The 42039-nt window shown below is 45.0% G+C and carries 28 protein-coding genes and 1 pseudogene; 26 read left to right on the top strand and 3 right to left on the bottom strand.

Annotated features, from left to right (window positions below; translation table 11 throughout):
• The 21 genes from spoIID to metK all read left to right on the top strand — a co-directional run.
• Window positions 1-702, top strand: a 702-nt coding sequence (spoIID, locus tag WG8_RS23345; protein WP_007432739.1) for a stage II sporulation protein D, incomplete at its 5' end; no start/stop codon positions are given.
• Window positions 703-772: 70 nt separating this feature from the next.
• Window positions 773-1513, top strand: a complete 741-nt coding sequence (locus tag WG8_RS23340) for a M23 family metallopeptidase (RefSeq protein ID WP_007432738.1) — start codon at window positions 773-775, stop codon at window positions 1511-1513.
• Window positions 1514-1715: 202 nt separating this feature from the next.
• Window positions 1716-2003, top strand: a complete 288-nt coding sequence (spoIIID, locus tag WG8_RS23335; RefSeq protein ID WP_007432737.1) for a sporulation transcriptional regulator SpoIIID — start codon at window positions 1716-1718, stop codon at window positions 2001-2003.
• A 170-nt stretch (window positions 2004-2173) separates the two neighbouring features.
• Window positions 2174-3172: a rod shape-determining protein gene (locus WG8_RS23330; protein ID WP_007432736.1), complete on the top strand. Its 999-nt coding sequence runs from the start codon at window positions 2174-2176 to the stop codon at window positions 3170-3172.
• 126 nt (window positions 3173-3298) lie between these two features.
• Window positions 3299-4183, top strand: coding sequence for a flagellar hook-basal body protein (locus tag WG8_RS23325; RefSeq protein ID WP_007432735.1), 885 nt, complete (start codon window positions 3299-3301; stop codon window positions 4181-4183).
• A gap of 13 nt (window positions 4184-4196) precedes the next feature.
• A complete protein-coding gene (locus WG8_RS23320; RefSeq protein ID WP_007432734.1) occupies window positions 4197-5024 on the top strand; it encodes a flagellar hook-basal body protein in 828 nt (275 codons plus the stop codon).
• A 10-nt stretch (window positions 5025-5034) separates the two neighbouring features.
• Window positions 5035-5247: a DNA-directed RNA polymerase subunit beta gene (locus tag WG8_RS23315; RefSeq protein ID WP_007432733.1), complete on the top strand. Its 213-nt coding sequence runs from the start codon at window positions 5035-5037 to the stop codon at window positions 5245-5247.
• Between the two features lie 901 nt (window positions 5248-6148).
• Complete coding sequence (fabZ, locus tag WG8_RS23310; protein WP_007432732.1) at window positions 6149-6595, top strand: 3-hydroxyacyl-ACP dehydratase FabZ; 447 nt, start codon at window positions 6149-6151, stop codon at window positions 6593-6595.
• Window positions 6596-6691: 96 nt separating this feature from the next.
• Window positions 6692-8410: a phospho-sugar mutase gene (locus tag WG8_RS23305; RefSeq protein ID WP_007432731.1), complete on the top strand. Its 1719-nt coding sequence runs from the start codon at window positions 6692-6694 to the stop codon at window positions 8408-8410.
• Between the two features lie 178 nt (window positions 8411-8588).
• Window positions 8589-10598 carry a DUF5693 family protein gene (locus tag WG8_RS23300; RefSeq protein ID WP_007432730.1) on the top strand — a complete coding sequence of 670 codons (2010 nt, stop codon included), beginning with the start codon at window positions 8589-8591 and terminating at the stop codon, window positions 10596-10598.
• On the top strand, window positions 10574-11713 hold the full coding sequence (csaB, locus tag WG8_RS23295) for a polysaccharide pyruvyl transferase CsaB (RefSeq protein ID WP_007432729.1): 1140 nt from the start codon (window positions 10574-10576) through the stop codon (window positions 11711-11713). The genes WG8_RS23300 and csaB overlap by 25 nt, the downstream gene beginning before the upstream one ends.
• A gap of 8 nt (window positions 11714-11721) precedes the next feature.
• Entirely contained in the window at window positions 11722-12483 is a 762-nt protein-coding gene (locus WG8_RS23290; protein WP_007432728.1) for a WecB/TagA/CpsF family glycosyltransferase, read from the top strand.
• Between the two features lie 138 nt (window positions 12484-12621).
• Window positions 12622-13752 (top strand): glycosyltransferase family 4 protein, encoded by a 1131-nt coding sequence (locus WG8_RS23285; protein ID WP_007432727.1) that lies wholly within the window; start codon window positions 12622-12624, stop codon window positions 13750-13752.
• A 193-nt stretch (window positions 13753-13945) separates the two neighbouring features.
• On the top strand, window positions 13946-17965 hold the full coding sequence (locus WG8_RS23280) for an S-layer homology domain-containing protein (protein ID WP_007432726.1): 4020 nt from the start codon (window positions 13946-13948) through the stop codon (window positions 17963-17965).
• A gap of 351 nt (window positions 17966-18316) precedes the next feature.
• Complete coding sequence (locus WG8_RS23275) at window positions 18317-21457, top strand: efflux RND transporter permease subunit (protein ID WP_007432725.1); 3141 nt, start codon at window positions 18317-18319, stop codon at window positions 21455-21457.
• 20 nt (window positions 21458-21477) lie between these two features.
• The gene (locus tag WG8_RS23270; protein ID WP_007432724.1) at window positions 21478-22824 is read left to right on the top strand and encodes an efflux RND transporter periplasmic adaptor subunit; all 1347 of its coding nucleotides are present in this window, start codon (window positions 21478-21480) and stop codon (window positions 22822-22824) included.
• Window positions 22825-23366: 542 nt separating this feature from the next.
• Window positions 23367-25727 (top strand): copper amine oxidase N-terminal domain-containing protein, encoded by a 2361-nt coding sequence (locus WG8_RS23265; RefSeq protein WP_007432723.1) that lies wholly within the window; start codon window positions 23367-23369, stop codon window positions 25725-25727.
• 99 nt (window positions 25728-25826) lie between these two features.
• Window positions 25827-27341 (top strand): stalk domain-containing protein, encoded by a 1515-nt coding sequence (locus WG8_RS23260; RefSeq protein WP_007432722.1) that lies wholly within the window; start codon window positions 25827-25829, stop codon window positions 27339-27341.
• 70 nt (window positions 27342-27411) lie between these two features.
• Window positions 27412-27993, top strand: coding sequence for a hypothetical protein (locus WG8_RS23255; protein WP_007432721.1), 582 nt, complete (start codon window positions 27412-27414; stop codon window positions 27991-27993).
• Between the two features lie 116 nt (window positions 27994-28109).
• On the top strand, window positions 28110-28400 hold the full coding sequence (locus WG8_RS23250) for an alpha/beta-type small acid-soluble spore protein (RefSeq protein ID WP_007432720.1): 291 nt from the start codon (window positions 28110-28112) through the stop codon (window positions 28398-28400).
• Between the two features lie 333 nt (window positions 28401-28733).
• Entirely contained in the window at window positions 28734-29936 is a 1203-nt protein-coding gene (metK, locus tag WG8_RS23245) for a methionine adenosyltransferase (protein WP_007432719.1), read from the top strand.
• Window positions 29937-30099: 163 nt separating this feature from the next.
• Here the strand turns inward: metK and WG8_RS23240 are convergent, their stop codons facing one another.
• From WG8_RS23240 to WG8_RS23230, 3 genes are read right to left on the bottom strand one after another with little or no spacing between them, the layout of a single operon-like run.
• Window positions 30100-30999: a TetR/AcrR family transcriptional regulator gene (locus tag WG8_RS23240; protein ID WP_007432718.1), complete on the bottom strand. Its 900-nt coding sequence runs from the start codon at window positions 30997-30999 to the stop codon at window positions 30100-30102.
• 54 nt (window positions 31000-31053) lie between these two features.
• Complete coding sequence (locus WG8_RS23235; protein ID WP_007432717.1) at window positions 31054-34170, bottom strand: efflux RND transporter permease subunit; 3117 nt, start codon at window positions 34168-34170, stop codon at window positions 31054-31056.
• Complete coding sequence (locus WG8_RS23230) at window positions 34167-35576, bottom strand: efflux RND transporter periplasmic adaptor subunit (protein WP_007432716.1); 1410 nt, start codon at window positions 35574-35576, stop codon at window positions 34167-34169. Before WG8_RS23230 ends, WG8_RS23235 begins: the two co-directional genes overlap by 4 nt.
• A 262-nt stretch (window positions 35577-35838) precedes the next feature.
• On the opposite strand from WG8_RS23230, the gene WG8_RS23225 reads away from it, so the two are divergent.
• From WG8_RS23225 to WG8_RS23205, 5 genes and pseudogenes are all read left to right on the top strand, one after another.
• On the top strand, window positions 35839-38556 hold the full coding sequence (locus tag WG8_RS23225) for a stalk domain-containing protein (protein ID WP_007432715.1): 2718 nt from the start codon (window positions 35839-35841) through the stop codon (window positions 38554-38556).
• 47 nt (window positions 38557-38603) lie between these two features.
• Window positions 38604-39764, top strand: coding sequence for a sensor histidine kinase (locus tag WG8_RS23220; RefSeq protein WP_007432714.1), 1161 nt, complete (start codon window positions 38604-38606; stop codon window positions 39762-39764).
• Between the two features lie 4 nt (window positions 39765-39768).
• On the top strand, window positions 39769-40491 hold the full coding sequence (locus WG8_RS23215) for a response regulator (RefSeq protein WP_007432713.1): 723 nt from the start codon (window positions 39769-39771) through the stop codon (window positions 40489-40491).
• An 89-nt stretch (window positions 40492-40580) separates the two neighbouring features.
• The gene (locus WG8_RS23210) at window positions 40581-41021 is read left to right on the top strand and encodes a hypothetical protein (protein ID WP_007432712.1); all 441 of its coding nucleotides are present in this window, start codon (window positions 40581-40583) and stop codon (window positions 41019-41021) included.
• A 204-nt stretch (window positions 41022-41225) separates the two neighbouring features.
• Window positions 41226-42039, top strand: a pseudogene (locus WG8_RS23205) (DNA/RNA helicase); the annotation flags it as partial.

Genomic DNA, 42039 nt, shown 5'->3' with positions numbered 1-42039 from the left:
GCTGATGACACCAGCGGCGCTCCGGCAGGAGCGGATGTGACGGATACCGTTAAGCATCAGGCTTACATTTCTAAAGCCAGGCTTACTAGAGAGTGGGGACATTCCGGCAAAGCTGCTGAGCTGGCTAAAATTCGGCAGGCTGTGCGCGATACCAAGGATACGATCATGGTATATGACGGCAAACCGATTACCGCTTCTTTTTTTTCTACCAGCAATGGCTATACCGAAAATTCGGAGGATGTATGGGCCAAAGCTGTGCCCTACTTACGGAGCGTATCGAGTCCATGGGACAAGCAGCTGGCACCTCGATATACAGAAACCATCACATTGAGCCGTCAGAGCGTGTTTGATAGATTGGGATTGAGCCGTGCTGCGATAGCCGCTTCTACTGGAGGAGAAAATATGCCCGAGATCCGGGTACTTTCCAAGACAGAAGGGCATCGCATCAAAAAGATTGAAGTAGGAGGAACAGTCTTTACAGGACCGGAAATGCGCAACAAACTGGGACTGCGTTCGGCTGAATTTACGTGGAGGACCGAAGGAGACAAGATTGCTATAACTACCTATGGCTACGGCCATGGTGTCGGCATGAGTCAGTGGGGAGCCAACGGAATGGCCAAGGAAGGGCACACTGCTACTCAAATTCTTCTTCACTACTATACTGGCATTTCCTTTGCACAGGCTTCTCGTATTCTAAGTTAGTAAATTTTTCAAAACTTTGAAGTATAAAAGAGTTGCACCCGGTAACACTGGTTACTGAGGTGATGAGCAAATGAGTGAACAAAATAAAAACCAGAACCAAAATCATGAAGAAACACCCAAAACCTTTCAGGGTGGAAGAGCTTCACAGCCGTCTTCGTGGAAAAAGCTGTTGTCCAAAAGGTGGGCATACCCGGCAGCCTACATTGCCGCAGCAGCCATTATACTAACCTTAGTGTGGGTCTATCAGGATGCTAGCCAGAAGTCTTTCAAACCTGACCCAGCTAGTCCATCGGTACAAAACACAAGCGCAGTCAATACCGATGTCAACGGACAACAGCCGGAAAGTATGGAAGTCGTTGCCCAGTCGGAAAATATCGCATGGCCGGTGGCAGATGCCGCCGCAGTAAAGGTTGTAAAGCCATTTTTTGACGAAAACGCGACAGCGGATGAACAGGCAGCAGCAATGGTAGAGTATGATAAAACCTTTACTGCTAACACCGGAATTGATCTTTCCCGGGCCGACGATCAGACGTTTGAAGTGAGAGCTGCCCTGAGTGGCAAGGTATCCCGTGTAGAACAGCATCCGCTGATGGGAAATGTCGTAGAAATCACGCATGATAACAATATCAAAACGGTGTATCAAAGCTTGAGCGATCTAAAGGTAAAAGAGGGCGATCAAGTTAAACAAAACGATGTAATTGCTTCAGCAGGTCGTAACGAGCTTGAAAAGGATTTGAAAACACATCTGCATTTTGAAGTGTATCAGGATGACAAGCCGGTGAATCCTACAGGTCTGCTTCCTAAAAAATAAATTCGGTCATGGCTTTGCATGCAAAGCGGGGAATCCATATTCCCTGCTTTTTTCTTGTTCATTTTTGTTCATGAGGTAAACAGATAAGCTGCTGCTGGCAAATAAATAGGCCTTCCGAAGCATGTCTTCCCGCCAAACCGCGAATATATAAGCACGCTCCTCATATAATGTACCAAACTATCCACAGTAGGGAGGCGGGAGCGTGCACGATTACATCAAGGAACGGACCATCAAAATCGGTCGCTGTATCGTGGAAACAAGGAATACGGTCCGTACGATTGCCAAAGAATTTGGTGTCTCCAAGAGCACGGTGCATAAAGATCTGACCGAACGGCTGCCTGAAATCAACCCGGATCTTGCCGATCAAGTGAAGCATATTCTCGAATACCATAAATCCATCCGCCATCTGCGAGGAGGGGAAGCGACGAAAATCAAGTACAAAAAAACGAGTGGGAAAAGAAGGGAGATTCTCGTTTCCGGCAAGTCTTAAAAATATATGGTGAATTGGCTGGCAAAGCCATTGAATCAACCCCCTGAAGTATGATATGTTAAAAGATGGTACAAGACGAAAAATGACATGTAACCGTAGGTTTATACATATATTTGCCGCTTCTTGTCGAATCTTAGCTTTTAAAATATCACTTTGGGGGCCTTTTTAATATGTTCAGTAATGATATCGGTATCGACCTCGGTACGGCCAACGTGCTTATCCACGTCAAAGGGAAGGGGGTTGTTCTTGACGAACCTTCCGTTGTCGCGATAGAAAGCGATACAAAGAAAGTATTGGCTGTCGGAGAGGAAGCACGTCGTATGGTTGGACGGACTCCTGGTAATATCATAGCTATTCGTCCATTGCGTGATGGCGTCATCGCCGATTTTGAAGTGACGGAGGCAATGTTAAAATATTTTATCAATCGCGTAGGGGGGAAAAGCTGGTACAGCCACCCTCGTATTTTGATTTGTGCGCCGACGAACATTACCTCAGTGGAACAAAAAGCGATTCGTGAAGCGGCGGAGCGCAGCGGGGCGAAAGAAGTCTTTTTGGAGGAAGAGCCAAAAGCAGCTGCCATCGGAGCAGGAATGGACATCTTTGAGCCCAGCGGCAACATGGTAGTGGATATTGGTGGCGGAACAACAGACGTTGCAGTCCTCTCTATGGGGGATGTGGTCACAGCTTCTTCCATTAAAATGGCAGGCGACAAGTTTGATTCAGCGATCATGAAATATGTGAAAACAAAATATAAGCTTCTCATTGGGGAACGTACAGCCGAGGATATCAAGATTGCCATCGGAACCGTAAATCCGAGTGGGCGACGTGCGGAGATGGACATCCGTGGACGGGATATGGTATCCGGATTGCCGAAAACATTAAGTATTTCCGCCGATGAAGTGCAGGAGGCGCTTAGAGACCCTGTGTCAGCGATTGTTGCCGCAGCCAAGTTTGTATTGGAGCAGACTCCACCGGAACTATCAGCCGATATTATTGATCGTGGTGTCATTCTAACTGGCGGCGGTGCGCTGCTTAGCGGACTGGACGAACTACTTGCAGAAGAATTGCGTGTTCCGGTATTGGTTGCCGAGGATCCGATGCATTGTGTCGTTAAAGGTACAGGAATTATGCTGGACAATTTGGATCATGTGGTTAAGAAAAAGTTCTAATCTGCCGATAGTGACTATATGAGACTCGTATGCGGTCGGGCAGGTTGCCTAGCATGTCGGCTTCCGCTCCTCCGTGCGAGCAGATGATGATGCATTAGCAGAGTACAGGATTGGGGTGCACGATACATGTTGAGAGGTTTATATACTGCGGCAGCCGGAATGACAACACAGCAACGACGCCATGACACCGTGACGCAAAATATTGCCAATATGAATACGCCGGGATACAAACAGGAGAACAGTGTTCAACGTTCTTTTCCCGAAATGCTTATTTCCATGACGGGCGGCAACCCGGATAATCCGGATCGTACGGTCGGCAAGCTCAATACTGGCGTTTTTGCCGAGGAAAGCCTCTCCCCTTACATTCAGGGGGCATTGAAGGACAGCGGACAAGCTACGGATTTCGCGATACAGTCCAACATTAGTGTGAACGACCCGGCAACTGGCCGGCCTATGGCTTTTGATCAGGCAGGGAAATTTGTTAATGCTAACGGTGAAGTCACCTATCGTCCAGAAGCGTTTTTTACGGTCCGTGACAATAACGGAAATGTACGCTATACACGTGACGGACATTTTCGGGTAAATGGAGCGGGAGCATTGCTTTCGTCGACTGGCTCAGCAGTTCTGGATACAAATGGTAATCCGATTCAATTGACGGGTGCTGTCTCAGCACTTAAAGTAAATGAGCGGGGCGAATTGGTGGATAGCCAGTCCAACCAGACATTGGGAACGACGCTCGGAATTAGTGTTATTGATCGGCCGTATCAGCTTGTCCGTGAGGGCAATGGGAATTTCCGCCTGAATGATACGGATGGTGCTACAGCCAGAATGATGACCGCTAACGATGCTGTGTCCGTTCGTCAGGGTTATCTGGAAGTATCTAATGTGGATGCTTCGCAATCGATGGTGGATATGATGGCTGCGTTAAGAGCTTATGAAGCGAATCAGAAGGTTATTCAATTTTATGATAAAAGCTTGGACAAGGCCGTTAACGAAGTAGGCCGTGTATAACGGGGGGTAAGTGATGAACAACTCCATGATTGGCGCAATGGTGTCTATGGCCAGTGTGCAACAGCGTCTGGATTTGATTGCCGATAATATCGCCAATATTAATACGACTGGTTATAAGAGTAAACAGGGTTCCTTTGAAGATGTGCTGGCTAATGTACAACAGCAGCCTTCAACGTATCTCCAAAATGGGCGGGCTATGCCGCTCGGCTATAATTTGGGCTACGGAGTTAAAATAGCCTCGATTATGAAAAATATGGAACAAGGTCCACTCAAGGAGACAGGACTTCCTACTGATCTGGCGATTCAGGGCAATGCCATGTTTGAGGTTCAGGGCAATGGACAAAAAGCTTGGACGCGTGACGGCAGCTTTCATTTTATTCCTGATCCGAATGATAGTGCAACGATGATGTTGACCACGGCTGAAGGCTATTCGGTGTTGGACAACAATGATGTTCCAGTGACTGCGCCAGCAGGTTCTAAGGTAGCCATTAATTCGGACGGTGAGTTGTTGATTCGTGCCAATGGGACGGGCGAACCAACAGTTGGCCAGCGGATCAAGCTGATGGATGTTCAGCGTCCAGAAGGACTGGAGCAGCGGGATGATAACCTGTTCGTATTGGCGAATGGAGTAACAGAAGCAAATGTGTTCGGTGCAGCAGGTGTAGCGGGTGCTGTTCCAACGGACGTATCCGTGCGTTCCGGTTACCTGGAACAGTCCAACGTGGATTTACCAGGTGAAATGACGGATATGATGCAAGTTCAGCGGATGTATCAAATGGCGGCGCGGGCGCTGACTTCTAGCGATACGATGATGAACCTGGCTAATAATCTGAGGGCATAGGGATTTGGTAATGAAAGAAGAACAATCCGATTCCCGTCCAGTTCCTGAAAAGACGAAGTCCCGCTGGCGTACTGCCCGTTATTTCGTAGTTCCGCTGCTTCTCCTTTTTTCGCTGTTAGGTGGTTTAATTGCAGGATACGTGATTGTAGGTAAGCAAGGACTGGCAGGCGTATTTGAATGGAAAACCTGGCAGCACGTCATTGATCTTATATTTGCGCCTTAGTTTACTTTAAAAGTGGCTGTGGCGAGAAAAGACCGCTCCGCGTGCAGATTGTTCTTCCGATTGCTGTTATCCCCGGATTCCTTTTTGATTTTAAAACATTGGAGGTTTGAATCCGGGGATAAAGGCAAACGCTGCGCTTCTCCAGAACAATTCTGCCCGCTCCGCTGCTACCCGCCATTAGGGCTACTCTTATTAAAATAAACCACCCGCAATTTGTGTGGGTAGTAATAAAACAACAGAACCCTGTGCCAGGCGGCGCAGGGTTTTGTTTTGCCTTTAACGGCAGGAGCCTCCAGGTGTAGCACGCCTGGATTGTGCCAATGAAGGCCATCGCAGAGGCCTTCGGTTTTGTTCCGCCCTTCACGAAAAGCGAGCATTATTGAAGCGAGGCTTTCTTTTTGAGCCAAAAGTAACTCGGCGGAGAGGTTTATTTGAATCTGGAGAAGCGATAGCGTTCGCCTTTGCCCCTAAATTTTAACCTTACAGGTTTTATAAAATGAAAAAATTAAGGGGCAACAGCGATCGGAAGATCAAATAAATCGCGCAGCCCGTCCCCCTTGACTCAAATTGAAACTCTGCTTCACCCCATAATAGGAGCAACCAATATGGTACTTCCGCGTAATTTTCTTTTTGCATCTGATAACTGTATAATGATGGGGAAGTTTATAGCACTGCGGGGTAAGATCAAACACGGGCAAAAGGGCCTCTTCGCGCCTCTGGTTGCGTAACCGGCGGAAAAAGCCCCTTATCTCAACCTTCACTTCTGCAGTAGGTGAAGGATATCTATCATTGTTGCCGCAATGAACTGTTTTTATGCAGCACCGATGGGGAATATTATGCTTGCAGAAATTCATGACCGATTCAGGACCGAATCTGCAAGCGGAAGGAGTTATTAAGGTAAATGGACAAATTGCAATTGGATGTTAATCAAATTCAGGAGATTATTCCGCATCGACCGCCATTTTTGTTGGTGGACCGCATTGTTGAGCTGGAGGAAGGGAAAAGAGCAGTAGGTATTAAAAATGTAACGATGACTGAGCCTCATTTCATCGGACATTTTCCGGGATATCCGGTCATGCCAGGTGTGCTGATCACCGAAGCCCTGGCTCAGGTTGGAGCTGTCGCATTGCTGCATCTAGAGGAAAATCGCGGTAAAATCGGCTTCTTGGCAGGGCTGGATGGCTTCCGTTTCCGCGGACAGGTGGTTCCTGGGGATACACTGACGCTTGAAGTGGAAATAACCCGTTCCAAAGGATCATTTGGCAAAGGGAAAGCTACGGCTAAAGTAGGCGATACGGTAGTAGCTGAGGGCGAGATTATGTTTGCTTTGTCCGATCCTTCCCAATAAGCAAGCTCTGCTGACATAAGCACGACGTTTGAACCGAGTGCATGTGTACATAGAAATCCTGTTTTGACAACCAAAAATGGAGAGGGGAAATAACGTATGACGCAGTTGAGTAAAAAAGCACTAGAAGGCATTGAGAGCTGGCTGCAAGACCCTTATATTGATGAAGAAACCAAACAGGAGTTGCGGGCATTGGAGGGCAACGAGCAGGAGCAGGAGGATCGCTTTTACAAAGAGCTGGAATTTGGTACAGGCGGTCTACGTGGAGTAATCGGGGCAGGCAGCAATCGAATGAACCGCTACGTCATTGGACGTGCGACTCAAGGACTGGCTCGCTACATTTTGGAGCAGCATGCTGGAAAAGAAGGCAAGCCTTCGGTGGTCATTGCACATGATTCGCGCCATTTCTCGCCAGAGTTTGCCCTGGATGCAGCTTTGGTACTGGCCGGCAACGGTATCGTGGCTAAGTTGTTCCCGTCCCTGCGCCCGACGCCGCAGCTTTCATTTAGCGTACGTCATTTGGGAGCCAGTGGAGGGATTGTCGTAACTGCGAGCCATAACCCGCCTGAATATAACGGATACAAGGTATACAATGATGAAGGCGGTCAGCTTGTTCCTGATCAGGCTGAACAGGTGATTGGTTATATCCGTGAGGTTCCTTCTTTTGCTGATATTCACCGTCTGACCCGTGAAGAAGCAGAGGCGCAGGGACTGTTGGTTTGGCTTGGAGAAGAGGAAGATGAAGCGTTTGTAGATACGGTAGCCAATGTAAGTGTGAACCGTGAGCTGATTGCAGCTGGACCAGGCAAAAACTTCAAGGTCGTGTTTACACCTCTCCATGGCACTGGAAATATACCGGTTCGCCGTGTGCTGGAGAAAATCGGCTTTGAGCAGGTGCATATTGTACCTGAGCAAGAGCTGCCGGATGCTGAGTTTTCCACCGTCAAATCGCCGAACCCGGAAGAACGGGATGCATTCAAGCTGGCGATTGCACTGGGCGAGAAGATTGGTGCGGATTTGTTGATCGGAACAGACCCTGATGCTGACCGCATGGGGGCGGTTGTAAAGAACCGTGACGGCGAATATGTGGTGTTGTCCGGGAATCAGTCCGGCGCGATTATGGTGTACTACTTGTTGAATCAGTTGAAGGAAACAGGCAAGCTCCCGAATAACGGAGCAGTCATCAAAACCATCGTCACCAGCGAAATGGGCGCAGTTATTGCCGAACATTTTGGTGCAACTGTGTTTAATACGCTAACTGGCTTCAAATATATTGGTGAGAAAATGAACCAGTTTGACCAAACGGGAGATTATACCTACCTATTCGGTTATGAAGAGAGCTATGGCTATTTGGCAGGCAATTACGCTCGTGATAAGGACGCCGTTCTGGCGGCCATGCTGATTGCTGAAGCTGCTGCTTATTACAGCACCCAAGGCAAGACGCTGTATGATGTTTTACAAGAGCTGTACGAGCAGTTTGGATACTTCCTTGAGAAGCTGGAGTCTCGTACACTGAAGGGCAAGGACGGAGTGGCACAGATTCAGGGCAAAATGACGGATTGGCGCAGCAACGCTCCTCAAGAGATTGCAGGCGTGAAGGTAGACAAGGTGCTGGACTACTCGCAAGGGCTCGACGGACTTCCTAAGGAAAATGTACTCAAATTTTTACTGGAGGATGGTTCATGGTTCTGTCTGCGTCCTTCCGGTACTGAGCCAAAAATCAAAGTATACTTCGCGGTACGCGGTTCTTCGCTGGCAGATGCGGAGCAAAGAATCAGCCGTTTGGTGGATGCTGTTATGGCGCGCGTAGACGCTTGAGACAAATCCATTTATAATAGAATAGGTTAAGACAAATTGGATACGTAATAAGTAATCGGTGACCTCTCACGGCAAAGGGCAGTACGCCGTGGGGGTCATTTCTATGTTGCAGAATAATCTAGAATAGGCTTTGGGAAAATAGGCTTATTGCGGCAACGGATATTAAGGAGGTTCTTTGGTGTATCAGAAATGGCAGTATTGGAATACGGTTTCTCGAAAATGGTTGTGGGCTCTGGTCGCGCTCGGTTTGTTGGCCTCCATTCCAGTCATCGCCGATCGTGTGAAGACAGAATCCTCGAGTAAAAAAGTAGAGATTGTATTTGATTATCGGGATTTGACAGAGGCAGCTTCGTATCAGGCTCACCCGCAGGATTATTTGAACGAGCAGCTTGACCGCTTAAAGCAGGCGGGTGTGAACAGTATGGCAATGTATGAAAGTACGTTGGACGATTTCCGCAAAGCGGGCCGGGTCGTAACCTATACGACTCAGAACGTTGCAGATATGGAAAGACGCCTTTCACCTGCAAATGAGAATTTTACGTACGTTGTTTTTTCTAACAAAGAAAATGCTGAGGCACTAAAGCCGTTAATTGAACGTACGTTTACAAGCCTGGGCATTAACGTAAAGCCTTGGAGCTATCAGGGACAGGAAGGGGTCGTTGTGGAAACATCCCCAGAGGATGCGTACCTTAAGCCGATGCAGCCTGACCCGATTGCGATGAAGCAGCTTCGGAGCAAAGGATTTTTTATTGTTCCGCGGATGAGTGACAGTCTTCCTTATAACGAGGAACTGACAGAAGAAATGCTGGCCTCCTTTCAGCAGAATGGTGTGAAACGCATTTTGTTTGAAGGAGATTCAGTCAAAGGCTTTACAGATAACGAAAAAAAGCATAGCCTGGCGGCGTTTGCTAAATTGCTTAATAAATATGATATTGGCCTGGCTGCTATTGAAAACTTGAAAAAACCACAAGCCGGCTTCAACAGGCTTGCTTACGATATACACTATAACGTTGTCCGGTTGTATTCTCTGAGCGACAAGGATTCAATGCTTGATGTCGAGACCTTGGCCGATCGTTTTGCATTGGCAACCAAGGATCGCAATATTCGCATGCTGTATCTTAATACTGCCCCTACGCGAAGTGTAGCTGAGGCTAAAGTAAAGGATTCGGTAGATAATCTGATTCACAGCCTGGACGAGCCAGGGAATGCAGTTCAACGGATGGAGAAAAAGGGATTTGAGCTCGGACAGGCTGAGCCATTCCAGGTGGTTGATTCTTCATTTCAACGTTATCTGAAAATGGTCGTCGTACTGGGCGCACTTGCATTCTTCTCCATTATGGTGTCCTATTTTGTACCGGCATTAACCCTGCTGGCGTTTGCACTCGGTTTGGTTGGCTCTGCAGGTCTTTATGTCCTGAGCTCCAGCTTGATGGAGCAAGGCTTGGCGCTGCTCGCAGCAATTAGTGGTCCTACGGTTGCAATGGTCATTGCCGTACGTACGATTAGAATTAAACGTGAACAGGAGCTCTCTCCAGGTCAGCGTTTGGTTCAAACGCTTATTTTGTACGTTCAAACAGCAATCCTGTCGCTGGCTGCGGTGCCCTTTGTCATTGCGCTGCTGAACAGTATTGCTTACAGCCTTGTGCTGAACCAATTTAGAGGTGTAAGCTTGCTTCACATTCTGCCAATCTTTTTGGCTGCGGTATATATTTTCTTTTATCGTGGCGTTTCTATACGTGAGGAAATTTCCAAGTTGCTGCGCACACCGATTACCGTACTATGGGTAGTTGTATTGGCTGTTATCGGAGTCGCGGGAATGTACTACTTGAGCCGTACAGGGAATGCGGGAACCGTGTCGAACACGGAGCTGGTTTTCCGGAATTTCCTTGAGAATGCATTTGGCGTACGTCCGCGTAATAAGGAATTTTTGATGGCACACCCCCTGTTTATTGCAGGTGCGTTCTTGGCCTTGAAATACCGCAAAGCGATCTATGTACTGATCATAGCTGCTATAGGTCAAGCCTCTATGGTGGATACATTTGCTCACATTCACTCTCCAGCGGCACTCTCGCTTAGTCGTGGACTATTAGGATTGGGATTGGGTCTGGTTCTGGGAATTATTGCAATTGTCGCGTGGCAAGTGCTGGAAGGATGTTGGAAGAAATGGTCACCACAGCTCAAACGATAATCATCTCGGGTTATTACGGCTTTCGCAATAGTGGAGACGAGGCGGTACTCAAGTCCATTTTGACTGCATTAGAGGTGGAAAGCCGTCAAGCCGGGATTACGGTTAAGCCTGTTGTGCTATCTTCTGACCCTGCATGGACAGAGAAAATGTATGGGGTAGAAGCTGTCCCACGTATGAGTCTGGGGGAAGTTCGAAGAGCGATTAAAAACAGCGACGGGCTAATCAGTGGTGGTGGAAGCTTGCTTCAGGACGCGACAAGTCCCAAAAGCATTCCTTATTACCTCGCAATTCTCAAACTGGCTCAATGGGCTGGAAAGCCGACGTTTGTATATGCTCAGGGCATTGGTCCGGTGCAACGAAAGATATTTTATCCCATGATCCGGTCTGTGTTTCAACGCTGCGAATATGTATCTGTAAGAGATAAGCAATCCGCCGCATTGTTAGGTAGCATGAAGTTAAAGAGTCCGACTGTCGAGGTCGTTCCCGATCCGGTAATGGGACTCCCATTGCCCTCCGATTCCGGTCAGGCGCACAAAGCTGTTGCTGAGCTTAATCAGGATGAACTTCTGACTGTCGGTGTGTCTGTACGCTATTGGGACAAGGAGCATCGAGATTTGACCGCTATCGCAGACGGTCTGAAAAAATTAGCTGCTGGACGCCGCGTACACTTGCGTTTTTTTCCTTTCCATTTGCCTGACGATGAGCAGGCTTCAAGGATGGTAATGGATTTGTTAGGGGATATTAGGGGAACAGGTAGCCGTGTCAGCATATCTGATCAGGTTACCGATCCTCAGCAGATGCTTTTGGAAGTCAGTCGTTGCAGTTTGATGATCGGGATGAGATTGCACAGCTTGATCTATGCAGCATCCCATCAAGTGCCCCCTTTGGGGATATCCTACGATCCCAAAATTGATCATTTTCTCAGCCGCGTCGGCAGTCAGCCTGTAGGCACTGCAGAAGCACTAGATGGACAAAAGCTGGCTGTAGAGGCTATGCGGCTCCTAGATGAGCGAAATCAATGGATCGAGAGCCAGGGAGCGGCAATTGCTTTGTTGAAGAGCGAGGCACGTTTGCCGGCACAGCATATCATTAATTACTTGTGTCGCAAAGGATGATGGATACAGTGACAGTTGATAAGGTTACGAATGTGCCTACCGTCCCGATTTTCGGTGTTCGGGTATCAAGGCTTAATATGAAAGATACTTTAAATGTATTAATCCAGGCGGTGGAGTCTCGCAGACCCCATCAAGTGATCACTGCCAATCCAATTATGGTAATGGCTGCATTGGAAGATCCTGTGTACATGTCAGTGATGAAGCAGGCAGAGTTAATTGTTCCAGATGGGACTGGTGTGGTCTGGGCCGCAAATTATGTAGGACACCCTGTACCTGAGCGAGTAGCAGGTTTTGACTTATTACATGAATTGCTTAGAGCCGGAGAAAACTATCATTGGAAAGTTTATTTGCTCGGATCAACGTCCGAGGTGATTCAAGCGACTGCACAGCGGGTACATGAGCTTTATCCTGGAATTACGGTTTGTGGCCAGCGCGATGGATTTTTTGGATCTGAAGAGGATGAGGCAGTCATCGCAGCCATTCGCAAAGCGAATCCGGATCTGTTATTTGTAGCACGTGGTGCGGACACCCAGGAGCCGTGGATTGGTAAATACAAGGAGCAGCTGGGCGTACCGGTCATGATGGGGGTTGGCGGTAGTTTTGATGTTATATCTGGCAGAACAAAACGTGCGCCTAAATTGTTCCAGAAACTCAGAATTGAGTGGCTGTATAGGCTGCTTAAAGAGCCCAGCCGATACAAAAGAATGCTTGCGCTGCCGAAATTCGCCGTGAAAGTGATGCGTGAAAAAGAAAACGTCACAAAAGTGTGATAAATAGCTTGAATCTGCCTTCAAAACCCGCTAATTTGCCAGAATATGAAGCTTGGTATTTATTTTTGATCAGAGTATAATTCAATGCGGTTACATCTGAAAAGGGATTTGCTTTAAAATTGGGGGTCGAATGATCAAATGCTATTGATCTATATTATTGGTTTCATCATGGCACTGGGACTTGCGCTGTTATTGACACCGCTCGTCAAGAAATTCGCTGTTAAGGTTGGAGCCGTCGATGTACCGAATGCCCGAAAAGTACATACCCGGATTATGCCGCGACTTGGCGGACTGGGGATTTTCTTGGCGTTTCTGTTGTCCTTATTGGCGATTTTGCCTTTTGTACCCGACGGAATGCTGTCCTCACGGGATATTAACTTTATCGCGGCCTTTCTGATTGGCGGTACGATGATTACACTGATTGGTGCTCTCGATGATCGTTTTGATCTCAATGCAAAGTTGAAATTTTTGGCTCAAATTGCCGTTGCTTGTATGGTTGTGTTTGCCTTTGATATTCGTGTTGATTTTGTAAATGTACCTTTTCAGGATGCATACTCGTCTTTGGAAAGCTGGATTTCCGTCCCGCTTACGATTTTCTGGATTGTAGGTGTGACGAATGCCATCAATTTGATTGACGGTCTGGATGGACTGGCTGCGGGTGTTTCAGGGATTGCGATTGGAACCATCTTTGTGATGTCCCTCCTGATGGGCAACTACATGGTGGCTATGCTTTGTCTGGTGCTGCTGGGCAGCATTATCGGATTTTTATTTTTTAACTTTCATCCTGCGAAGATATTCATGGGTGATACAGGGTCGCTGTTTTTAGGTTTCAGTCTGGCTATGCTATCCATGCTTGGTTTCAAGCAGATTGCTATCGTATCATTTATTACACCATTAATTATTATCGGTGTACCTTTATCAGATACATTTTTTGCTATCATTCGTCGCAAGTTGCAGAAAAAACCGATTTTTTCACCGGATAAAGGTCATCTGCATCATTGCTTACGCGAACTAGGTTTCAGCCATAGACAGACGGTTTTGATTATTTACGGTATTGCTGCATTTTTCGGTGTATTAGCCGTCATTCAATCGTCTGCTGCGCTTAATGAAGCAAACTGGGTTACCTTTGTCGTGATATGTATTATGATGTTTTTCTTACAGATTGGCGCAGAGGTTATTGGTCTGGTGGGCAAAACCAAGCGTCCAGTTATTAACACACTTATTCGCCTGTTGGCTAAGCCGGATTCACAGACGCGATCGAAATTATAAATTTTTTATTTAAAATGTAAGTCTTCAAGCTTGGCGCTATGCCGCGGGTTTGAAGGCTTTTTTGTTGTTTGCTATAAAAAATCTCCCTCCTTTTTTGAGAATTTACTAATTTTTTGTATGTTCACTACCGATAAAAAAAGTATTGAATGATTACGTACCCCAAGGTGCGACAGAATCAAAGGAGGACAATGATTTGAAACGATTGCTATCCATGTTGCTGACGGTTGGTCTCATCATTGGCTTGGTGCCGGCGGCCCTGGTAGGTACGGCTCATGCTGCGACAGGAACTTATTTTATTTTTCCAAATGAAAAATATGATGTGGATTCGGCCAGATCGGTAAACACCGACCGCATTACAGTTAACGGAACGATTAACGGAGTGAACGGAAGCACGATATCGTATAGTGTATTCCAACTCTCTAAAAATGGAACGACTCTTAACGTGGTGAATAAAAATGAGAGTCAAAAAGGCGGAATTACGGTTAGTGGTTCTACGCTTAAAGTTACAGACATTAAACTGTTTCCTGGTTTGAACCGAATTACATTCCAAAGCAGCCAAAACTCGGCTGACATGAAGGATTCTATTTACGTAGAGTACCAGGATGGACCCAAGGTTTATGATCTGTCTGCCACGCTGAATGGTGCAACCGAGCAGCTGGTAGAGAACCAAACGGCTGTGTTGACGGACGCTAAAAATAGCGGCTCGGATGACGTTAAGGTGGTCATTCAAGGTACAGCGCCTAACGCCGACAGTGTAACGCTCACGTCTGCCAAAAGCAGTAATACGTATACCATTAGTTCTTTTAATAGCTATAGATTAACAGGTAGTGTTGTACTCAGTCCTGGTAAAAATATAGTGACTATTAAAGTGGGCAACGGAACTCAGGCTCTTACGGTGACGCGTGAAATTACAATCTATACAGGCAAACCTGAATTCTCCGATTTAAACTTGAGCAAGGATGGGAATGTGTCTGCTGACCTGACCACTTCACCTGACTTTACGGTTTCATCTACTAGTGGGATTGTTTTGAATGGTAAGGTTTTAGTTCCAGGTGGTGCAACCGATCCGGCAGTAGCTACGATCAATGCACGCTTCACAGATGTAAGTAATAATGGCAGTGCTGTAGGTAGCGCTACTGGGATTGATGCCACGATTGATACGGCTAATGTGGTTACATCTAATGGCTATAAGGTGTATCCATTCACGGTGACTGTACCATCAGAGGCTGTAATTGATCATTTGACCAGAGCATCCCTGGGTATAACCTATACTGATAGCAGTACACCTCCAGCTCCATCGGCTGTTCAATTTACATTGCGCAGCAGCACTCAGCCGTATATTGATGATGTAAACTATCTTCCTGATTTTAATAATCAGTTGTTGAACAGAATTAATGGAAGCGGGTCTGATCAGGCCACTGCCATAGATGAAGCCATGAAATTAACTGGAAGCTCTATGAAGAACAAGACCACAGATGCTCCATCTGTTCCTGTAGGTATGGAGTTCATCGTTGTTAACGGTGCACCTTCTTCAATCAGTGAACTTTCTGGAGTATCGGTTCATACTGTAGGGACACCTCAAGATGTGATTCGAACAATCAATGGCAAGGCAACACAAGTGAAGAAAATCGTTGCTTATGTAGACACTTTGCCTAAAGAAGGACAAAATGTACTGAATTTTTATCTGAATGGTGACTCGACCAAGTTAATTAAGGCAACGGTGAATCTGCTGCAGGGTCCGTTCATGAAGTACGATACGATTTATGATGGGCAACAAATTCCGTTGAATACATCCAGTTCAAACTTGAACACCTATAAACTGACGCAATTGGGTTACTTTAAAGGTAAATTGCTTGATGTAAGCAATACAGCAGATATTCATTACACTGGTGCTAACCGAAACGTATTCTTGTATGTCAACAATGTGCTGGTTGATCTGGATGGCTCAGGAGTGGACTTTAAGCTTGCTGCTTCCTCAGAAACAGCCGCAGCCAATGCACTGGCGAACGGGAATAATGAAATCAAGTTTGTGTACAAACCAGGTATTGAGTATAGCAATACGGTAAAAGTAAACTTTACACAGACGAATATTCCGGTAATTCCGGTGCCAAACACACAAGGGATTATTCCTTTTACACCAGTTAGCGGTTTAAGCAGTACGCCAAAATATAGCGAGATTGCACCAAAAGCAAAAGATGCTAATTTTACTAAGGTAGATGACACGAACTACAAAACATCTCTGAAAAATATCAATGTATTTGGTACTTTCAGTATTGCCGATTTGGGTAAAGCAGATCAGGTAAATGGTTCATTAAGTGATATTGCCAATAAAGATCAATATATTCTGGAGATTAAGGGCTCGGACGGCACTGAGATGAACTGGACGCTGAATAATGAGTTTTTCTCAGCAGAAGATGCCAAAACAACGTACAACTCCGGCGCTACTACAGATAAATTTACAAGCAAAGATTTAAAGGATCTGCTTGTGTACTATCATCCGGACAAAAAGTATTTCAGCTTTGTACTGAAAAACCAGACCGTTCCCCAAGATGGAACACCAGTAGCCTATAACATTACCTTGTACAACAGTGGCAAGAGCGGACCATTTGCTACTTTCCGACTGCAAGTATCCGGTCAATCCACAGCGTTTGATATTTTGCGTCCGCTCCCTGAAAAGAGAATCGTGAATCAAAACTTTGTACAAGTAATTGTGAATGCACCTAATGCAGATAGTGTTACAGTGGGTAAGGAAACAGCAGTTCAAGAGGGATTCGACTCTGATTATGACGGCACCGTTGATTACCCTTCAGCTTATAAAGCCATCTTTACAGGTCTAAAAGCCAACAAAGATACTAAGATTGACGTGGTAGTTACAGTAGGTAAGGAAAAACTGAAGCAGACTATCACTGTGAAATATGTGCCTACGAATATTCCTGGCGAGCAGTACATGGAAGCCATGAAAACATCACACAAAGTGTTTGATGGCAATCTGGCACTTTCCTTTGCAAAAGGAACCAGTCTGATCCGTCGGGATTACGATCAACCTCAACAGTTCAAAAATCAGGTGTTCTCTGGCCATACTTTGTACTTTGCAATAGCAAATAGTGAAGATGGTGTAGTAGACCGTCATGAATTTGAAACTGAAAAAGCATTATCGGATATGCAGAGCTTGATTGCAGATGGAAGCAGATACTTTAACAGAGAATTCCCAACTCGCTTTAACATGTCGAGTCCGGTATTCTGGATTGACCCAGGTGTAGCAGATGATATTAAAACAGATGCGTACGATCCGGTAACTTTTGGTGCCGATCCTTATCAACTGGCTAATAAATCGCAAAATGACGACAGTAAGATCAAAAATTTCTACTGGCGTGATCCGGCTAACGAATTGGTGCCTTCCAAGCGTGGTACATTAACGCTGACGTATGATGATAGTATCGCTCAGGATGCAGGGAAACAAATGACGGTGTTCTATTTTGATTCCGATCTTAAAGATTGGCAGAACATCGGTGGTGTCGTAGATCCGAAGAAACATACCATTAAAGTACCGTTCGATCGTTTCGGCTATTATGTAGTCGCTAAGGTTGGAGAAACGTATAGTGATGTCATTAAGCACAAGTACGCCAGAGATTACATTGAGGCTATTTTGGCTAAAGGTGTCATGAATCCGATGGATCCAATTAATAGCTTTGGACCTGACAGCTACATCAAGAGAGGCGAATTCACGGCCATGATTGTCAAAGGTCTGCAAATTCCTCTTAATTTCAGTGGAGCGAAGCATTTTGACGATGTATCCATTCCAAATACGATATCAGCAGATGCCCTCTATGATTATCGTTACATTGAAACGGCTGCACGTGCCGGCATTGTAAAAGGCTCACAACCGAGAATCTTCATGCCGGAAGATGTAATCACGCGTCAGGATGCAGCGGTCATGATTGCTAAGGCATTGAATTTGAAGCTGGAAACAGATCATGACAAGATCATGAAGAATCTGTCCAAAACCTTTAAAGATGCAGACAAGATTGATTATTATGCACAAGCATCTGTACTGGCTATTGCCAAGAAGGGCTTCATCACTGGTTCGCCTGTTGATGCAAGTGATCTGAAGCAAGGGTATATGTTTAACCCTACATCACTGACCTTGCGTGGCGATGCGGCTATTATTATTGGTAAAGTTATGGCTGATAAAAAGCTGCTTCCTAAAATTTAATCCTTAATAAGCCTGATTTATTGAAACATCCCTCCATGCGAAATTGGAATTCCCTTTCATATACATGGGAGGGATGTTTTTTATAAATCAGCTATTTGACTGGGATTAAGGGCCTATGCCATAATAGCAATGAGCAAATAACTAGTGGTAAAGTTTACAGTACTATTGTTCTTGTATTACCATGAATGCATTAAAATTAACTACTTTTTTTTAAGTATTTATCTCAAAATGTGTTTATTATTTGCTTATATATTTTTTTGCACATTTATCTGAAACTTTACGCCTATTTATTCGTAGTAGAGGATTAGTGTGTTTCAATATTACATAGAGAAATGAGTGGGGAGTGATGAGATGTCTCAGTTTTCAATACGCCGTCCTGTAACAGTATTTATGTTAATTATTGCTTTGTTAATCGGGGGCGGTATTTTTGCGTTAAGGCTTCCTGTCGAGCAGATGCCGGATATGAAGCTGCCTATTGCTGTGGTAGCGACCAGTATTCCGAACTCGACACCGACAGAAGTTGAGGAACTGGTGACCAAACCTATTGAAAAGGGTCTGGCTTCTATTGAGAATGTGGACACGATCCAGTCGCAGTCTTCAGAAGGATCATCCATGGTCATAGTTCAATTTAATTGGGGAGTAGATATAAATCAGGCAACCCTCGACATGCGAGATAAAATTGATGGGGTTCGAGGGTCTCTTCCAAAGGCGGCAAATTCACCGCGCGTACTTAAATTGGATATTAACGCAACGCCAGTTATTACCCTCGCTTTTACAGGGGATCAGGATGTTAACAAGCTGAAGCCTATTGCTGAAGATATTATACAGCCGCGGCTTGAAAGAATTGCGGGAGTAGCGTCAGTCAGCATGTCAGGTGGGCAAGAACGGCTTGTGAAGATTACTGTAGATCAGGCCAAGCTTCAAAGCTATGGCATTACGCTGGATCAAATCAACCAAGCACTATCGTCCAATAACATAGCTGGTTCTGCTGGTTCGGTGTACCGAGGTAATACAGAAATCCAACTTCGGGTTCAAGGTGAATATAAAGCTGTTTCAGAAATGGGTGAAACGCCAATTCCAGTAGGGAAGGGAAGCGTTAAGCTAAAGGACATTGCGACAGTTAAAGATTCTGTGGATGAAGTTACAACCATTTCTACCTATAATGGAAAGCCAAGTATCAATATTTCTGTTACTAAAGCTACAGGGGGAAATACCCTTTCAATCGCCAATTCTGTGAAGGATAGTTTAGATTCAATACGGAAGGAATTACCTCCGGGAACTCAATTGGAGATGGTAACAGATGCTTCCAAACCCATTAGCGACTCCGTAAACTCATTAGTAGAGCATGCTGTATTGGGACTTGTTATCGCAGCCATTGTGTTGCTGTTATTTTTGAATAGTGTACGTTCCACAATTATTGCTTCTATCGTTATTCCAATTTCTTTCGTAGCAACGTTTATGATGATGTATTTTAGCGGACAAACCATCAACGTCATTTCATTGAGTGGTTTGCTACTGGGATTGGGATCCTTTGTCGACTTTGCCGTTGTTATTATTGAGAATATTTTTAGGCAGCGACATGAAGGGAAGAGCATGCTACAAGGGGCTATTGATGGCTCCAAGCAGGTGGGTAATGCCGTTATGGCGTCTGCACTTGCGCAGATCGTAGTATTTTTACCAGTTGTTTTTGTTGACGGAATTGCGGGAGTTCTATTTAAACCGCTGGCATTAACTGTTATTTTTTCTCACGTTGCAGCTTTGGTGGTTTCTCTTCTGATTGTTCCAATGCTCAGCTCACGTTGGTTACCTACCGTACCAGATGAATCAATATACTCTTCAGGTACTTATAAAGGTATTAACCCGATTATGTGGTTTAATATTGGTTTCGAGAAGTTTAAGGGTGGCTATCGACGTATATTGAAGTGGGGAATTAACCACAGAAAATCGGTTTTGATCATTACATTATTAATGTTTGTTGCAGCTGGGACTCTGATTCCTATGGTTAAGGCTGAATTTATCCCGGAATCCGATACTGGGGAATTCACAATTAACGTAAAACTTCCTAATGGAACGGTCTTGGAAGAAACTGAAAAGGTTGTTCAAGGTATAGAAAAAGAAATTTTGAAAGTTCCTGATCTGGATAAAATGACCGTGACAGTTGGTTCTGGTGGCAATTCTGCCTTTTCAGGTGCAACTCCAACCAACTCGGCAGATCTAAGTGTTACGCTGAAGGATGGCCATCAACCAACAGATGTTGTTGTTGAGGGCCTTCGTAAGAAATTTGATAGTATTCCGGATGCAGAGATTACACTGACGTCTACAACAGGTTTTTCAAGTGGATCGGCTGTTAACATTAATCTAAAAGGTGACGATATTGACGTCCTGAGAGAACTCTCGGACAATCTCGTTGCGGACGTGAAAAACATACCGGGTACCGTTAATGTTAAAAGTAGCTTGAGTGCGGTTCGCGAAGAATATGAGATTACGGTTAATCGGGAGCTTGCTAGTCGATATGGCTTATCAGCGACCCAAATCTTATCTGCAGTGAATACTTCTTTTAATGGATCAGTCGCCACAAGCTATCGTACAGGTGAAGATCAGATTGATGTGAAGATATCGCTGCCAGAGCAAAACCGCCATGATTTGTCATATTTACAATCTTTACGGATTACCACTTCACAAGGCATCGATGTACCTTTGTCTTCAGTAGTAAGTATGGATAAACGGACTGTACCCGATACTGTTACTCGTGAAGACCAAACGCGTCAAGTGCAGATTACTGCTGATATTGATGGAACAGGGGACATTCTTACCATTAATCAAAAAATAGATGCTCTATTGAAGAGTACTCACTTCCCAGAAGGCTACAGTGCAGATACGGGTGGCGGTCAAAATGAGCAAATGATGGAGTCCTTTATAAATCTGGGAATAGCTATATTGCTTTCTGTAGTACTGATTTATATGGTTATGGCGGGTCAGTTTGAATCCTTGCTTACACCGTTTGTTATTATGTTTTCGGTTCCACCTACATTAATAGGTGTGCTTATTGGTTTGGTTGTCACAGGATCTAGTCTTAGCGTATCGGCCCTAACCGGTTATATTATGCTCGTCGGCTTGGTCGTGAATAACGCCATTGTTATGATTGATTTCATCATTCAGCTCCGTAAAGAAGGCCAAGATCGGGATGAAGCCATTATTCATGGAGCATCTGAGCGGCTACGTCCAATTTTGATGACTACACTTGCTACCGTACTTGCTTTGCTTCCAATGGCATTCGCTACAGGAGATGGTAATGAAACACAAGCACCTATGGCAGTTGTCGTTGTGTTCGGGTTGTCCTTTGCTGCTTTGATTACATTGATTCTTATTCCGGTTGTCTATGTTATTTTGGATAATATGATTGAAAAGCGTAAAAATCGTAAATTGAAAAGACAAGCAAAGAGACAACTCAAAGAAGAAGCAAAGCTGCAACAAAAGAGTGTTCACATTTAATAATGAGGTGAAGAGATATAATGAATAAAAAAAGTGCTCTGATTGCCACGACATTGCTTTTATCAGTTGCATTGGCAGGCTGCGGTGGGGGAGAGGCCCCCGCTGCTTCACCTGCTGCCCAAAAAGCAATTCCGATCCAGGTAGCGAAAGTAGCTAAGGGCAGTCTGGCGGATTCAACAGGGATTGTAGGCAGCTTCGCGCCTAAAGATACGGCTCAGGTTTCCCCGAAAATTAGCGGAAAAATACAGAACATTAATTTGACGGTAGGGCAAAAGGTTAACAAAGGCGATGTTTTGTTTACGATTGATCAGAAAGACATTCGGGATTCCATCACGCAGTCTCAAGAATCCTATCAGGTTGCACTGGCTAATTTGAAGCAGGCTGAGTCTGGAGCATCACAATCGGTGCAGCAGGGTGAAACGAGTGTAGACCAAGCTAAAAGTGCACTTGTTCAGCAAGACAATGCTATTACACAGGCTCAGAATGCTCTGGTAGATGCTCAGAATTCTGTGCGTGATGCCCAAAGTACACTAACTCGAAATCAGCAGTTGTTTAGTGCAGGTGCTGTTTCGCAATCTGAACTAGAGCAGTCTCAAATAGCGCATAGAAAAGCTCAAACAGCGCTGGAAAACGCTCAGCTTGCACTTCATAATGCGCAAACGTCCAAGGAAAGTGCTCAAACAACATACAGTAACGCTCAAAAATCTTTGCGCCTGGCACAGCAAAAAACAGGTATTGATGTAGCACGTGCTTCGGTAAATCAGGCCAAGGCTGCTTTGGATACGGCACGTAGTCAGCTTGTCGACGCTGTCGTCAGAGCCCCAATGTCAGGCACTATTTCGGTAGTCGCAGGTACAACAGGGCAAATGGTCAGCCCTCAGTCAGCTGTAGCTACAATTGCAAACACCAATCCGATCCTTGCCAAGGTAAATGTATCTGAAGAGGATCTGCTTAAGCTGAACGTAGGCTCCACTGTAACTGTAGGGATAGACTCGTTGGGCAAGCGAATTGAGGCTAAAGTGACGGCGATCAATCCGGTTATGGATAATGATCTTAAGGCATATCCTGTCGAAATATCAGTCCCCAATCCTTCTGGCGAGTTCAAATCTGGCATGGTAGTGACTGTTTACATGAAATCAGAAGCTGCACACAATATTCTCGTAACGCAGGATGCAATTACGGAGCAGGCGGGGAAAAAGTATGCGTATGTAGTTGAGGGATCCACGGCTAAGCGGGTAGAGGTGCAAACAGGCGAGGAAAGCGCCAAACAGGTTGAAGTAACCAAAGGGCTTACTGAAGGACAGACTATTGCCGTTAAAGGTATAAGTCTGCTTACAGATGGTGCGAAGGTTAACATAGTGAAGTAATTGTTTTTGTAATATTCAAAATAAATACTGTTACTCCGTCATTACCTACTGCTTAAAGTGTTTTAGAGTATTTGATTTCAAGGGAATCTATAGTTTTTATGTTCTTTATATATTCTATGGATATTTCTCGATGAATATACTCTAATAAAGCTGTTTTTAACGCATGGGGATAACCCTTGTACATTTAAGGCTGATAAGGTAAAAGTTGTAGGATGACGGAGGAACAGGTTTAATAGTATAATTATGACTGTGGAAAGCGGAATACATAATCAAAAAAAAATAAAATTTTTTTTGAAACTGACGCAACTTTTTAAACCTATGCTACGTCTAATTGGGTGAGTATGAAACAAAGGGGTACAAAAGCGTGTAAAGACAAAATTCGCTAAAAAAAATCTTTACTGCATTGTTATCACATTGTATAATACTGGAGTACGTCGTAAATGGACGCTTTCTTTCAACTAGATTCCAAGCTTCTGTGATATTGTCACAGATATCATTTTATAAGGGTTCTCATAAAGCTCGGAAAGGAGGTGTAACGACTGATGAGTGACAAGATCCGACAAAAAGACAAAAATAATATTTCTGTTTATATTCAAGGAGGAGAAAAAAAGGTTATGACAAAGTTTAATAAAAAAATGATCAACGTGCTGGCAACAGCAACATTGGTTGCTGGTGTAGCAGCTCCAATCGCAGCATTGACTGCACCAACTGCAATCCATGCAGCTTCTAGCTACCAATCTCTGAGCACTCCTAGCATTAGCTCCAGTGCACAATCCAATGCTACATTGGGTAGAGCAAAAGTTAGCATTAGCCAAGCTTCTATCGCTGCTGGCGCATCTTTCACAGTAACATTGCCAAAAGGCTTTGAATTCTCTGGTGCTAATAATGGTGTTGGTCGCGTAACCACTGCTACTGACTCTACTTATGGTTTGGGTGTATACCTGGATGCACAAGATAACGATGATGCAGAAAACATTCCATCTACTGGATATAATGACGCTAATGCAGTAGAAGTTACTAAGTTGACTAACAACTCTGCAAAAATAACTTTGAATTTCAGCAACTCCAAAGATAGTGCTGATCTTTACCTGAACTTCGGTAAAGTTAACGTTACTGGACCTAGCAACGGACCTGTGAAAGTTGCTATTGATGCAGCTTCCGCAAGCGGTTTGACTAGCGGCGAAGTAACAATTGCAAACGTAGTTTCTTCCGGTCAAGTATCTTTGTCTGTAGCTGATACTGTTTCCAGCGAAGAAAACTTCACTGCAACTTTGAAAGTTAAAGAAGAAACTGCTGGTTCTTTGGCTAACAACAACAACATTAAATTCAAATTGCCAAGTGGTTTCAAATGGAACACTGCTGGTAATGCAACCGTTCTTTATGGTGATATCGCTTCTGGTGATGTAATCACTAAAATTGACGGCGACACTTTGACTTTGTCCTTGAAGAACCCAAGCACTAAACAAACATCTTTCCAATTGCCTGTAGAATTCTATGTTGATGATGAAACTAGTGCTAAAGAAGGCGATGTTACAGCTAACATTTCCGGTAGCGCAACAACTGACGTTAGCTCCCTCGTAGTTGGTAGCTATGGTCAAATCGGTGGTGGCGTTACTGTTGCTACTCCAACAACTATCCTTGCAGGTCATGACGAACAAAAACTTGGCGACATCGTAATTAAAGAAACTGTTGCTAAATCTTTTGTTAATGGACGTACTGTAACTTTGCGTCTGCCTGAAGGTGCTCGTTGGCAGTCTACTTTCGAAAGCAACAGCCCAGGAAGTAACTTCGTAGGTTCTATGGAGAACACTAACGGATTGGGTGGAGCAGATGTTTCTTACACTGACTCTGACAAACGTACTTTGAAACTGACTTTCAAAAACGTTAACAGCACAACTGACGCTGGTACCCTGAAACTGAAAAACGTTGAAGTTGCTACACAACCAGGTTTCTCTGGCGATCTGAACGTTGAAGTTGGTGGTAGCCAAGGTCTGAGCGGTACTGTTAAGGTTGCAACTGTGAAACAAGCAGTTACTTTGGCTGCTGCTTCCAAACCAACCCTGACAATCGGTCTGGGCGACCAACAAGTTGGCGATATCACAATCACTGAAGCTGCTAAAGAAGCTTTCGTTAAGAAAGACGGTAGCCGTGAAGTAATCTTGGAATTGCCAACAGGCGTACGTTTTGCTTCTACTCCAGAAGTAAAAGTTACAGCTGGTGACGTTAAAGTGAAGAGCGTATCTACTGATACTTACGGCGAAAGCAACAAAGGCCGTCTGAGCTTCTACATCGACAGCGAAAGTGCTACTCCAAGTACAATCACAATCTCGGCTCCTAAGCTGACTGTTGACCGTACTGTAGCTCAAGGCGACGTCGTTGCTAAGCTGAAAGGTAGCGCAGTTTCTTACACTGCATACAAAGGCGCAACTGACAACACTCAAAACTGGAAAGACAACAACACTGCAGCTGCTGAAGTAGCAATCGCAACTGTTGGAACTCCAGCTCCAGGTGCTACTAGCACTAAAGCTGTCTTCACACTGGGAAGCACTTCTTACACTGTAGATGGTCAAACTAAAACAGCAGAAGTAGCTCCTTATGCTGAAAACGGACGCACTTACTTGCCAGTACGTTATGCTGCTGAAGCTCTGGGTGTATCCCCACAAAACATCCTGTTTGACAAAGCAACTTCCACAGTTACCCTGATCAAAGGTAGCACTGTTGCTCAAATCAAACTGAACACAAACCTGTTGACTGTTAACGGTTCTGTGATTCGTATGGACGTTAAAGCTGTAACTAACAAAAACCGTACTGTACTGCCAATCTCTTGGGTAGGTAGAGCGTTGGATGCATCCATCAACTACGATGCAACTGCAAAAACAGTTACTGTTGAAAACAACAAGTAATTTAAGAGTAGCTCTTTTGAGTTAACTGAATTAGATGAGAAGAGGGTTCCTTTTGGAGCCCTTTTCTTTTATTAGCCTTATTGACAAAGGAGAGAAATTATGAAACGTTTTGGAGTGGCACTACTGTCCACATTGGCTTTTACTTCTACGTTTGCCAGTCTTGCAGGTGCTCAATCAGGTGATATAAAGGTTATTATTAACGGTGTAACTCAGCAATATACACAGTCTCCAGTAGTTAGTCAAAATACAACCTTAGTGCCTCTTCGCGGCGTCTTTGAAAGCTTGGGAGCACAAGTGGAGTGGGATAGCAAAGCTAAAAAAGTAACTGCATCCAAAAATGATGACACGTTAGCTTTAAATGTTGGTTCAAAACTTGCTTATAAGAATAATGCGCCTGTACAACTGGATGCTGCAACTCAAATTCAAAAGGGTCAAGTATTCGTTCCTTTGCGTTTTGTCAGCCAATCATTAGGCGCCAAAGTAGATTGGAATCAGACTACACGAACAGTAACTATTTCAAATCAAGCTAATGGAAGCACTACTGGAGATAGTTTGTCCAGTAAACCTTTCACAGCTCCCGTGACTAAAGTTACTTATGACACATACTATAACGATTCTTTGACCTATGATGCTGCAGTTAAACTGGCTATAGCTGATAGTACCTCGGTTAAAACAGGAGAACTGAATATCGATCAAGCTGGAAAGATTATGAAGGAAACAGGTAAAAATATTGACTTTGTTCCTGCCGAAGCAGGTGATGAAGCACAAGATAAAGCTTTCAAAGGTTATGCTCAAACCAACCTTAATTATGAGGCTGCCAAAAAGAACCTGGATATGACCAAAGAAAGTATTGAATACAATGTAAAGGATCTTTATAACAAACTTCTTCAGAAGCAAAATGCCGTTAAACTGGCTGCTTTGAATATTGAGGATGCTGAGCGCAAGCTGAAAGTTGCACAAATTAAAAGAGATAATCAAATGTCGAGTGATTATGAGGTGACTCAAGCAACCAATCAACTCACTCAAAATCAAGCTGCTTTAGACAAGGCTAAAAAAGACTTGGATAGCGCCTATGTATCTTTGAATCAACTGATTGGTTACAAGCCAGAACAGCGTTACGAATTGAAGGATAAACCTGTTTATTCTGAATTCAAAGATAATGTGGAAACTAAGGTAAGCCAAGTACTTACCAGCAGCACGGCTATTTGGTTAAGTGAGCAAAAAGTGGATTTAGCTGAATTGAGCTTGAAGCTCTACAGTTTTAATACTCAAGGAACGACATACGAAGCTCAACAACTTGATGTTGAGAAAGCTCAGTATGCTACAGAGGGTACAAAGAGACAGCTTGAAGAAGCTGTAAGAACGCTCTACAACAACATCAAAGGATTGGAAAGTCAGTATTCTCAAATTCAAGCTGGTTTGGTGAGTGCTAGAAGCGCAGCAGATATGACTAAAAAGCAATTTGATGTAGGTTTGGCTACTGAGCTTCAGGTTTATGAGGCTAATCTGAAAGTAACCACTGCTGAACAGCAAGCTGAAGATATAGTTACGAGCATTGATACATTGAAGATGGCTTATAATAAACCGTGGGTTATGCAAGGCGCTTCTTCTTAAAGCAAGCTAACAACAATACTAATATATAATTATTTTTACAGAGGCATGAACCTGCTGTAGGAGGATCAGCATGAAATCACGCTACAAAGTATCGTTGGCTGCAGTTTTACTTGGAGGAGGAATTGTTGCAGGCTCCTTAATGAACAACTCAGTCAATGGGGCCTCCAGCTCTGGACAACCAGGTACAGCTGATGATCCAGTCGTAACCAAAAGCTATGTTGACCAGAAAATTGCTCAGGCAATCAAAGGTGGAGAATCGGCAAGTAGCACTAATAGTAAAACGACTACTTCTGTAGCTCCCACCCAAAATGCTACTTCTAATACAACAACTTCGGGAGCTTCTAGTACAGGCAAAGCTTCTACAACGGTGCAACAGACCGAGGAATTGAAGGTTGTTGATGTAAAGCCTGGCCAAAAGCTGATTGCCAAAGCTGGAGCGGAATTTATTTTACGTAATGGGTATGCTGTTGTGTATAGTATGGATGCCAGCGGTGCTATTGATATTACTTCTGGAACGGAAATTGTTCATAATCAGGCTGTTGAAAAAAATCATTTATTATCTTTTCCTAGAGAGGGAAGAGGTATTCAGGTAAAAGAAGGTCAGAAGTTTGGCCTGGTCGTTATGGTGCGAGGCGGTTATACAGTACAGTAAACTGCTCTTGTTCGTAAATACTGCTTGGGATAGCAAATTGTTCTTGGCTAATTGAACTCTAATCGCTGCACACTAACCTCATGAAAGACAATACGATGTAATGGAGGGTGTGTACGATGGCGTCAAGAGGTCAAAGACAATTAATTCCCGAAAGCCGTGCCAGGTTACATGATTTGAAGTATGAGATCGCTGCTGAGTTTGGACTTCCTGTCTATAACCCTCAATATGCACATATACATCCCAACGCTGACAGTGAATTCGCTGCGGAATTGGGGGAGTTTACGGGAACCGGGAATGTGGCCTGGCGAGATTTGACTTCAAGACAAAACGGTTTTGTGGGCGGTGAAATTACGAAGCGATTGGTACAATCTGCTGAGCGTAGCTTATCTGAATTTGGTGCCTTATAAATTACAATAATCTCTACAAATTCCATAAACGTAGTAACTTGTGAAGTGAAGCTGTTTGCATGTGAGTCAAAAATGATTCACATGCAAACTTATTCCGACTTCGAAGCTTGTAATTAAGCGATATGAATTGACACCTTGTTTTAAATAGGATATCATGACATTTGAGGCTTGTACGCAACCTTTTCCTACCGGAAAAGGTTCATTTTTTGTTAATCAGGTGAAAAGATATCTTCCTGTCATATGCTGGCTTGAAGGTGCCCTGAATAATACCATCATCATGTCAGGATTTCTATATAAATCCTCATGTATTTAAATTATGGGAGGTTGAAGTTCATGTCTGTAAAGGGCCGTCATTTGTTCACGTCCGAGTCTGTAACAGAAGGGCATCCAGATAAAATCTGCGATCAGATATCCGATGCTGTATTGGACGCCTTTTTGGCTAATGACCCTAATGCACGGGTAGCGTGTGAAGTATCGGTAGCTACTGGGCTCGTTCTCGTCATTGGTGAAATCAGCTCCAAATCGGAATACGTGGATATTCCATCCATTGTACGAAACACGATCAAGGAAATTGGCTATACACGTGCAAAGTATGGCTTTGACTACAATACTTGTGCTGTATTGACTTCTTTAAATGAACAATCTCCGGACATTGCTCAAGGTGTTAATGCCGCCTTGGAGAGCCGTGATCCTGCTGAAGTGGATAAAGAAACAGAAAACATTGGCGCAGGGGACCAAGGTTTAATGTTTGGTTTTGCTACGAATGAAACCCCTGAGCTGATGCCTTTGCCTATTGCTATGTCTCACCGTATTGCACGACGTTTGTCTGAAGTGCGTAAGGATGGAACACTCAATTACCTTCGCCCAGACGGTAAAACGCAAGTAACGGTTGAGTATGAGAATGGCAAACCTGTTCGTATTGATGCCATTGTGGTTTCTACACAGCATGCAGAGGATACGACGTTGGAGCAAATTCAAGCAGACATCAAGGAAAAGGTTATTTTGCCGGTTGTTCCTGCTGAATTGCTGGATGAGCAAACCAAATATTACATTAATCCGACGGGACGCTTTGTTATTGGTGGACCTCAAGGAGATGCAGGTCTGACAGGTCGTAAAATCATCGTTGATACATACGGTGGTTATGCTCGTCATGGCGGGGGAGCATTCTCCGGCAAGGATCCGACCAAAGTGGACCGCTCCGCTGCTTATGCTGCTCGTTATGTAGCAAAAAACCTTGTGGCTGCGGGATTGGCAGACAAGGTAGAAATTCAGCTTGCATATGCCATTGGTGTAGCTACGCCGGTTTCGATTAACGTGGATACATACGGTACGGGTAAAGTAAGCGATGAGAAACTGGTTGAACTGATCCGCAACAACTTTGATCTTCGTCCAGCAGGTATTATTCGCATGCTGGATCTGCGTCGTCCAATCTACAAGCAAACGGCTGCCTACGGTCACTTTGGCCGTACAGATCTGGATGTACCTTGGGAGAGTGTAGACAAGGCAGAAACATTGAAAGAACAAGCGGGTCTGTAGTTTCTCGTATGTTATAAATAAAAGCAATAAACTAAAAAAGACTGCTCATTTACATGAGACAGTCTTTTTTAGTTATGTTTCGCAGACTAACTATAGCAGATTCAGCAAAATTTACTTTATCGGCGTCTGAAAATCTGTTTTAACTGCACCGAATGGTTGGCTATTATTCCGATTCCGGTGCAAGGTCTAATAAATTTTTGAGTAAATGGCAAACCTTTTGCAGTTCCTTACGCTGCTCCAAATACGAAAAAAGAGCTTTTAAGAGCCCTTTCTGAGGGCTCGCTTTCAGAGCTTCTTCCTTTAGTAGAGTGGAAATTTGCTGGTACTCTTGCTTATCCTCCAAACTCCATGAAGACAGAAGTATGCTGTCTTCCAGAGAGTGAAGAAGGACATTGATCTGGCGACCCTGATCGAAGGGATTGCTTATAGTGCTTTCAGGTAACCAGCCTGGACTGCCCCACAAATGATAGACCGAATCAGTACTCTTCAGGCTGGCAACTAAAGAATTGGATAAGAAGATGATGAATTGCGTAAGATGCTCAATCGTTTCATCGTTCATCCGTTCAGCAAAGAAACGAATATATTCCAATACAATACTTTTGAGCACAAAAGTGATATCCCATGCAGAATCTTCAATCTCGGTTCCGAAAACATCAATCAAGCAGTCGTATACCCATTGATACAACTTGTATTCATGTTGTTCGAAGGCGGCATTGAGCTGTTCATTCTGAAAAATGAGCATGGATGGCTCAGGAAGATCCATCATAAGATATACTTTATTTTTAACAAGATTTCTTAAATAGAGTACAATAAAGTCGTGCAGCTTATCATGAGTAGTGAGATCAGGTTTACTGTAAAGTGCCCGGATATCCTGTTCAATATTTTTCTCCAGGATAATGCACATTTCCAGAGGCAGTTCTTCCTTTCTCTGAAAATATTTATAAAAGGATGCCTTTGCCATCCCGCTTTCTTTGGCGATTTCTTCAACAGATGTTGAATAATAGCCTTTTCTGGAGAACAGCCTAATGGCTGCCTGCAGAATATCATTTTTTTTGCTTTCCATACATACTACCCCCTAGGGGCCAATCCGAGAGCCCGCCGTCTTACTCCATATCTTCTACAAAGGTTGGTCGTGTGTGATAACCGTGTGTTGCTTTTTTTTGAGTTGACGGTGCATTTTGAACTTGGCCATAATCATATATAAGGACGGCACGACAAACAAGGTTAACAAGGTTGAAAATAGCAAACCGAAAATGACGGTAAAGGCCAGTGGCTTAAAGAGAAGACTTCCCAACAGCGCTAACGGGATCATTCCTACAATGGCCGCCAGAGAAGTCAATAAAATGGGTCTAAAGCGGGCAGTGGCTGCTTGTATCACAGCTTCTTTTAGCTCCATTCCTTCATGCCGGGCATCCTCGATAAATTCAATTAACACAATACCGTTCCGTACAACAATGCCTGCGAGTGCAATAATCCCCATGATACTCATAAAACCAATAGGCATGCCAGTTAAGAAAATACCAATAATGCCGCCGGCTGCTGCCAGGTATACGGTCGTCATAATGATAATAGGGATGGACAACGAATAGAACTGCATAGTGATCAAGAGCAAAATGAGCAGGACTACAACGATTGCCAGCTTCCCTAAATCCCCGAATATGGTGGACTGATCGGATGTTTCGCCGCCTACCTCCCATTTATAGCCTTCAGGGAATTTCATTTGTGCCAGTTTGCTTTCTACATCCACCATTGCTTCGCTTGCAGTTCGCCCGTTCAAGTCGGCTTCTACCGTAATCGTCCGCTCCATATTGTAATGCTTGATTTGCTGAATAGCAAATGAAGGCTTAATTTGTACGAGCTGGTTTAACGGAATCTGCGCACCGGCTGAATTGACTACACTTAATTGTTGGAAAAGCGTGCTAGGCTCCTCGTTGTCATGATTCAAATACAATTTAATATCCACCAGATCGTTTCCTGTATCAAATTGGCTGACTTTAGCCCCTTCTTTTAATAAAAGCAGGGTACGAGTCAGATCTGTATAGCTTACCAGGTATTGGTCCATGGCTTGCTTGTTAACCTGCAAATCCAGTGCATATCTTTCAATTCCTATATCATCCATGACACCGGTCGTACCCTCTACTGTGGCAATCTGCTCTTTTACTTTTTGGGCAAGGTTTTGTAGCTGATTCAGGTTCTGACCTGAAATCCGAATAGAGACGGGCTTACCCACCGGGATTCCAAGACGAGGAATATACATCGTCACATTAGCTTCAGGATAGGATCTTTTAGCATGCTGTTCCCAAGCATTGACTGTCTTATTGAGATCGAAAATATTTTTTTTGCCAACAATAGCAACTTGTCCTACAGTCTCATCATATCTAATATCACCGCCCGAACTGTTAATGTCGCTGAATAGTTGCGGTGCAGTTCCTCCGGCACTGTAAACGACCTTGGAGGTTTCGGGTTGCTTCTTTATCCAGCCTGCAATGTCTTTGACGACCTGGTCTGTTTCTATAACGGAGGTGCCTATAGGCATTTTTATTTTTAATACGACATGAGGGTCCTCTGCTTCTGGAAAGAGTTCAACTGAGGTGAAAGGAACCAATCCATAAGCAGCTGTTCCAAGCATGAGTCCTGCCATTGCAGTCAGCAAGGGACGCTTAATGACTTTGGGCATCAGCTTTTGTGAGTACAGCTTGTTTAAAGACTGAATCTGCCGGCCCAACAAGCCTGCAGGCTTCGTTTTACCTTGAGGCCGCCGAGTCTGCCTGCGTTTCTCATACCATTCCCGGAAAATTGGGATAATGGTGAGTGACATAACCATAGAAGCAAGCATGGTCAGAGAAACAATAGCGGGAATAGGCTTGATGAATGCCCCTACATTTCCGGGTAGAAACAACAGTGGAGCAAAGGCTGAGATGGTAGCCAGTGTGGCAACCAAAATCGAAAGCATCACCTCTTTGGTACCTTTAATAGCTGCATCTTTGGGTGACTCCCCTAATTCTGTAAGTCTCCGCTCAATATTATCATTGACCACTACGGCGTCATCAACAAGTATGCCCAGGACAATGATCAGACCAACAACGGAGATTTGATTCAGTGTAATACCGAACATAGGCAAAAAGATAATGGCAATCGCAACCGAAATCGGAATCGCCAGTGCGACAAAAGCAGAGGTAAGCAAATTCAAGCCCAGCATACAAACGAGAATCACAGCTGCAATTGCCAGAATCGTCTCGCGTTTCAAATCGCCGAAGATATGATCTACCTGATCCTTTTGTGCAAAAAGAGTTTCAAGACGAACACCTTCAGGAAGTGTTTTCTCCAGTTCTTTGAGCTTCGCATTGACCTTTTCGTTCATAGGCGGGACGTCTGTGCCCTTTTCTGCTCCAATACTTAGCGTAATGGCAGGCTTTCCTCCTACATAGGCAAAGTACTCCGTTTCGGCATGTGCCAGCTCGGTAGTGGCAACATCTCGCAAATAGACGGGCGCCCCTTCCTCAGTACGAGTCAAAATGGCCTGATTTAATTCCTCGGCTTTTTGGGTTTCCCGGACGATGAGTTGAAAGGTGCGTCCGTTGTATTCAATATCACCGGTCGGAATCCGATCGATTTGGGACTGGATCGCTTGTGCGACCTGTCCCCACGACAGATGGTACTGCTGAAGCTTTTGATTATCGATTTGGACACGCACTTCCTGGTCAGGGAGGCCGTTGAACTTGACACTGGATACACCTGGTATGGTGTTGAGCTGATCTTTCCACGTTGTGATCAAATCATTGAGCCGATACAGTGGTGCAGGGGAGTCAGCTACCAGGGCATAGGAGCCGATAAACGAACTGGTTAGCTTGTCATTCACAACAGGTACTTCAGCACCTTCGGGAAGATCCGCTTGCGCATCCTGTACTTTTTTACGCATATTATCCCATACCGTTTGTGGATCAACTCCATTTTTGGATTCAATTAAAATAGAGGAGAATCCGTTACCGGAAGTCGATGTAATCGTTTTAACACCTTCTACTTCCTTGATGCGCTTTTCCAGCTCCTTGGTTACGGTTTGTTCAACTTTTTGCGGTGAAGCACCAGGATAGACTGTTGTTACCATAGCATTTTGTATGGTGACATCTGGCATTTCCTGCTGTGGTAATTGGAAAAATCCAAAAGCTCCGACTAAAACAAGCATAACAAAAAACAATAATGTAATTTTTCGCTTTTTTACGAAATATTCAATCATGGGCGGCCGCCTTCTTCCGCTTTAATCGGATTCCCATCAAAAAGATTTTCTGCCCCTTTAATAACAATACGTTCGCCCTCACGAAGGCCTGATACGATTTGCAATTGGTTTTCTATAACCTGATCACCGAGCTTTACAGCTGTTTTAACAGCCTTTCCTTTAATATCTTTGAAAATAAAGGGCTCACTCCCCGTGTTAATGACCGCTTCAGCGGGAACAAGAATGCCGTTCTTGTCTGTCACCTGTCGAGCAGCTTTAATGACCTGGCCAGGCAGCCAGTCTTGCTGTGGATTGTTTATAACGATCTCTACGTTAACAATTCCTGTATTAGTGCTGGTTGAAGGATAGATGTTGGAAACCGTGCCTTGGCGGCTTTCTTCATATAGCATCACATTCACTGATTGTCCCTTTTTCCAATCTTTGATTTCACTGTCCGGTACCGGGAGCAGTACCTTGAGACGGTCAATGGACCCTATGCGATAGACGGTCTGGCCTGAAGCGACCAAGTCACCTGTATTCACACTCTTGCCTAAAATAACACCGTTCACAGGAGCAATTAGACGGGTGCGTGAAAGTGCAAGTTCTGCCTGCCCCTTGGCAACAAGGGCTTTTTCATAGTTGGCATGGGCTTGCTTTTTGGCAGCCGCAGCCTGTTCATTGGCAGCAAGAGCTTTGCTTTTACCTGCAAGTGCATCCTGAAAGGAAGCCTGGGCGGATTGATGATCTTCGGCTGTAGCCCCTTCCAGCAAAAGGGATAGGGATTCCTTAGCTTGCTCCAGATCTTTCAGGGCTGCGGTAGCATTCAGGCGAGCATTTTCATTATCCGATGCGGTAGCAGCACCTGCTTCAAACAGCTTCTGTGTACGCTCACTATCCGTCTTGGCTTTATTATAGGCACTTTGTGCCTTATCTACAGTAGCTTGCGCTTGCTGTTTCTCTTGAGCACGTGCCCCTTTATTGACCTTGTTGACATTCGCGCGAGCTCCTGTAATACCTGCATCGGCAGATTGAATCGCAGAGGCAGCAGCCTGTAGGTTAGCCTGTGCGTTATCAATACCAGCCTGCGCTTCCAGGATGGAGGCTGTCGCTTGTGCCACCTGAAGCTTGTAGTCAGCATCATCCAAACGAGCAATAACGGCGCCCTTCTGTACAGCAGTACCGACAGTGAGATATGCACTGGCTACGGTGCCTCCATTTTGAAAAGCCAGTGTGTTCTCCTCATAAGCCTGAAGAGTGCCTGACAAGTTATAGGCAGTATGGAGCGGAGAGGATTTGACAACTGCAGTACGCACAACGGTTGGCTGTGCAGCTGAGTCTAAAGCGGCATCTTTCTCCGCACTGGAACATCCAGCGACCGCTATGCTCAGGGATAAAGAGAGTACGGTAAGTAACCGGAGTTTATTCATGATTTCAAGCCTCCTGATAGGCCTATAAAAATAGACCTGAACTGATTAGTATATTTTGAACTTATTAGTTCAATCGTATTATATTGCGCCTATATCGTGTTCGTCAATTCGCTGTTTTCGATTTTGTGAATAAGTTGACGGGATTTTCGTAACTTTTGCCTTTATAATAAGTCTATTAATATAAGAAGACTTTTTTTGTTTATTGCTAGACACGTGCGGATCATTCCGTTTGAATACAATGAAGATGGGAGCTATTATCCAAATGTTTTTAAGTAATAGGAAACAGGGCAATGAGAAAGTGGATGGTAGAAGAATCGCTAAGAAATGGGCCGTTCTGACACTGGCAGGAGTATTGTGGGTAGGACCGGTTGCCGGAACGGGGGCACTAATCCCGTTAAATGGCTGGATGTCTGTGCCAATTGCAAGTGCAGCCTCCGGTTCAACTGTAAAGCTGGGCGAAGAAATCCTTACTTCTGGTGCAACTTTGATGAAATATCGTTTTAAAGGTTCCAAAGGAACAGCACTGGCTGATATTATTCGGGTGGACTTGCAAAATCCATACGTCAAGCTGGATGTCATGACCGGGAAGAACGGACAGTTCACAACCCGTCAGAGTACTGGTGGCATGGCAAAAGAAACCGGGGCGGTTGCTGGCGTAAACGGAGATTATTTTAATACCTCCAGCGAGGGAGCGCCGATTGGCGGACAAGTATCCAAGGGTGTGTTAATGTCTACTCCGTCTGATTTAACAGGCATGTATGCCTTTGCTGTAACCAAGGACGGTTCTCCGATGGTAGAGCAGTTTACTTTTGAAGGTACAGTAAAGGCCGGGGATGGGTCATCCTTTTCTTTGGCGGGGATGAACAAGGCTTCATATACGCCTGAAACGAGTGGAAGCAGCTACAGCCACTCCAATGCTATGTATATTTATACATCTGCTTGGAAGGCAGTGGAACGTCCAAAAAACAGCTCGACAACGCCTACCGAGGTGTTGGTACAAAATGGTGTGGTTACGCAAGTCTCCAGCAACGCTGGATTGAATATGACAGTCCCACAGGATGGCTATATTTTGCGTACTCATGGTAAAGCGGCTGAATATGCCAAAGAGCATCTGACAGTGGGACAGACAGTAGAAACGAGCTATCACCTTCGTGTGAAATCGACAGGGAGTGAAGTAGATCCTTCCAACCTTCAAATGATGATTGGTGGACATACCATATTAGTAAATGACGGTCAGAAAACCTCGTTTTCCCGAAGCACAACAAGCATAGGCGGGACCCGTGCGCGTACAGCTTTGGGATATTCCCGTGACAAGCGTTACGCTTATGTCATTGCCGTTGAGAAGAACGGGAACAGCGTTGGTGTCTCTCTGAGCGAGCTGCAAACGCTGATGCAAGATATTGGCGTCTGGAAGGGGATGAACCTTGACGGCGGCGGCTCTACCACTATGGTAACTCGTGATTTGGGAGATACGACTGCAGGGCTTACTTTTAATACGGAATACGGTACAGAGCAGCGCAGCGTCGTGAATGGAGTGGGTGTATATACCACTGCTCCCAAAGGAACGCTTAAAGGCTTCACGATTAAAGGCAATAAAACATTGCTGATCGGCCAGACCGGAAGCTATTCCTTCAAAGGATATGACAACTACTACAATCCATTCGATACTTCGAAGGTGCAGGTGACGTGGAAATCCAGCAACCCGGCTGTTGTGTCAGTGAGTGGCGGTGTTGTCAAGGGAGCCAAGCCGGGAACCGCGACACTAACAGCATCCAGTGGTTCAGCAAGCGCTACAACCAAGGTTACGGTGCTTGGAGCAGATGAAATTTCATCACTGACTGCAGGAAGTGGAACAGGCTCACTTGCCGCTGGAGCTAAAATTGCAGTACCTGTAACGGCAAAGACGAAAGATGGCCAGAGCGTCAGCATTACGTCAGATGCTCTCAAGTGGGAATCCATCGGCTTTAAGGGAAGCGTTAAGGACAGCGAGCTTACAGTCAACTCGGTGGACTCGGGTGTGAAAACGGGCTATGCCATCGGTCGCTATGATGGTTTCAGCGCGGTTGTCTTCCTGTCTGCAGGCGGGGAGAGCACAAGTGATTGGGAGAATTTTGAAAATGTTTCATATCCGATTGATTTTACTTCGAATGTAGCTGGTGTTACCGGGACAGCCGCCGTTGTGCAAGGAGATGGGGATCATGCCAACTCTAAGGTGCTGGAGCTGAACTACGACATGACGAGTGGCAGTGGCAAAATGTATGCTTATGCTCAACTGAACGGTACAACCGGAAAAACATTGGAACAAGCGGCCACATCCATTTCCGTTGATGTGAGAGGAGATAAGAGTCTGAATTGGCTGCGGGCGGAATTGGAGGATGCTCAAGGCAAAACGGCATATATTGATCTGGCCAAAGTGATTGACTGGAACGGCTGGAAAACGATAAACGCAGATATGAGCGGTTTGAATATTTCGTATCCGGCGAAGCTGAAGCGTCTTTATGTAGTCAATGTAGCCGAGGGTCAGGATGAGCGTGCTAAAACGGGCAATGTTGCTTTTGACAATATTTCTTTTAATACACCGGGAACGGTTGGCACTGAAGGACTCAAAAAAGGAACAGCTCAGATGACGATTGGACAGAAATCAATGAGCGTGAACGGAACAGCGACTGCGATTGATGCGGCTCCGATGACACGCGATGGATCAACGTATGTGCCGATCAAGTATGTACTTGATGCTTTTGGTGGGCAGGCCAAGTGGAATGCAGGCGATCAGCGGATCACGATTATGCGCGGCGGAGTACTGATGGATTTGACCGTGGGGAAAAAAGAAGCTGTTCTAAACGGAAAGCGTCAAAGCACTGATGTAGCACCTATCGTATTAGGTGGTAGGACTTTAGTCCCATTAAGACTCGTGTCTGAGCAGTTAGGGATGACTGTAAAATGGGAACAAGAAACGAAGACCATCACCCTCCAGTCATGATATGGTATGATATATACTTGAAATGCTAGGATTGGAGTAGAACACTTGTGGACTTTCAAGCCGATATCATAGACCGAGTCATTAAAAATGCCATCCAGGTGATGGAGAACAGCAAATATCAGATGTTCGAAATATTGGACACGGCCCGGACCGAGCTGGTCACGTTAAATCAGGAGCTTCAAATTGTCCTGAAGGAAACGGCGGAAACGATTGAAAAGGTGGACCAGCTGGAAATGAATTATCGGCGGTCCCGCATTCGGCTGACTGAGGTCAGCCGTGACTTTGTCCGCTATTCAGAAGAAGATATCAAGCAGGCTTACGAGAAGGCGACACAGCTTCAGCTCGATGTGATGATTTTTCGCGAGAAGGAAATGTATCTCAAAGCCAGAAGAGACGATCTGCAAAAGCGGGCCCAAAGTGTCGAGGCTTCTGTCGAGCGTGCTGAAACCATTGGTTCACAGATGGGGGTTGTGCTGGAATATTTGTCAGGTGAGCTGGGACAAGTGACGCGGATCATCGAATCGGCCAAAAATCGACAGTTTATTGGTCTCAAAATTATTTTGGCTCAAGAAGAGGAGCGTAAGCGCATATCTCGTGAAATTCACGATGGACCTGCGCAACTCCTTGCACATCTAGTGCTTAGGACGGAAATTGTGGAAAGAATGATCGCTAAGCAGGAATTTAAGATGGTTCAGGACGAAATAGTAGACTTGAAGAAACAAGTTCGCTCTAGTCTTGAGGAAATGCGAAAGGTCATTTTCAATCTGCGTCCTATGGCCCTGGATGACCTGGGACTTATTCCGACGCTCCGAAAATATGTGCAAGATTTTGAAGAAAAAACGAAGATTAGAGCGCTTTTTGAAACAAGGGGCAAGGAACACCGTCTCTCTTCCGCGATGGAAGCAGCCATTTACCGTCTGATTCAGGAAGCTTTGACCAACGCTGCCAAGCATGCTTATCCTACCTATGTACTTGTTGAGATTACCTATCAGGCGCAGCTTGTAAAAATCGTGGTACAGGATAATGGTCTGGGCTTCAAGCCAGAGCTCTTCCAACAAAAAAGCAAAGATCATGGGCATTTTGGCCTGATTGGTATGCGGGAAAGGGTTGAACTGCTCGAGGGGAGAATGGAGATCGAATCAGCTGAGAATCAGGGCACCAAGATAGTGATTCATATCCCAACCAACGTGGAAAAGGGAAAGGAGTAACAACATGGAAAATCAAGAAATCAGTAATGCACCCATTAAAGTTCTCTTGGCGGACGATCATCAGTTGTTCCGTGAAGGACTTAAACGTATTTTGAATATGGAGGATGACATTGAGGTCATCGGAGAATGCGGCGACGGCATCCAAGTGCTGGAATTTTGTAACGTAGAGAAACCGGATATTGTTCTGATGGACATTAATATGCCAATTGAAAATGGTGTAGAGGCAACTGAAAAGCTGCGCGAGATGTTCCCGGATGTCAAAGTGATCATCTTGTCCATCCATGATGATGAAAGCTACGTATTCGAAACGTTGCGCAAGGGGGCCAACGGATATCTGTTAAAAGATATGGAGGCCGAGTCCCTTATTAACGCAATTCGCTCGGTTCATGAAGGATATGCGTTTATTCATCCGAAGGTAACGGGTAAGCTTATTCAGCAGCTCCGCCGGATGACCTACCTGAATGAAACCGGGGCTATGGCTGAGGGTCATACCAAGGAAGCAGGCGTAAAGTTTGTCGCAGGCGAAAATAATCCGTTGACCCGCCGTGAGGCTGAAGTGCTGCGTTTGATGGCTGAAGGCAAGAGCAACAAAATGATCGGTGAATATTTATTCATTAGCGAAAAAACGGTCAAAAACCATGTCAGCAGCATTCTGCAAAAAATGGAGGTTGACGACCGAACACAAGCGGTTATTAACTCGATCAAATACGGATGGGTTACGCTGTAAAGTGTAGTCTTTGAAACCCAGTACATAACCGTGACACCTCTTCCTGTTATACGGCATATATTGTCGCTATAGGAGGAGGTGGAACCTTCGTGACGGCTCACTTGGTTTGGATATTGCTTATATACGGTCTAGGAGCCGCGGTCGTGCATCTCATGTATATACGACAGGCGGTTCAGGCTTATCGCAATGGTGAAGATGCGCACTCATTATCTCCGGAGCATCGTGCGACCCGCTATATTGTGATTACGTCCAATGACGGAGATCGTGTGGAATGGGTGATGCGTTCGTTAAGCATACTTGCTTGGCTACACCGGAGGCCGCTGCATGTGACGGTACTGGATGATGAGTCCATGGACGACACACTGCCGATTCTGACACGGATGGTGCGTTATAGCCATATGGAAATTTCAGTTATTTCACGTCGTTTCTCACCGGGGGGCCCGGTTTTACCGAAGTCAGGCGGTGAAAAGCAGGTTGTTATTGATCTTAGAACCGCCAACCCGTTGGCAGATACCCCACTTGTTCCTTAATGACAGGGAATTGTGGACACAAGGCTCGAAATCGGATATAAATATTTATAAGCAATTGCATATGCAAGATGGTACGGATCTTGTTGAGGTTCGATTGATGTGAAGCACACTTCAGGCTATAAGCCATAGGAGTGTGCTTTTTTGTTTTTATCTGGTGTGATAAGAGGCAGAAAAAATGATCGTGATAGGCGGGAGGGATATACGATGAAAATTGCAGTGTATGCGGTTAGGTATATGGGGCATTGGAATCTACGATTATCTATGGATATTCGAGTAGATATGTCATGGTGGATGCATCGAAATGAGGGACAAAAGAATATTGTCGAAAGATGGGTGTTATTAGGAGAAGGGCTTCCATTGTCTTGGGGAACAAAGCTGTGTGAAACATTCAAGGAACTAGCGGATATGAAGCGATGGGGGAATAAGCAATGGTGGGGATATATTCTTTCCAACCTAAAGAATGAGCTGTCTTTGGAACCTTTTGGTGGACAACGAATTTTAACTGGAGAAGCAGACCATATATGCATTTGGGATCATGTACAAGGCTGGATCTCAGGTGCAGAAAATGAGGAGGAAAGACGAGAAATACAAGGAACATTATGTTTTATTCAAGAAAAGGAACGCTGCAGTGGAATTGAAGAACTGGATATGCAGTGTGTGGCACGCCAAGCAGATGAGTTGGTTGAATTGCTAACAGGACGCCAGTTGCTCGTACCGGAACCCGAAGCGCTGTTGGCGGAGGCAGCGCCAGGTTTGGAGCGTGCTTGGCGCTCAGCTGCGCAACTAGCATATCTGCAAGGCCGGCTCAACTTTGCTGCTGGCCTCGCTCCCGCACTACGTGCACGCTGCTCTGCCGCGCGTGCACATGAACTCCGCTGCAACCGTTGTGGCAGCGGGGTGGTGCACCGCACGAGCTGCGCATCGTGCGGACGCAAGGCGTGCGCCTACTGCGAGACTTGTCTCGCACTTGGGCGCAGCCGTGAATGCTCGCTGCTGCTGCGCGGTGCAGCGAAACCCG

The sequence above is a fragment of the Paenibacillus sp. Aloe-11 genome, assembly GCF_000245715.1.
Classification (GTDB): domain Bacteria; phylum Bacillota; class Bacilli; order Paenibacillales; family Paenibacillaceae; genus Paenibacillus; species Paenibacillus kribbensis.
This window is presented reverse-complemented; position numbering and strand designations above follow the sequence as displayed.

Coding starts and splice junctions, on each gene's coding strand:
- WG8_RS23340 (WP_007432738.1), top strand. CDS start 773: ATGAGTGAACAAAATAAAAACCAGAACCAAAATCATGAAGAAACACCC.
- WG8_RS23330 (WP_007432736.1), top strand. CDS start 2,174: ATGTTCAGTAATGATATCGGTATCGACCTCGGTACGGCCAACGTGCTT.
- WG8_RS23325 (WP_007432735.1), top strand. CDS start 3,299: ATGTTGAGAGGTTTATATACTGCGGCAGCCGGAATGACAACACAGCAA.
- WG8_RS23320 (WP_007432734.1), top strand. CDS start 4,197: ATGAACAACTCCATGATTGGCGCAATGGTGTCTATGGCCAGTGTGCAA.
- WG8_RS23315 (WP_007432733.1), top strand. CDS start 5,035: ATGAAAGAAGAACAATCCGATTCCCGTCCAGTTCCTGAAAAGACGAAG.
- fabZ (WP_007432732.1), top strand. CDS start 6,149: ATGGACAAATTGCAATTGGATGTTAATCAAATTCAGGAGATTATTCCG.
- WG8_RS23305 (WP_007432731.1), top strand. CDS start 6,692: ATGACGCAGTTGAGTAAAAAAGCACTAGAAGGCATTGAGAGCTGGCTG.
- csaB (WP_007432729.1), top strand. CDS start 10,574: ATGGTCACCACAGCTCAAACGATAATCATCTCGGGTTATTACGGCTTT.
- WG8_RS23285 (WP_007432727.1), top strand. CDS start 12,622: ATGCTATTGATCTATATTATTGGTTTCATCATGGCACTGGGACTTGCG.
- WG8_RS23275 (WP_007432725.1), top strand. CDS start 18,317: ATGTCTCAGTTTTCAATACGCCGTCCTGTAACAGTATTTATGTTAATT.
- WG8_RS23270 (WP_007432724.1), top strand. CDS start 21,478: ATGAATAAAAAAAGTGCTCTGATTGCCACGACATTGCTTTTATCAGTT.
- WG8_RS23265 (WP_007432723.1), top strand. CDS start 23,367: ATGAGTGACAAGATCCGACAAAAAGACAAAAATAATATTTCTGTTTAT.
- WG8_RS23260 (WP_007432722.1), top strand. CDS start 25,827: ATGAAACGTTTTGGAGTGGCACTACTGTCCACATTGGCTTTTACTTCT.
- WG8_RS23255 (WP_007432721.1), top strand. CDS start 27,412: ATGAAATCACGCTACAAAGTATCGTTGGCTGCAGTTTTACTTGGAGGA.
- WG8_RS23250 (WP_007432720.1), top strand. CDS start 28,110: ATGGCGTCAAGAGGTCAAAGACAATTAATTCCCGAAAGCCGTGCCAGG.
- metK (WP_007432719.1), top strand. CDS start 28,734: ATGTCTGTAAAGGGCCGTCATTTGTTCACGTCCGAGTCTGTAACAGAA.
- WG8_RS23240 (WP_007432718.1), bottom strand. CDS start 30,999: ATGGAAAGCAAAAAAAATGATATTCTGCAGGCAGCCATTAGGCTGTTC.
- WG8_RS23235 (WP_007432717.1), bottom strand. CDS start 34,170: ATGATTGAATATTTCGTAAAAAAGCGAAAAATTACATTATTGTTTTTT.
- WG8_RS23230 (WP_007432716.1), bottom strand. CDS start 35,576: ATGAATAAACTCCGGTTACTTACCGTACTCTCTTTATCCCTGAGCATA.
- WG8_RS23225 (WP_007432715.1), top strand. CDS start 35,839: ATGTTTTTAAGTAATAGGAAACAGGGCAATGAGAAAGTGGATGGTAGA.
- WG8_RS23215 (WP_007432713.1), top strand. CDS start 39,769: ATGGAAAATCAAGAAATCAGTAATGCACCCATTAAAGTTCTCTTGGCG.